Annotated in this window: 45 protein-coding genes, 3 tRNA genes and 1 pseudogene (1 of these 49 running past the window's edge); 19 read left to right on the top strand and 30 right to left on the bottom strand. The window is 41.5% G+C overall.

Going from position 1 to position 57,671, the window contains the following annotated elements; genetic code table 11:
- The coding region (locus ACJAZP_RS08405; protein ID WP_415230299.1) for a thiamine pyrophosphate-binding protein at positions 1-361 on the bottom strand (361 nt) is incomplete at its 3' end.
- 524 nt (positions 362-885) lie between these two features.
- On the opposite strand from ACJAZP_RS08405, the gene prfB reads away from it, so the two are divergent.
- The 3 genes from prfB to gspD all read left to right on the top strand — a co-directional run bounded on the left by prfB (position 886) and on the right by gspD (position 6,694).
- Positions 886-1,984, top strand: a protein-coding gene (gene prfB / locus ACJAZP_RS08410; protein WP_415230300.1) for a peptide chain release factor 2 whose coding sequence is annotated in 2 segments (ribosomal slippage) — positions 886-960 and positions 962-1,984 — 1,098 coding nt in all. Because the reading frame shifts where the segments join, the coding sequence is not laid out codon by codon here.
- Between the two features lie 133 nt (positions 1,985-2,117).
- Entirely contained in the window at positions 2,118-3,635 is a 1,518-nt protein-coding gene (lysS, locus tag ACJAZP_RS08415) for a lysine--tRNA ligase (protein WP_415230301.1), read from the top strand.
- 983 nt (positions 3,636-4,618) lie between these two features.
- Entirely contained in the window at positions 4,619-6,694 is a 2,076-nt protein-coding gene (gspD, locus tag ACJAZP_RS08420) for a type II secretion system secretin GspD (RefSeq protein WP_415230302.1), read from the top strand.
- 129 nt (positions 6,695-6,823) lie between these two features.
- Here gspD and ACJAZP_RS08425 read toward each other — a convergent pair whose 3' ends face one another.
- The 8 genes from ACJAZP_RS08425 to rpsF form a co-directional block, all read right to left on the bottom strand.
- Positions 6,824-7,411 (bottom strand): phage N-6-adenine-methyltransferase, encoded by a 588-nt coding sequence (locus tag ACJAZP_RS08425; protein ID WP_415230303.1) that lies wholly within the window; start codon positions 7,409-7,411, stop codon positions 6,824-6,826.
- 697 nt (positions 7,412-8,108) lie between these two features.
- Positions 8,109-9,368, bottom strand: coding sequence for an Nramp family divalent metal transporter (locus ACJAZP_RS08430; RefSeq protein WP_415230304.1), 1,260 nt, complete (start codon positions 9,366-9,368; stop codon positions 8,109-8,111).
- 24 nt (positions 9,369-9,392) lie between these two features.
- Positions 9,393-9,605: a hypothetical protein gene (locus ACJAZP_RS08435; RefSeq protein ID WP_415230305.1), complete on the bottom strand. Its 213-nt coding sequence runs from the start codon at positions 9,603-9,605 to the stop codon at positions 9,393-9,395.
- Between the two features lie 707 nt (positions 9,606-10,312).
- Positions 10,313-11,050: an ion transporter gene (locus ACJAZP_RS08440; protein ID WP_415230306.1), complete on the bottom strand. Its 738-nt coding sequence runs from the start codon at positions 11,048-11,050 to the stop codon at positions 10,313-10,315.
- An 806-nt stretch (positions 11,051-11,856) separates the two neighbouring features.
- Complete coding sequence (rplI, locus tag ACJAZP_RS08445) at positions 11,857-12,309, bottom strand: 50S ribosomal protein L9 (protein WP_415230307.1); 453 nt, start codon at positions 12,307-12,309, stop codon at positions 11,857-11,859.
- A gap of 16 nt (positions 12,310-12,325) precedes the next feature.
- Positions 12,326-12,553 (bottom strand): 30S ribosomal protein S18, encoded by a 228-nt coding sequence (rpsR, locus tag ACJAZP_RS08450; RefSeq protein ID WP_028869180.1) that lies wholly within the window; start codon positions 12,551-12,553, stop codon positions 12,326-12,328.
- Between the two features lie 9 nt (positions 12,554-12,562).
- The gene (priB, locus tag ACJAZP_RS08455) at positions 12,563-12,868 is read right to left on the bottom strand and encodes a primosomal replication protein N (protein ID WP_415230308.1); all 306 of its coding nucleotides are present in this window, start codon (positions 12,866-12,868) and stop codon (positions 12,563-12,565) included.
- A gap of 8 nt (positions 12,869-12,876) precedes the next feature.
- Positions 12,877-13,272 (bottom strand): 30S ribosomal protein S6, encoded by a 396-nt coding sequence (gene rpsF / locus ACJAZP_RS08460; RefSeq protein ID WP_415230309.1) that lies wholly within the window; start codon positions 13,270-13,272, stop codon positions 12,877-12,879.
- 400 nt (positions 13,273-13,672) lie between these two features.
- On the opposite strand from rpsF, the gene ACJAZP_RS08465 reads away from it, so the two are divergent.
- Positions 13,673-14,830, top strand: coding sequence for a DUF481 domain-containing protein (locus ACJAZP_RS08465; protein WP_415230310.1), 1,158 nt, complete (start codon positions 13,673-13,675; stop codon positions 14,828-14,830).
- 67 nt (positions 14,831-14,897) lie between these two features.
- On the opposite strand, the gene rlmB is transcribed toward ACJAZP_RS08465, so the two are convergent.
- Together rlmB and rnr are read right to left on the bottom strand one after the other, a co-directional pair.
- Complete coding sequence (rlmB, locus tag ACJAZP_RS08470; RefSeq protein WP_415230311.1) at positions 14,898-15,638, bottom strand: 23S rRNA (guanosine(2251)-2'-O)-methyltransferase RlmB; 741 nt, start codon at positions 15,636-15,638, stop codon at positions 14,898-14,900.
- 83 nt (positions 15,639-15,721) lie between these two features.
- Complete coding sequence (gene rnr / locus ACJAZP_RS08475) at positions 15,722-18,205, bottom strand: ribonuclease R (protein ID WP_415230312.1); 2,484 nt, start codon at positions 18,203-18,205, stop codon at positions 15,722-15,724.
- A gap of 182 nt (positions 18,206-18,387) precedes the next feature.
- Here rnr and ACJAZP_RS08480 point away from each other — a divergent pair.
- The 3 genes from ACJAZP_RS08480 to ACJAZP_RS08490 all read left to right on the top strand — a co-directional run bounded on the left by ACJAZP_RS08480 (position 18,388) and on the right by ACJAZP_RS08490 (position 18,779).
- A tRNA-Arg gene (locus ACJAZP_RS08480) sits at positions 18,388-18,464 on the top strand.
- A 41-nt stretch (positions 18,465-18,505) separates the two neighbouring features.
- Positions 18,506-18,581 (top strand) — tRNA-His (locus ACJAZP_RS08485).
- Positions 18,582-18,702: 121 nt separating this feature from the next.
- Positions 18,703-18,779, top strand: a tRNA-Pro gene (locus ACJAZP_RS08490).
- A gap of 612 nt (positions 18,780-19,391) precedes the next feature.
- Here the strand turns inward: ACJAZP_RS08490 and ACJAZP_RS08495 are convergent.
- The gene (locus ACJAZP_RS08495) at positions 19,392-20,378 is read right to left on the bottom strand and encodes a rhodanese-related sulfurtransferase (RefSeq protein WP_415230313.1); all 987 of its coding nucleotides are present in this window, start codon (positions 20,376-20,378) and stop codon (positions 19,392-19,394) included.
- Positions 20,379-20,951: 573 nt separating this feature from the next.
- Here ACJAZP_RS08495 and ACJAZP_RS08500 point away from each other — a divergent pair.
- Both ACJAZP_RS08500 and ACJAZP_RS08505 read left to right on the top strand, forming a co-directional pair.
- Positions 20,952-21,362: a hypothetical protein gene (locus ACJAZP_RS08500; protein ID WP_415230314.1), complete on the top strand. Its 411-nt coding sequence runs from the start codon at positions 20,952-20,954 to the stop codon at positions 21,360-21,362.
- A gap of 155 nt (positions 21,363-21,517) precedes the next feature.
- Positions 21,518-22,432, top strand: coding sequence for an aldo/keto reductase (locus ACJAZP_RS08505; RefSeq protein WP_415230315.1), 915 nt, complete (start codon positions 21,518-21,520; stop codon positions 22,430-22,432).
- 139 nt (positions 22,433-22,571) lie between these two features.
- Here ACJAZP_RS08505 and ACJAZP_RS08510 read toward each other — a convergent pair whose 3' ends face one another.
- From ACJAZP_RS08510 to ACJAZP_RS08520, 3 genes are all read right to left on the bottom strand, one after another.
- Complete coding sequence (locus ACJAZP_RS08510; protein ID WP_415230316.1) at positions 22,572-23,171, bottom strand: DUF2057 family protein; 600 nt, start codon at positions 23,169-23,171, stop codon at positions 22,572-22,574.
- A 158-nt stretch (positions 23,172-23,329) separates the two neighbouring features.
- Positions 23,330-24,259 carry a porin gene (locus tag ACJAZP_RS08515; RefSeq protein ID WP_415230317.1) on the bottom strand — a complete coding sequence of 310 codons (930 nt, stop codon included), beginning with the start codon at positions 24,257-24,259 and terminating at the stop codon, positions 23,330-23,332.
- Positions 24,260-24,628: 369 nt separating this feature from the next.
- Positions 24,629-25,267, bottom strand: a complete 639-nt coding sequence (locus ACJAZP_RS08520; protein WP_415230318.1) for a LysE family translocator — start codon at positions 25,265-25,267, stop codon at positions 24,629-24,631.
- A 165-nt stretch (positions 25,268-25,432) separates the two neighbouring features.
- Here ACJAZP_RS08520 and mobB point away from each other — a divergent pair, with 165 nt between their 5' ends.
- Complete coding sequence (gene mobB / locus ACJAZP_RS08525) at positions 25,433-25,978, top strand: molybdopterin-guanine dinucleotide biosynthesis protein B (RefSeq protein WP_415230319.1); 546 nt, start codon at positions 25,433-25,435, stop codon at positions 25,976-25,978.
- Between the two features lie 30 nt (positions 25,979-26,008).
- Here the strand turns inward: mobB and ACJAZP_RS08530 are convergent, their stop codons facing one another.
- Positions 26,009-26,809, bottom strand: coding sequence for a Cof-type HAD-IIB family hydrolase (locus ACJAZP_RS08530; protein WP_415230320.1), 801 nt, complete (start codon positions 26,807-26,809; stop codon positions 26,009-26,011).
- A 149-nt stretch (positions 26,810-26,958) separates the two neighbouring features.
- On the bottom strand, positions 26,959-27,678 hold the full coding sequence (locus tag ACJAZP_RS08535; protein WP_415230321.1) for a tRNA-uridine aminocarboxypropyltransferase: 720 nt from the start codon (positions 27,676-27,678) through the stop codon (positions 26,959-26,961).
- Positions 27,679-27,818: 140 nt separating this feature from the next.
- On the opposite strand from ACJAZP_RS08535, the gene ACJAZP_RS08540 reads away from it, so the two are divergent.
- Positions 27,819-29,726 carry an ATP-dependent DNA helicase RecQ gene (locus tag ACJAZP_RS08540; RefSeq protein WP_415230322.1) on the top strand — a complete coding sequence of 636 codons (1,908 nt, stop codon included), beginning with the start codon at positions 27,819-27,821 and terminating at the stop codon, positions 29,724-29,726.
- A gap of 77 nt (positions 29,727-29,803) precedes the next feature.
- On the opposite strand, the gene ACJAZP_RS08545 is transcribed toward ACJAZP_RS08540, so the two are convergent.
- The gene (locus ACJAZP_RS08545) at positions 29,804-30,439 is read right to left on the bottom strand and encodes an alternative oxidase (RefSeq protein WP_415230323.1); all 636 of its coding nucleotides are present in this window, start codon (positions 30,437-30,439) and stop codon (positions 29,804-29,806) included.
- Positions 30,440-30,909: 470 nt separating this feature from the next.
- Here ACJAZP_RS08545 and ansA point away from each other — a divergent pair, with 470 nt between their 5' ends.
- A complete protein-coding gene (gene ansA, locus ACJAZP_RS08550) occupies positions 30,910-31,920 on the top strand; it encodes an asparaginase (RefSeq protein ID WP_415230324.1) in 1,011 nt (336 codons plus the stop codon).
- A 101-nt stretch (positions 31,921-32,021) separates the two neighbouring features.
- Here ansA and ACJAZP_RS08555 read toward each other — a convergent pair whose 3' ends face one another.
- The 9 genes and pseudogenes from ACJAZP_RS08555 to ACJAZP_RS08595 form a co-directional block, all read right to left on the bottom strand.
- Entirely contained in the window at positions 32,022-33,242 is a 1,221-nt protein-coding gene (locus ACJAZP_RS08555) for a diguanylate cyclase (protein ID WP_415230325.1), read from the bottom strand.
- Between the two features lie 866 nt (positions 33,243-34,108).
- Positions 34,109-35,245 (bottom strand): sugar diacid recognition domain-containing protein, encoded by a 1,137-nt coding sequence (locus ACJAZP_RS08560; protein ID WP_415230326.1) that lies wholly within the window; start codon positions 35,243-35,245, stop codon positions 34,109-34,111.
- 354 nt (positions 35,246-35,599) lie between these two features.
- Positions 35,600-37,030 (bottom strand): pyruvate kinase, encoded by a 1,431-nt coding sequence (gene pyk / locus ACJAZP_RS08565; RefSeq protein ID WP_415230327.1) that lies wholly within the window; start codon positions 37,028-37,030, stop codon positions 35,600-35,602.
- Between the two features lie 329 nt (positions 37,031-37,359).
- Positions 37,360-37,521 (bottom strand): annotated as a pseudogene (gene cowN / locus ACJAZP_RS08570) (N(2)-fixation sustaining protein CowN); the annotation flags it as partial.
- Positions 37,522-38,116: 595 nt separating this feature from the next.
- The gene (locus ACJAZP_RS08575) at positions 38,117-39,253 is read right to left on the bottom strand and encodes a glycerate kinase (protein ID WP_415230328.1); all 1,137 of its coding nucleotides are present in this window, start codon (positions 39,251-39,253) and stop codon (positions 38,117-38,119) included.
- A gap of 11 nt (positions 39,254-39,264) precedes the next feature.
- A complete protein-coding gene (locus ACJAZP_RS08580; protein WP_415230329.1) occupies positions 39,265-40,530 on the bottom strand; it encodes a GntP family permease in 1,266 nt (421 codons plus the stop codon).
- Positions 40,531-40,663: 133 nt separating this feature from the next.
- Positions 40,664-41,800 carry a sugar diacid recognition domain-containing protein gene (locus ACJAZP_RS08585; protein ID WP_415230330.1) on the bottom strand — a complete coding sequence of 379 codons (1,137 nt, stop codon included), beginning with the start codon at positions 41,798-41,800 and terminating at the stop codon, positions 40,664-40,666.
- A 381-nt stretch (positions 41,801-42,181) separates the two neighbouring features.
- Entirely contained in the window at positions 42,182-42,832 is a 651-nt protein-coding gene (ssb, locus tag ACJAZP_RS08590) for a single-stranded DNA-binding protein (protein ID WP_415230331.1), read from the bottom strand.
- 40 nt (positions 42,833-42,872) lie between these two features.
- Positions 42,873-44,240: an MFS transporter gene (locus ACJAZP_RS08595; RefSeq protein WP_415230332.1), complete on the bottom strand. Its 1,368-nt coding sequence runs from the start codon at positions 44,238-44,240 to the stop codon at positions 42,873-42,875.
- A 150-nt stretch (positions 44,241-44,390) separates the two neighbouring features.
- Here ACJAZP_RS08595 and ACJAZP_RS08600 point away from each other — a divergent pair, with 150 nt between their 5' ends.
- Positions 44,391-45,233, top strand: a complete 843-nt coding sequence (locus ACJAZP_RS08600) for a 23S rRNA (adenine(2030)-N(6))-methyltransferase RlmJ (RefSeq protein ID WP_415230333.1) — start codon at positions 44,391-44,393, stop codon at positions 45,231-45,233.
- A 21-nt stretch (positions 45,234-45,254) separates the two neighbouring features.
- Here ACJAZP_RS08600 and ACJAZP_RS08605 read toward each other — a convergent pair whose 3' ends face one another.
- The gene (locus tag ACJAZP_RS08605) at positions 45,255-46,715 is read right to left on the bottom strand and encodes a hypothetical protein (RefSeq protein ID WP_415230334.1); all 1,461 of its coding nucleotides are present in this window, start codon (positions 46,713-46,715) and stop codon (positions 45,255-45,257) included.
- A 343-nt stretch (positions 46,716-47,058) separates the two neighbouring features.
- On the opposite strand from ACJAZP_RS08605, the gene ACJAZP_RS08610 reads away from it, so the two are divergent.
- A complete protein-coding gene (locus ACJAZP_RS08610; protein WP_415230335.1) occupies positions 47,059-47,631 on the top strand; it encodes a nucleoside triphosphate pyrophosphohydrolase family protein in 573 nt (190 codons plus the stop codon).
- A gap of 100 nt (positions 47,632-47,731) precedes the next feature.
- On the opposite strand, the gene metE is transcribed toward ACJAZP_RS08610, so the two are convergent.
- Complete coding sequence (gene metE, locus ACJAZP_RS08615) at positions 47,732-50,035, bottom strand: 5-methyltetrahydropteroyltriglutamate--homocysteine S-methyltransferase (RefSeq protein ID WP_415230336.1); 2,304 nt, start codon at positions 50,033-50,035, stop codon at positions 47,732-47,734.
- A gap of 114 nt (positions 50,036-50,149) precedes the next feature.
- On the opposite strand from metE, the gene ACJAZP_RS08620 reads away from it, so the two are divergent.
- Both ACJAZP_RS08620 and ACJAZP_RS08625 read left to right on the top strand, forming a co-directional pair.
- Positions 50,150-51,055, top strand: coding sequence for a LysR substrate-binding domain-containing protein (locus tag ACJAZP_RS08620; protein ID WP_415230337.1), 906 nt, complete (start codon positions 50,150-50,152; stop codon positions 51,053-51,055).
- A gap of 255 nt (positions 51,056-51,310) precedes the next feature.
- Positions 51,311-51,673, top strand: coding sequence for a hypothetical protein (locus tag ACJAZP_RS08625; protein WP_415230338.1), 363 nt, complete (start codon positions 51,311-51,313; stop codon positions 51,671-51,673).
- 48 nt (positions 51,674-51,721) lie between these two features.
- Here the strand turns inward: ACJAZP_RS08625 and mutS are convergent, their stop codons facing one another.
- Entirely contained in the window at positions 51,722-54,292 is a 2,571-nt protein-coding gene (gene mutS / locus ACJAZP_RS08630) for a DNA mismatch repair protein MutS (protein ID WP_415230339.1), read from the bottom strand.
- A 91-nt stretch (positions 54,293-54,383) separates the two neighbouring features.
- On the opposite strand from mutS, the gene ACJAZP_RS08635 reads away from it, so the two are divergent.
- From ACJAZP_RS08635 to alaS, 3 genes are all read left to right on the top strand, one after another.
- A complete protein-coding gene (locus ACJAZP_RS08635) occupies positions 54,384-54,881 on the top strand; it encodes a CinA family protein (RefSeq protein WP_415230340.1) in 498 nt (165 codons plus the stop codon).
- A 145-nt stretch (positions 54,882-55,026) separates the two neighbouring features.
- Positions 55,027-56,067, top strand: a complete 1,041-nt coding sequence (gene recA / locus ACJAZP_RS08640; protein WP_415230341.1) for a recombinase RecA — start codon at positions 55,027-55,029, stop codon at positions 56,065-56,067.
- 397 nt (positions 56,068-56,464) lie between these two features.
- On the top strand, positions 56,465-57,671 hold the start of the coding sequence (alaS, locus tag ACJAZP_RS08645; RefSeq protein WP_415230342.1) for an alanine--tRNA ligase. 1,397 nt of this gene lie beyond the right edge of the window; 1,207 of the gene's 2,604 nt are visible here — the first part of the coding sequence; the start codon lies at positions 56,465-56,467; the stop codon falls past the right edge of the window.

Below are 57,671 nucleotides of genomic sequence, written 5' to 3' on the forward strand. Positions count from 1 at the left end.
TGCCGATCATATCTGCTTCCTGGAAAGCATCATCGCCGATCCAATTGGTTGGTACTTGACCAGATAACACAACTAATGGAATAGAGTCCATGTAAGCTGTTACAATACCTGTAATACAGTTTGTTGCGCCAGGGCCAGCTGTTACTAGTACACAACCCACTTTACCGGTTGCTCGTGAGTATGCATCTGCCATATGTACAGCAGCTTGCTCATGGCGTACTAAATAATGTTCAATTTTATCAGATTGAAAAATCGCATCGTAGATATCTAATACGCTGCCGCCAGGGTAACCGAAAATATGTTCAATACCTTCGTCTTGTAGCGATCGGACAACCATTTCGGCGCCGGATAACATCTCCATAAATTTCTCCTTTATACAATTGGTAAATTGCGTCACTTCCCACCTGTATCGGGTGAGGGTGAACATTTATTATATGTGACCACGATTCATGATCCGCATACGTGATGTTTAACTTTACTTTAATAGGGGATAATTGCATCAATTAAATACAAAAAAATTAACTTAATTGTTTTTTTTAGAAGTATGGCAAAAGATTAGCTAAAAAGGGCAGGTGGGCAGCTTATATAAGCGCTATTGATGGCTGAATTTTTAGCAAAGATGGCTTTGTTTATTTAAAAATACCATGGAGCGCAACTTTTGCTGCAAAAAAGAAGGCTCACGGCTTTTTGTCAGCAATCATTCAAATGCTCCGCGTGATGCAAAATAAACAAGCATAAAAACCTTCCTGCATCCGTTGAAACCCAGTGGCGCAACTTTTCTAGCCGGGTTTCAAAGAATATTTATTTTTGCTCTACTCTATTTATTTGTGCTGATATTGGTTAAAATTCGACTCATTTTTATCATTAGACAAATTGAGATTTTTGATGTTCGAAGTAAATCCTATTGTAAATAAAGTAAAAGATCTTACTGAGCGTGCACAAGTGCTCAGGGGGTATCTTTGACTATGACGCCAAAGCAGAGCGTTTAGAAGAAGTTAGCCGTGAATTAGAATCACCAGATGTATGGAATGAACCGGAACGCGCTCAGGCATTAGGTAAAGAGCGCAGTGCCCTGGAGTTGGTTGTTGAAACCATTGACGCGTTAAGCGCGGGAACTGAAGATATTCTAATGCTGATTGATATGGCCATTGAAGACGATGATCAGGACAGTTTTGATGAAGCCGAAAAAGATGTCAATGAACTGCAAAAAAAATTAGAAGTGTTAGAGTTTCGCCGTATGTTCTCCGGTAATCACGATGCTTGTTCCTGTTATTTAGACATTCAATCGGGCTCCGGCGGAACCGAAGCTCAGGACTGGGCAAATATGCTCCTGCGTATGTATCTGCGTTGGGGAGAAGCACATGGTTATAAGACCGAGTTGATGGAAGTCTCTGCGGGTGATGTTGCCGGTATTAAAGGTGCAACCATTCGTTTTACGGGCGAATATGCTTTTGGTTGGTTACGCACCGAAACGGGTGTTCACCGTTTAGTCCGAAAATCACCCTTTGATTCATCGGGGCGCCGTCATACCTCATTTGCATCCGCCTTTATCTACCCTGAGATTGAAGATAATATTGATATTCAGATTAACCCTGCGGATTTGCGCATTGATGTGTACCGTGCCTCAGGCGCGGGTGGTCAACACGTCAATACGACCGAATCAGCGGTGCGTATCACTCACGTTCCCACCAATCTTGTAGTGCAGTGTCAGAATGACCGCTCCCAACATAAGAATAAAGATCAGGCAATGAAGCAGTTAAAAGCTAAATTGTATGAACATGAATTACAAAAGCAAAATGCCGAAAAACAAATAAGTGAAGACAGTAAGTCAGATATTGGTTGGGGCAGTCAAATACGTTCATATGTTTTAGATGATGCGCGTATCAAAGATTTAAGAACCGGTATAGAGAGTCGTAATACCCAAGCGGTATTGGACGGTGGCCTGGATAAATTTATAGAAGCCAGTTTGAAGTCAGGACTGTAGCTTTGAGTTGCGAGCCGCTAGCTCGAAGATCATTGCTCGAAGCTCTCCAGCTTTTTATGCATCCAACCCAGAACGTGGGGTCGAGAATCAGATTAACAAACCAAATTAACAGTAGAACATAATAGGAACTATCATGTCAGAGCAGAATAAAACAGAAGCACCGCATCAAGAGTTAAATGAAATCATGGCACAACGTCTGGCCAAATTAGATGCAATGCGCGACAAGGGACAAGCATTTCCGAATGACTTCCGTCGTGAAAATATTTCCGATGATTTACATGCTCGCTTTGATGATAAAACCAAAGAAGAGCTTGAAGAGCTGGCGGTTGAAGTCAGTATTGCCGGTCGTATGATGATGCGCCGTATTATGGGCAAAGCAAGTTTTGCGACTATTCAGGATATGGGCGGTCGTATTCAACTTTATGTTACCCGTGATAAACTCCCTGAAAGTTTCTATAATACTGAATTTAAAAAATGGGATTTAGGCGATATCGTTGGTGCAAAAGGGGTTTTATTTAAAACGCAAACTAATGAGTTAAGCATCAAAGTCTTCGAAATCCGCATTCTAACTAAAGCGCTGCGTCCGTTACCCGATAAATTCCATGGTCTTTCTGATACTGAAGCCTGTTACCGTCAGCGCTACTTGGACCTGATTGCCAATGAAAGCTCGCGTAAGACATTTCTGTTACGTAATAAAATCGTTAATGCTATCCGTCAGTACTTAAATGATCGTGACTTTATGGAAGTAGAAACGCCAATGCTGCAAGCGATTCCCGGCGGCGCGGCGGCAAAACCCTTTGAAACTTACCATAATGCACTCTCTTTACAAATGTATCTGCGTATTGCCCCTGAACTCAATCTGAAACGTTTAGTAGTGGGTGGTTTTGAACGAGTATTTGAAATTAACCGTAGTTTCCGTAACGAAGGACTTTCAACCCGTCATAACCCTGAATTTACGATGATCGAATTTTATCAAGCCTATGCGGATTACATCGATCTGATGAACCTGACTGAAGATATGTTACGCAGTATTGCGGAAAATGTATTAGGTTCAAGCATGGTAAAATACGGCGATCAAGAGTTTAACTTTGGCGCTCCTTTTATTCGTGTGACCATGAAAGAATCGGTGCTGGCATACAATGAAGGCATTGAAGCCTTCGAACTGGAAAGCATGGCAAGCCTTACGGCCTTAGCCGAACGTTTAAACGTGAATATCAAAAGTGGCTGGGGTGAAGGCAAAGTGTTAACCGAAATTTTTGAGGAAACAACGGAGCACAAACTGATTCAACCGACCTTTATAACCGCCTACCCGGCTGAAGTTTCACCCCTTGCTCGTAGAAATGATCAAGATCCGAGTGTGACCGACCGTTTTGAGTTTTTTGTCGGTGGACGTGAGCTTGCGAATGGTTTCTCTGAGCTTAATGATTCTCAAGATCAGGCCGAGCGTTTCATGGATCAGGTTGCTCAGAAAGAATCCGGTGATGATGAAGCAATGTTCTACGATGCGGATTACATCACCGCACTTGAGCACGGTTTGCCACCAACAGCGGGTGAAGGTATCGGTATCGACCGTCTGGTGATGTTGTTTACCGACAGCCATACCATCCGTGACGTATTGTTGTTCCCGCATATGCGTCCACAGGCAAAATAATTGTGAAGATAGCTTTCAGTCATTAGCTGTCCGCTATTAGTTAAATTCAAAATAAGAGCCTCGTTTTTACGGGGCTTTTTTTGTCTGTTGTTCTTTACGTTCCGCGTGGGAGTTTATATCCGGTTAGGCTGTGTGCCAGTTGTTTGGTCTAATCGATTTGGCTTGTTTGTTAGCCTTCGCTTGTAAGCGCTTGGTTTAACATTATTTGCTGGTATTCCGCTTTTGACTGCGGGTTACTTTTCTCTCAACAGCAAGAGAAAAGTAACCAAAAGAGTGCCGCCCCTAGCCATTTTTTGATCTCGCACTGCCCAACCGCTTTTTAACGCACCAGTCCGGAATGCACATCCCTGTGCATGCCAGACCTAGTGAAACCGTCCGGGTTTCACTTGCTAAAGCGTTTGTTCATTGCAAGAAAAATGGAAGGGGTCGCTCGTCGCCGCATTGGTTTGGTGGTTAGAGGTTTCTTGTTCCTCACGCTCTGCGTGGGAACACTTATCCAGTTAAGTTGTGCGTTAGTTGTTTGGTATAGCCGATTTGTGCCATTTTCATATCAGCCTCACTTAATCCTGAGGCTTTTTTTTGTCTGTTGTTCAGTGACTTTCTAGGGAGGTATTTGCTACTGAATATGTACAAAAAACAGTATCGCCTTTAATTTTGATCTTCCTTTGTATTTGCACATTTCATGCGTCTTTGTTGCACAATTTTTGGTTATCTTAAGCCGGATTAATTAAATTATTAAAGTTGATATTTGCAAAACGTAGTGGTTACTACCATCCTCTTCTTATTATGGAACTTTTTTCCAAGTGTAATGTCTTTTATTGGAATTTCGTAATTTAATCAAGATGTTATTCTAAATACTACTTCTAGCTGTTATCTCACTTACATTACAGGTCTACCAATAACCCAAAAGAACAGTGCAGTAGTCAAATTACGCAGTGCTATGTTTAATAAAAATTAAAGAAAAAAATGGAGTTTTACAAACAATGATATTTTTAGGAATAAAGCACAAGTTAACAAGGGTCTTGAGTTTAAGTTTGTTTGCTTTAATGCTTTACGGGAGCAATGCAGAGCGTGTATTTGCAACCGGCTATTCAGCTAGTTTTCAAAATGCAGATATTGATGAATTTATTAATATTATTGGTAAAAACTTACATAAAACAATTATTTTGGCTCCTAACGTGCGCGGTAAGATCACGGTGCGCAGTTATGATCAGTTAAATGAAAAGCAATATTACCAGTTTTTCTTAAACGTATTAGAAGTCTATGGTTTTGCTGTTATCGAAATGGATAATGGAATTATTAAGGTGATTACATCAAAAGACGCCACAAATTCCGGGGCGCCTGTGGTTGATGGTGATTCGAAGTTTGTTAGCGATGAAATGATCACTCGAGTGGTGCCCCTCACTAACGTATCCGGCAAAGAATTAGCACCGTTATTACGTAAACTCAATGACCGTGCAGGTGGTGGTAACGTCGTCTATTACGATCCCTCTAATATGATCATGCTGACCGGACGTGCTGTGGTTATTAACGGATTGGTTGAGATTATTAAACGTGTTGATAAAGCAGGCGATCAAAATGTTGATATCATTCCGCTTAAATTTTCTAATGCATCGGAAATGATTGATCTTGTGGAATCTATTCAAAAAACAGAATCGGGTATTTCCGACATTTTTAAACCTCATTTGGTTGCCGATGAGCGAACCAACTCGGTGATCATAGCAGGTGAAGCTAAAGCAAGGGCGCAAGCTATTAAGCTGGTGAAATCACTGGACAGTAAGATGAAACATAATAGCGTTAATACGCGTGTTTTTTACCTGCAATATGCAACGGCCAGCGAAGTGGTGAGCGTATTAAACGGGCTCAGTGGTTCCATTTCTAACTCCTCTAATAATGAAAGTGATGACGCAAATAATTCTCAGGATTCTCAAAATTCACAACGTTCTCAAAACTCCCAAAGTTCCCAAAGTTCCCAAAATTCACAACAAAGTAGTTCAACTTCAATGGCGTCTAATTTGAGCATTCAATATCATACCGGCACTAATTCTATTATTATTTCTGCAGAGCCGGAAATGATGGCCTCTTTAAGCAGCATTATCTCTCAACTTGATATTCGCCAGGCACAAGTGCTAGTTGAAGCCATTATTGTTGAGGTATCTGAAGATGATGGTGTGAATTTAAATACGCAGTTTGGTTCACCGGTTGGAGGGACGCAATTTAATGATAATGGTGTTAGTACCGGTGAGCTTGCTGCTGCTTATTATGGCATTGAGTATGATGATGATTTTGATGACGCGGCTACTGCTCTCTCTGAAATTTCCGGTGGGATATTTGGTGTTTATAGCGATAGCTTTGCCGTTATCATACAAGCGGTAAGTACTTTAACGACGGCAAATATTCTCTCCACTCCCAGTATTACAACGCTTGATAATCAAGAAGCGAGTTTTATTGTTGGTGATGAAGTACCGGTTATAACAGGCACTACTTCAGGGGTCGATAGTAATGATACTTTCTCAACGGTTGAACGTGAAGAAGTGGGTATTAAATTAAAAGTAACACCGCAAATCAATAAAGGTGACACCATAAAACTGCTTATTGAGCAGGAAGTTTCGAGTATTCAAGGGTCTACTAGCGTAGATATTATTTTTGCGACCCGTGCGATAAAAACAACTGTTATGGCAAAATCCGGAGCAACAATTATTCTGGGTGGTTTAATTTCTGAAGAATTGAATGAAACCGTAGAGAAGGTGCCGTTTTTAGGAGACCTTCCGTTGATTGGCTGGTTTTTTAGATCCACTATCAGCAGTACCGAAAAAAGTAACCTGATGGTCTTTTTGCGTGCGACGATTCTTCGTGATGATGAAAGCATGGGAGCGCTTAGCAAGCGTAAATATCAATCAATCCGAGCTCTTCAAGTGGGTCAGGATGAAGACGGCGTTAACTTGATGCCTGATGCAAATGTACCGGTCTTGCCTGAATGGAGTGAGATCCACCCGATAAACCCGAATGATTTTAGCGCATTAAACACCAGCAAAAAGGTCGAACCGGAAAGGTTGTAAATTAAAGGCCCTGGAAAGGTAGGCTTAAAGCCGTTTATTGTTATTGAACCTCACTTAACCGTGGGGTTTTTTTGCTCAATTGGTCACATTTCCCCGTTGTGTTTTAGCTGGATAGTCTTATTTTTAAGATTAAAACGCAGATGATATAGGTGCTGGATTAGCAGCAATAATATTTTGACCCATTTCTTTTAATGCTTCTCTTTTTATATAACGAGTGACTGTCGGCTTATCTAAATCAGCATATTTAAAAATAATAAGCGCGCTACCTTTAGTATTACCATTAATCACTTTTTTAGTTATTGGGTGTTGGAATGAGATACGGCCTTGAGTAATAAAACGTATTTCTGTGGCATTTTCTGGCCACCATCTTGCATCCGCTGTAGAGGGCACGACTAGGACAACGGTTATTTTATTTTGTCTGCACTGTTGATAGGCTTTGTCCATAAAAAGCTTAATCATGCCTCTGGAATAAGGAGGATTAATCCAAACGGCTTTAAAAGCGAGTGTCTCCAATAGAGGAGTTGCATCAGCCCAGTTATTCATGATTAAGGCATTTTGTTCGATATCAATATATGAATTACATTTTGTGTTTTTATTGTTTGCGGCTATATCTACTTTAAAATCAAATTCGTTATTAACGGCTGCGAATAACCACTCAGGCGTAGACCATGAATTTTTATCATCATTTGTTAATTCACTGCTTATGTAATCAGCCATGGGTTGCCTTTTATTGAGATGGATATTGTTTTATTCGAGGTAACTAGCAAGAATATCATTTTTTCAGTCTATCGACTGCAAAATTGTAAAGGGATTGTCTAGCCGGATTGGTTTGTCATATACCTTCGCTGCTGCATTGGTTTGGTGCTTAGAGGTTCCTCGTTCCTCACGCTTCGCATGGGAATGCATAGCAAGGGGATTGCGTTTGCTGTATTTTCCTCGTTCCTCACGCTCTGCGTGGGAATGCTTAAAAGAAAACAGGTCACGCAGAGCTTAGCCCGCTCGTGACACTATGCTGCCGCATAACCCACAGTGCCGTATTCAGGAACAGTCAGAGCCTGTCCCGCTCATAATCATGAGCTGCCGCTCAATTCGCCTGGCCATTTTTTTTCTTGCACTGCCCAAGCGCTTTTTAACGCACCAGTCCGGTATGCACATCCCTGTGCATGCCAGACTTAGTGAAACCAAAGGGCACGCCGAGTTTACCGCTCATGAGCCTGAACTGCGTAAATGACTTCGGACGTCCTGCTCGACGCCTTTCAGGTCGTTGTCGTAAATTCCAACGTTCAAATTTTTTCCTGAAAAATTTGTCGCTCCACGGTTTCACTTGCCCTTGACGCATTTTGTTTGATAATTTCTTTGCTGGTGGGCTTATTATAATGCTGTTGACGAAGTCCTTCTTAAGCATCTGCCTGTTTTATAAAAAACTCGCAAATAACATAATATTCAAAATAGTTAAAATTAAAGCAATCGAGAATAATAAGAAGTTAGTCAATTTAGAATTTTTATATTTGCCCATTACCTTTTGCGATGAGGTTAAATAAATTTGCAGAAAAACAGTAATTGGTAATTGGATACTTAATACCATTTGAGAAATGATCAGACCTTTAAATGGGTTTGAAATTAAAAATATTATCAATGTCGATATTATTAATATCCCTGCTACGCCGACTTTTGTATGTATATCTTTAATATTATAAGGTTCTTTAAAAAGGCCCGCATAAACAGATCCACCGGCCATACCCGCAGTAATTGTTGACGATATTCCCGCAAACAGTAAGGCGATTCCGAAAATAATGGCGGCTTGTGAGCCAAGCAATGGTGTCAGAAGGTGTTGCGCCTGCTCTAATTCTGTAACGACTATCTTCTTGTCAAAAAAAGTAGCTGCTGCGAGTATAATCATTGCACTATTGATTGCCCAGCCAATAATCATCGATACAAATGTATCTGTAAATTCAAACTTCAACTGCTTTTTAATAATCTCTTCATCTTTTTTATTCCATTGCCGACTTTGAATGATTTCTGAATGTAGGAAAAGATTATGAGGCATAACAACCGCACCAAGTACCGCCATTACGATGACCATTGAGCCATTAGGAATGCTAACTGTAACCCAACTTGTTAATGCTGTAGGCCAATCAATATCGATAATGGTCATTTCATAGAGAAAAGAAAATCCAATAATAGAGACGAAGCCAATAATCAGTTTTTCAAGCTTGGTATAAGTGTTTGTAAAGAGTAATACAATCACAATAGCGAGAATAACCACTGAGCCTATCATTATTGGTATATTAAAAAGAAGTTGCAGAGCAATTGCACCGCCGAGTATCTCAGCCAATGCAGTGGATATAACAGCAAGAATACTTGTAAAAAGAACAAATCTAGCAAGGTGTATATTTAAGTTTTTCATTGCAGATTCAGCTAAGCAATCGCCAGTAACAATCCCAAGCTGCGCAACATTATGCTGTAATAAGATTAGCATGAGTGTGGATAATGTTACCATCCACAAAAGTGCGTATCCAAACATTGAACCTGCTGCAATATTTGAAGCCCAATTACCAGGGTCAATAAAGCCTACGGTGACCAGTAATCCAGGTCCCATATATTTAAGTATTTCACTAAAGCCGTATTTTTTTTTATGTTCAGTGTTTGGTGTAATGAATGACTTAATCTTCACAGTATATTCTCGACTTTTATTTGGTTATTTTTTATCTAATTTAGGCATTTTATTGCCTGCTAAATCTATTTTTGAATCATTAACGCCTTGCCCCAGATGATTGATCATTTCTGTCATGGCGTCTGCAAGTTTTTCTGGATCATCGACATGGATTCCTTTTAAACCAGAAGCCTCCGCTTTTGACGGCGGGTAGATGATGAGAAACCGAAACGCAGTTTCGCAGTTCGAGGGAATCATGCTCTCTCAACAGCAAAAGAAAACAGGTCACGCAGAGCTTAGCCCGCTCGTGACACTATGCTGACGCATAACTCGCCCAAAAGAGTGCCGCCCCTAGCCATTTTTGATCTCGCACTGCCCAACTGCTTTTTAACGCACCAGCTCGGACAGCACATCCATGTGCAGAACCGAACTTACAGAAATCAACAAGGGCACGCAGAGCTTAGCCCGCTCATAATCCTGAACTGTCGTTCAATTCGCTCCATGATTTCTGCTGCTAAAGCATTTGTTCATTGCGAGAAAAATGGAAGGGGAATGTCGTTGTCGTATTGGTTTGTCATATGCTTTCGCTGCTGGGGTTTGGTTTAACCTTATTGGTTGGTCTTCCGCCCTTGACGGCGTGTTACTTTTCTCTCAACAGCAAGAGAAAAGTAACCAAAAGAGTGCCGCCCCTAGCCATTTTTTGATCTCGCACTGCTCAAATACTTTTTAACGCACCAGTCCGGAATGTACATCCATGTACATGCCAGACTTAGTGAAACCATCCGGGTTTCACTTGCTAAAGCATTTGTTCATTGCAAGAAAAATGGAGGGGGAATCTCGTTGCCGCATTGGTTAGATTATTCGCAAAAAAGTATGGGTGTCCAATTTATCTCTTTGGTAAATATTTATAGAGCACATAGCCTCCGAAATAACACTGACAACCGTTATGCGTCCGATTTAATTGCTTAGTTATGTTTTTGTGTCGAAATATGTTCCATTTCACTTTCTCGTGCTTTTGACAAAGCGGATGCAACTAAACCTGTAGGAATTGCAACAATACCTAAACCAATAGTTAAGATAAAAAAAGTAAACAGCTTGCCACCTGCAGTTATAGGATACATGTCTCCATATCCTACGGTAGTTAGAGTTGTTACTGACCACCAAAGGCTATGAAACACTGATTTAAATTGTTCTGGTTGTGCAGCATTCTCACAATAATAAATACCAACAGCTGACAGATAAAGCATTATTACTGCTACAAAACCGAATAAAATCAATTCTTCTTTCGCTATGACTAATGCACGATGAAATCTGTTGATTGCTTGATTATATTTAAATAACTTTAGTATCCGTACAAGACGAAGAAGCCGAAATATCCTAATTGCACGAAGATCAAAACCAGAAGCAATGTAAAAAGGTAGGATTGCAAGCAAATCCACTAACCCATAGAAACTGAATATAAATTTCAATTTCCTTTCAGATATTATAAAACGCAGTACGTATTCAAGCGTAAAGATGCCAACTGTAACCACCTCAATAATATTGAGGATTTTTTTAATCTCTAACGATAGATCCGGCAAGGTATCTATTGAAAATGTGATAAGTGAAATAACAATTAACGACTGAACTGTAAAGGTAAAAACCTTACCAAAAAAATGGTCAGTACTATCTACAATTTTTCTTAAAGTTTCTTTATTGATCAATACTGACTCCCTTAAAAAACATAACAGCTTTATAGGCATTACTGTGCACGAAAATCTATGATGCCTATCTCATGCCAAATAATCACAACAATATCTATTTAACCTCACGAAATCAAAGTTTTAAATGATGATTTAGTCACTTATTGATTTGAGATGGGTGTTAACGTGCTATCTATTCCCCATCAAAGCTGAACAAACAAGGCAACCTGCTATACATTCCCAAGCGGAGCGTGAGGAACGAGCATTCTCCAATTACAGATAAATTGGACGCCCATACTTTTTTACGAATAACCCAGCCAATACGGATAGGCAATTTCCGTACGTTTTTCTTGTGCTGAACAAGTGTTTTAGCAAGAGAAAACATGGAGCGAATTAAACGACAGTTTAGGTTCATGAGAAGGCTCGGCCTAGTTTTCTCTAACCTCAGCCAGTACAGGGACGTAATGTCTGAGGTGGTGCGTTTAAAAGGGATTTATTTAGCAAGATAAAAAAACGTCTCGGAACGGCATTCTTTTGGTTACTTTGCTTTTGCTGTTGAAAGAAAAGTAACACGCCGTCAGGGCGGAAGACCAACAATGAAAGTTACAATAAACGCTAACAAGCGAAAGCCTGCAGACAAACCAAATCAGTAGTGTAGTTTTTAAGGTAGATAAAACAGAAAGTTAAACCATCAGTTGCCTGCAAACAAACCAAATCAGCTATGTGGTTTTTAAAGCGTGGAAAAATAAAAAGGGGGACAAATTTTAGGCAAAAAAATACCCGCTCGAAAGCAGGTATTTTTATCATCTTAGTTTATCAAAACTGAATTACTCAGCTTCAACAACTTCAATGTTAACAATTGTAGATACGTCAGAGTGTACTGCTACAGCAATTTCGTATGAACCAGTGTTACGTAGTGCGCCTTCAGGAAGACGAACTTCACTTTTAACTACAGGTACACCAGCAGCAGTGATTGCATCAGCAATATCACGCGTACCGATTGAACCGAATAGTTTACCAGCGTCACCAGCTTTAGAAGAGATAACAACCGCTTCTAATGCCGCTAATGCGTCGCCACGAGCCTGTGCAGCAGCAAGGTTAGCAATTTGCTTAGCTTCTAATTGAGCACGACGTGCTTCAAAAGCTTCTAAGTTTGCTTTGTTTGCTGGAACAGCTTTTTGCTGTGGGAAAAGAAAGTTACGTGCGTAACCTGATTTAACAACAACTTTATCGCCAAGTTTACCAAGGTTAGCAACTGTATCTTGTAGGATAATTTCCATAATCTATAGCTCCTGTTTACTTGTGTAAATCTGTGTATGGTAAAAGTGACAAGTAACGTGCACGTTTGATAGCGCGCGCTAGTTGACGTTGGTATTTAGCACATGTGCCAGTAATACGACTAGGTACAATTTTACCACTTTCAGTGATGTAATTTTTTAACGTAACTACGTCTTTGTAATCGATCTCAACAACTTTTTCAGCTGTGAAACGACAGAACTTACGACGGCGGAAGTAACGAGCCATGGTATTTCCTCAAATTTGTTCTATGTACTGAGCATGCAACACGAGTTTCCCAAGCTTATTTGCGCTTTGGTGATAAGTGATAAAACCACTTACTCTTATTTGCATCCCTTTCGATAATTTATCTTTTAACTGACTGGCTAGTATGCCACTAGCTGCAACGGGCATATAACAAAAAACGTTGCGTGGCAATCCAGCCTCTTCTTGCATTGAACGATGTTCAACCACTAAATTACAGTGTTGTAAACCGCTCGGACTTTTCTTGAATGTAGGCTTTTCAGTTATTACACCCGAAAGTCGCAAAAAGTTATCAGTCACTAAGTCGCTTATGCTTCAGCTGTCGCTGTTGCTTCTGCGTTGACTTCTGGACGTGGAGCACGAGGAGCACGTTCAACACGCTCTTCTCTTGCTTTTGCCACTACAGAAACTTCAGTCACAGCAGCTTTAGTACGCATGATCATGTTGCGGATCACTGAATCGTTGAAACGGAAAGCATTTTCCAAATCATCGATTACGTTCTGGCCAGCTTCAATATTCATAAGAACATAGTGTGCTTTGTGTAGTTTGTTGATTGGGTAAGCCAATTGACGACGGCCCCAGTCTTCTAGACGATGAACAATACCGCCAGCTTCTGTGATAGATGCTGTGTAACGTTCAATCATACCATTAACTTGTTCACTCTGATCAGGGTGAACCATAAATACGATTTCATAATGACGCATATAAAAATCGCTCCTTACGGGTTAGTAGCTTCTTGATTTGGCTCAACCGTACCAATAGAAGCAAGGAACAAAAAAGGGTGGTTGATTTAAGGCGGTAAAGTGTACAGTCTAGTGTGAGCTGACGCAAGCAGTGATTTTGATAATTAAGAAGATATTTGCCGAGCATTGCCGCTGCTCGGTCGGCGCTTAAAATAGTGCAATATGCGTGGCGTCTTTTATGCTAATCTGCGCATTTTTAATACCGATTTCTGTCTTTTAAAGCGATTATATTGCGATATTTTATGAGTGTACTTTGTTGAATCCGAAATTACTTTTTCTTTTGGCGATTAATCTCGCTGTTCTTGCGCTGAGTTTTGCACGCTTTGCGGGAGGCTTTGAAACGCCTGCGCTGCCAAAGGAGGTGATCCCCGTCGAGCAGCCCGACAATAACAGCGAAGCGCTTGAGCAAAGAGCCGTTTCTGAGCCACCGCAAAAGCAAAGCACTGACAAAGAGTTACTGTTATTACAAGCTGAACTTAAAAAAGCGCTTCAAAGGCTGAAAAGTCAAAAAATACAAGAAATTAAGCTTGCTTCTTTAGCAGAAGAAAATCAGCGTCTTGCGGATAAAGTATCGACCTTAGACAATCAGGTTAATATTCAAGAGTCTCATTTAGCCGAGAGCCTTAAGCGCGAAAACAAGCTTAATGAAGCATTACAAAAAGAGCTTTTAAAGCATGCAAGCTTGATAAGCTCGCCTATTGATCAAATTAAAACCTCTATTGATCAAAAATCTAATTTATTAAAAACAAAGAAAACGGCAGAAAGCAAAGATGCGATTTCTGATGCTGAATTTATCGATGTTGCGATTCAAACAAATAATATTCAGACAGATATCGTAGATGGCAATGAAGAGGCTATATCAAAAGAACAGCGTTTTAGTGGTGCGGTGGAGTTTGGATTTAATTATGAACAAGATGATGAACTGACCAAAAGCGCAGAAGGGCGTTTAATCTTAGATTACAACGTAGTTGATCAATATAATATTAACAGCGATATTAAATTCGAATTTGAAGATGAAGAGGATGACGAAACCGAAAATGATTGGCGTTGGCAGCTACAAGGAAATTATAACCTAGACCCTGTCAATTTGGTTTTTCTTCGCAGTGATATTCAGCGTAGTCAATCTGATTCATATGCAAAAGAAGATACTTACACAACCGGCTATGGGCATATTTTCTTTAATGAGAATAATCATAAATTTAATACTGAATTTGGTCCTGGTTATAAAATAGCTGAACCTAATGATGGCGAAGACGAGGTCTCTTATAATGAATTTATCGTACGAACAAAATTAAATTATGAAAGGATTGTGACAAAAAATTTACAGGTTACATTGGCAAGTGTATTTGAATTCGGGCATAAAAACAGTATTAATGAAGTTGAGTTCAAAGCTCAAAATAGAATATATCAAGAGTTATATTTAATTTTTGATATCAATTATAAATATACTCAAAATGTACCGGACGATTCAGAAAATGATGAGCTTTCTACTGGTTTTAATCTTCAATATGCATTCTAAATGCAGCTATCCGTTCGCAGCCATCAGTTTTCAGCCGATAGCCGCTAACGGATAGCTGACAGCTTATTTAGCCGCGTTGGCGGACCACTTCAAATAAGCAGATGCCGGTTGCTACCGAGACGTTTAGGCTCGAAACCGCGCCCGCCATTGGCAGCTTAATCAGCTGGTCACAATGTTCACGGGTTAAGCGGCGTAAGCCTTTGCCTTCGGCGCCCATCGCCAGTGCCATACCACCTTCTAATTTACAGTCATAGAGGCTTTGGGTGGCTTCACCCGCTGTACCGTAAATCCAGATACCTTTGTCCTGTAATGAACGCATCGCTCGCGCCAGGTTGGTGACATGAATCAAAGGAACCGATTCTGCGGCGCCACAGGCGACCTTGCGTACCACGGGGGTTAAGCTTGCTGAATTATCTTTAGGGATAATCACAGCATGCACACCCGCCGCATCGGCACTACGCAAACATGCGCCGAGATTATGCGGATCCGTTACACCGTCTAAGATAAGTAAAAAAGGCGCTACGGTTAAACTCTCTAATAAACTGTCTAAGTCATTATCGTTTAAGACCTTAGCCGTTTTAACACGGGCGATAATACCCTGATGTTGTTCTCCTTCTGATTTATCGTCCATGGCTTTACGATTCATTAATTGAACGGAGATACCCCATTCATTTAATTTAGCGATAATATTATTAAGACGCTCATCTTCACGTCCTTTTAATGCATAAACTTCAATAAAACGTTCTGGTTGTTTCTCTAATAAGGCATCAACTGCATGGATGCCATAAAGTAATTCACTTTTGCTCATGTTTTTCTCTAATTCTATTTGTTGATAATAGCTTAGAGCTTCGAGTCTTGAGTTTCGATCTCTTAGCTCTTAACTCGCAGCTCCTAGCTGCCCGTTTGTTTTGTTTTGTTACGGCGATCTGCGCGACCGACTTTTTTGGCTGTGGCTGTGGTTTTTTTTGTTTTTGATGATGCGGTGTTTTTTTCGCCCTGTTTTATCGGTCTTTTTCTTTTCGGCTTATTTGCTTTTTGCTCTTGCTTGGCGGGTTCTTTCTCAGCCGGCTGAGCGCTTTTTTGAGACGGTTTTTTACCCGTTGATTTTGCTCGAGCACGTTTATCTATCGGACGATCATTTTCACGCGCAGCCGTTTTTTGAGCTCGTTTTCGTTGCCCGGCTGCCGCTTGATCGGCTAATTCAAAATCGATTTTTTTATCATCTAAATTAACCGACAATACTTTGACTTCTAATACGTCACCAATCCTAAATGTGCGTCCCGTACGCTCACCTTTCAGGGTCTGTTTGCCCGCATCAAAGATATAATAATCAGAAAGTAAGCTGGTTACGTGAACTAAACCATCGATTTGAATACCCGTTAAGCGCACAAAGAATCCAAAGTTGGTGACAGCGGCTATCGTACCTTGCATTACATCACCAACATGATCCTGCATATATTCACATTTTAACGCATCAGCAACATCACGAGTCGCATCATCGGCGCGGCGTTCAGTCATTGAACAATGTTCGCCTAAAGCGCCCATCTCTTCATGTTTATAATGATATCCACCGGTATTGGTCCATTTCGCTTTCAACTGACCCTTGGCCTGATGTGCGATTAAATATTTAATAGCACGATGTAAAATCAGATCCGGATAACGACGAATAGGAGAGGTGAAATGCGCGTACTCATCTAAAGCCAGACCGAAGTGTCCGAGATTTTCATCCTGGTAAACGGCTTGTTTCATGGAGCGTAATAACATGGTTTGTAAAAGCTCACTGTCCTCACGATCTGCAAAGGCTTCAGCCAAGGTCGCGTAATCACGCGGGGCGGGTTTATCTCCGCCGGAAAGGCTTAAACCCAGCTCTGACAAAAATGAACGGAAGTTAACTAGTTTTTCCTGACTTGGAGTTTCATGAACACGGTATAGCGCAGCAGCTTCTGCCTTGCCGATTAATCGCGCTGAAGCAACGTTTGCCTGAATCATACATTCTTCGATGATCTTATGCGCATCGTTACGTGTGATTGGCTCAATAGATTCTATTTTACGGTTTTCATCAAAAATAAAACGCGTTTCTAAGGTTTCAAACTCCATGCCGCCGCGAATCTTGCGGGCGCGCTTGAAGGCTTTATAAAGGTGCTCTAACTCTTGGATGTGAGGCACTAAAGGTTTGTACTGCTCGCGCAATGCCTTATCACCGTCTAAAATGGCGGCGACTTTGGTATAAGTAAAGCGCGCATGAGAATTCATTACTGCTTCATAGAATTTGTAATCAGTGAGCAGTCCGGCTTTAGAAATAACCATTTCACTGACCATGCATAAACGATCCACCTGCGGATTTAACGAACATAATCCGTTCGATAAAATTTCCGGTAGCATCGGCACAACCTGGTCGGGAAAATACACCGAGTTACCACGATTAATCGCTTCTTTATCTAAAATAGTACCGGGGCGAACGTAATAGCTTACGTCAGCAATGGCCACCCACAGGCGCCAGCCGCCATCGGCTTCAGCTTTACAGAAAACTGCATCATCAAAATCGCGGGCATCTTCACCATCTATTGTTACTAGCGGTAATTGGCGTAAATCAACACGGCCTTTAATGGCTTCTTCAGGAACAGATTCGGTATAGTCTTTTAATTCTTCATCTAAACCTTCAGGCCATTGATGCGGAATATCATGGGTACGCAGTGCAACTTCAACTTCCATGCCGGGTTCCATATCTTGACCGAGCACTTCAGTGATTTTACCTTTTGCAGTCAATCGCGGTTTTGGACGCTGAAGAATTTCTACTACTACTATTTGTCCGTGGCGGGCACCAAAATTGTTATCTTGATTGATTAGAATCTCTTGATTGATGCGCGAATCATCGGGCACCACGACGGCGATCCCGTCTTCGACAAAATAACGGCCAACAATCGGCTCTTTACGTTCTTCTAATAAACGTACAAAACGCGCTTCGGTTCGGCCGCGGGCGTCAACCTTAACCGGTTGGGCAAGAATTTTATCCCCGTGAAACAGTAAACGCATTTGATGTGCGGGTAAAAAAAGATCGGCACCTTCTTCTTCCGTTTTAAGGAAGCCAAAACCATCTTTGTGGCCAATCACTTTACCTTTAATAAGATTCAATTTGTCCGGCAGGGCATAGGTTGCATTTCGGCACCAGACTAATTGTCCATCACGTTCCATTGCCTTTAAACGACGGCGTAACCCCTCGGCTTCTTCTTCACCGCTTAAAGAGAAAGCGTTAAATAGAGCATCACGGCTAATAGGTTTGGCTTGTTTTTCTAAATATTCTAAAATAAATTCACGACTTGGCACTGGATGCTCGTAAGTTTGTGCTTCGCGTTCTAGGAAGGGGTCTTTAGTCATAGTGGAAGACTCTTTTGTGGGTAAATGAGTGAAAGTATATCCGAAAATACCTAAAGCATCTGGTTAATGTTCCCTCAAAGGCTTATTTACGATAAAAAACACTAAAAAAAACCAAAACTTACAGAAAACACTAGACAGACAGTGCCACAATCAGTAGTATTCGCGCCACGCTAAAGACGTGAGCACCCGTAGCTCAGCTGGATAGAGCGTTGCCCTCCGGAGGCAAAGGTCACAGGTTCGAATCTTGTCGGGTGCACCATCTTTCGGTAGGTAAGTTAATAGCGTAGAAAAGTTTTAGTGGCGGATGTAGCTCAGTTGGTAGAGCCCCGGATTGTGATTCCGGTTGTCGCGGGTTCAATCCCCGTCATTCGCCCCATCTTTTTCAGATGTAAAATAGATTCTCGGTGATTAGCGCAGCTTAGTAGCGCACCTCAGAATTTGAGAAAAGAGTTGGACCAGGGGGTTACCCTGCAGATGTAAACTGTAAATACAATTTTCGGTGATTAGCGCAGCTTGGTAGCGCACCTGGTTTGGGACCAGGGGGTCAAAGGTTCGAATCCTTTATCACCGACCACATTTAAAGAAACCGCACTTGCTGCGGTTTTTTTTCGTCTATAATTTATGTGATGGGTCAAAATCATTAGTTTGCTCGTACACTGAGCTGTCGCTCAACTTGCTCCGTTTATCACCGACCACATTTAAAGAAGCCGCACTTGTTGCGGTTTTTTTCCGTCTGTGATTTATGGGATGGGTCAAAATCATTAGTTTGCTCGTACACTGAGCTGTCGCTCAACTTGCTCCATTTATCACCGACCACATTTAAAGAAGCCGCACTTGTTGCGGTTTTTTTTCGTCTGTAGTTTATGAATGCGGGTTAAAATTAGTTTGCTCGTACACTGAGCTGTCGCTCAACTCGATCCGTTTATCACCGACCACATTTAAAGAAACCGCTTTATGCTTAATCGCAGAAGCGGTTTTTTTTCGTCTGTAATTTGGTGACTTTATTTAAAGAAAGGAAGTAGAGATTAAAGACTGCTCAGACACCAAGCTGGCGCTTTACAAGATTGCTCAGATACTAAGCTGGCGCTTAGTCGCTGTTCCACCTATCACCAATCACATTTAAAAAAGCCGCCAGATCGTTAAATCTAGCGGCTTTTTTTCGTTTGCTATGCCAAGTGTTGAGCTGTTATTTATTCGCTTTGACTCTTTGCGCTTGTTTAACCGCTTGTTTTTTAATGCGGTTATTTTCCAGCTGGGCAACAGCTTCGCTGCCGATATGGATTTGTCCGCGCTGTTTGGCTAAACCGACCTGTTTTTCGCGTTGTGCAAAACGCTGTTTTTGCTCAGGAGTTAATTGCTCATGGCACTGATGGCAGCAAATACCCTCTTGATACTTATCGGATTTTTTATCCTCTTCGGTAATGGGTAAACGGCAGCCATGGCATTGGTCATATTGGCCTTGTTCCAGCTGGTGATTTACCGAGACACGATTATCAAAGACAAAACATTCACCCTGCCATAGACTTTCATCCTGGGGTACTTCTTCAAGGTATTTTAATACTCCACCCTCAAGGTGATAAACTTCATCAAAACCCTGCTCTTTCAAATATGCAGTAGACTTTTCACAGCGAATCCCACCGGTACAAAACATCGCTACTTTTTTATGCACGGTAGGATCTAAGTTATCTTTAACGTATTGCGGGAACTCTCTGAAGTTGGTCGTCTTAGGGTCGACGGCATTTTTAAAGGTGCCGATACTAATTTCGTAATCGTTACGCGTATCCACTAACAATACATCGGGATCGCTGATTAAGGCATTCCAATCTTTTGGCTTGACGTAGCTACCGGCCGTTCTTTTCGGATCGATGCCTTCAACGCCCATGGTAACAATTTCTTTTTTGAGTTTAACCTTAGTGCGATAGAAGGGATTTTCCTGGGTGAAAGATTCTTTGCAGGTTAAATTGCTCAAGCGCGGGTCTGATTTTAACCAATCGATGAGTGTATCAATATTTTCCCGGCTTCCTGCTACCGTGCCGTTGATGCCTTCTTGAGCTAACAATAAAGTGCCTTTGATATTGCTGGCCTGCATGATGTTTAATAAAGGGGCTTGGATCTGCTGATAATTATCTAAAGTAACAAAGCGATATAACGCACAGACGACTGTATGTGACATGGGTTTTCCTCGTAGCTAATAGCAATCTGTATAACTCTCTGATCTGCCTTGCTGGTTAAAATTAATCCTAGCTGTGTTGTTTTCAATCCCAATAGCCAGCTATTGCTCAATCAAACGCCTTGCTATCATTAATTTTTCCTTCGCAATTTCAGACCATTTACTCATACGGATTGCTATAACTGAAACGTAAATTCAGGGCTTGGGTTTAATAAAGGCGCTATTATACGAAGATTTTTCAGACCTGTAAGCAAATTGTTGATGATTTGTTAAAAACTATTCATATTTGTTTACGCAGTTCTTTTCTCCTCAGCTGGTCCTGTGTTAAAAAGGTGCTAAGATATTAACTGTTATAGAGCATAGAGATAAACGACCTTTATGCTTAATGTAAATAATTTTATTAAAAAAATGCTAGTATAGGGGTTAATGCATGATGGTGTAGGGATGCGCTACCTTATGTTTAATGTAAAGAATAGAGTCAAAATGGATGCCGGGCGATAGGTGAGATAAACAAGATCCGGTATTAATTGTGTTTACAACATAATAAAAAATTAAACATTTTAACGGGGAATAACAATGAAAAGATTAATCATGAGTTTTATCTGTACGCTAAGTTTATTAACCGCGGTGACGTCTGTAAACGCAGCCAAAGTCGGTTTTGGTTTTGACCAGGGATTTGGTGTTGCGGGGCAGTTTAATAATCTCAATGGTTTTGTTGGTAATGATGGTGTGAGTGGCGATTATTTGTTTAAGCAAGGTTCATTTGAGAAAGATATTCCTTTTAATTATTATCTGGGTGGCGGCGCCTTTTATAAATGGCATCATGATGATGTTTTTGGTGTACGCGTGCCACTCGGTCTTACGCTTCCTTTCGCTCAGAAATTTGATGTATTTGCACAGCTATCTCCAAATTTAGGCTACAAAGACGAACAAGATGAATTACGTTTTGCTGTCAGCGCCGCAATAGGTGTGCGTTACGCATTCTAAATAAGTGAGATCAAAACGATTAAAGGGCGAAAGCCCTTTTTTTGTGTCTGTACAACCCAATATTAGGTTTTGTTACAAATCAGAGCGGCAAATAAACGTCTCCCAAAATTGAAAGTGCTAGAATGTTCGACAGATTCTTTATTTGAGGAGTATATATGAGTACAGTTAACAAGGTATTAATGGCGCCTAATGGGCCCGAATTTTCGCAACTTGTTCAGGGTTACTGGCGGCTTGGTTCATGGGATATGGATGCGCAGGCGCGTTTAACTTTTCTTAAACAACATATCGAAATGGGCATCAGCACGGTTGATCACGCGGCTATTTATGATGGTGGACACTGCGAAACTTTATTTGGCGAGGCATTAAAGCTTGAGCCTTCAATTAGAGAGAAAATTGAAATTGTTTCAAAATTTGGTATTAACGGCATAGCTGCCAGCGCCACTGAAAAACGCGTTTCTCATTATGACTGTACTAAGCCGGGTATTTTAGCGTCGACAGAAAACTCTTTGCGGCGTTTAGGCGTCGAGCAATTGGACGCATTGTTAGTACATCGGCCTGATTTTTTGATGGATGCGGATCAGGTGGCCGAAGCATTTCATGAATTACAGCTGAGCGGTAAAGTGAAGTATTTTGGAGTGTCTAATTTTACAACCTCGCAGTTTGATTTATTACAATCCCGTTTGAATACACCACTGATAACCAATCAGGTTGAATTTAACCCGATTAATTTTGATGTTGTGGCGGATGGTAGCTTGGATCAGTTACAGCAGTATCGAGTGCGGCCAATGGCATGGTCATGTTTAGCCGGCGGCGATATTTTCAGTGCACAAACGCAGCAGGCCAAACGTTTACGTACAACCCTGTCTGAACTTGGCGAAGAGTTAGGTGCAGATTCCATTGATCAGGTGATTTATGCGTGGATATTAAAGCACCCGTCAAATCCGGTGGCATTATTGGGGACAGGTAACATTAAGCGCGTTAAAAATGCTGCGAATGCGCTAACCCTGAAAATGAATAATGAACAGTGGTATCGTGTTTGGGTCGCATCAAAAGGCGTGAATGTACCGTAGAAGGGATAATCTTTCGATATACTTGAAGATACTGATTCCAGCCCCTTCAAGTATATTGGCCACCAATTAAAGCTAATATTGTAAAGCCTGCAGACCGTAAAGCGTAAAAGACGTTTTACTCCCGCCCGTTTCATTAAGCTTACTGTGCTTTTTCCCATTTTTCAAAAGCTGCAAGTTCTTCTGCTGTTGCTTTGGAGTACCAGTATTTCAACTGCGCAACAACCTTGCTTTGTTCTGCTGTCTTCTGCTTACTGAGTTGGGTTGCAGATAATTTTTGCAAATGTCCGGCAGCAAAATAGAGGCCATTTTTTTCATTATAATGGCTGACTAACCCGGCAATATCAGCATAAGGCATGCCTTTGGACTGGGCTGGTAAAAGTATTTGCTCTATATGCTTCGCATCTGACTTCGCGCGGAAAATCGGCAGGCCTTGCTGCTCTGCCGCTACGACGGTTTTATATCTGTCGGATACCATCATCAGTTGGAGATCCGCCTTAGCTGTAAAAGTTAATAGATAGGGTTTAGACTGAAAATGTTCTTTTCTCCCCTGGTCTCTTAAGTTCCCATTAAATCTGACCGCAATTTGATTTTCTCCCTTAATAAGCTGATAAGGACCAGTGGAGTAAGAGGATACTTTTTCATTATTAACGGTATAGACACTAATACCCTGAACCACATCAAGGGTATAGGCGGCTGCCAGCCCAGGCAGTAACAGAATAAATAAGAGAAGTTTTTTCATTTTTTTCGATTCCAAATTCAGATAATAATAGGACGACAATAACCCACAAAAAGACTTGCCGCAACCAGCGCAGAGCGCTTTAGTGTGTTTTAAAAGGCAAAAAAAACCAGTGCTAAAATTAGCACTGGTTTTATATTTTAAAGCTATATTTTTAAAAATTAGAATGCGTAATAAATACCGGCAACAAGCAGTGATGCTTGAGCAAGGTCATCTGCGTCTGTGTCGCTGTATTCAACGAATGCAGTGATATTTGCAGTCACGTCGCGAGAAACACCCGCATACCAGTGATTGATATCATCATTATTGTCGATATCTACCATTTGGTACGAACCGTATAGCGTTGCAGGAGCAAAGGCATAAGATGCTGATAGGGCTGTCGTAGTGAAATCTTCAGATGTAAGATTGAGGATAGCTGCATCATCATTGTCAGTGTAAGTCAACGCTGCATAGAAAGCATCGACCACGACGGAAGCAGAAACACCCATTGACTCGGTATCGTCGCCATTAAGGTAAGCTGCACCGATAGTGAAGTTTTCTACTGCATAGTCAGCAGACAGTGAAAAATCATCATTGCCATTGCCATCTACGAAAGAGTAGTTAGCGGACAGATCCACAGGACCAAGGGCTTTTTGATAACGAACCGCATTACCAGTACCTTCTGAATCAGTGTAAATCGCGTCATATTCATCTAATTCGTTAGATAGTTCTGTTTTTTCCATAAGAGCGTATGAACTGCCCGTTTCACCTACTTTAACGGTACCAAAGTTACCAGTAACACCTACCCATGCATCATCAACGGTAAATGCAGCGCCGTCATCGCCTTCAACTTCAAAAGAACCGATAGCGGTTACGCTGTCAGTAATTTTAGTAGAGAGATCAAGCTGCACGTTAGCCCAAGTGCTAACAATGCCATTCTCGTCTGTTGTGTCAACAGAAGTACCTTCTGAGTCGAAAACTTTGTAGTATGCGTCGATTTCACCAGACATGTTGACAGTTGTATCTTCAACTTGATAAAGCGTTGCGGCTTGTGCTGAAGTTGCAAGTAATGCTGAAATGATTGCAGGTAGAATTGCTTTGTTCATAGTCATGGTTATTTCCCTTTAATTTTATAATTAAGCTCTGTCACACAACATCCTGTGATAACAGTCTGTCCTTACTGTCCGCAGTAAGAATGGTGGTTTTTTATTGCTCTAAACGACTATTTGTCCGTTCCGTTATTTTATAAAGCAAAAACTGCGCCAACTAACGACGACTGGCCAACATCTTAACAACATAGATTTTTAATGCATTGTAAAGTAAAGGAATCCATCATTTTTGCGATGGAGTTAACAATTTTGCAACCATTTAGTAAAGTTCAAAAAATAATCAATAAAAATTTGATTAGGATCTAATTGGTGCAGTATGATCAGATTTGGTGCATCAATCTGTCTATTTATCAGTGTCTTGCTGAGACTCAGCTACAGCTGCCAGGCGAGTTTTGCTGCAAATAACAGCAATATGCCCCCCATCAGCCGTTCAAAAAGATAACCGTGGCGAACAAATTTTGCACGCACACTCTGCTGGGAGAAAAATAACGATACCAGCGAAAACCACAATGCCGTGGTCAGCGATATCCAGATACCGTAGATACTTTGTACGACTAAGGGCGTATCAATACTGACGATTGCAGTAAAGATGGCCAAAAAAAACAGGGTCGCTTTAGGGTTTAATAAATTGGTCATAAATCCCAGCATAAAAGCGCCTTTGTGCTGCTTTGAGTCTGCCTCTGCATTAGTAACCACTTGAGCAGCTGTCTGCTGTTGAGGTTTGCTCCGCAGCATACTAAAGCCGATATAACTGAGGTATAGCGCACCGGCAATTTGAGCGACCATCAAGGCTGTTTGTGATTGGGAAATAATAAAACCGATACCGAGCAGGGTATAAAGCACATGCATTGAAATACCCGTACCAATACCTAAACTTGTGATCAGTGCGCTTTTGCGGCCACAGCTGATACTTTGACGGATCACCACCGCAAAGTCTGGCCCCGGTGCAATAACGGCGAGAAAGTGGACTAAGCTGAGCATTAAAAATTCATCCATGTAAGGTGCAAACATTGTTTCTCCAAAGGGTATTCTGGCTTGTATTATTTAAATATTCAGTTAAATCAATTCGTTGAACTTTCATATAAAATGGTTTTATAGTCATATTTTCAATTGACCAATATAAAGCTAAGCTAATGCAGCTGCAATATAAACTAAAATTTAAGGTAATTGAGACGAATGTATTCTATAGAAAATTTTCCGAAAGTGATTCTTGGTTTTGCAGCCTATAGCGGCACAGGTAAAACCACCTTAATCGAAAAGTTGATCCCTTTGCTGGTCGCTGACGGGATCAGAATTGGTTTGATTAAGCACAGTCACCACGATATTGAGATGGATAAACCCGGCAAAGACAGTTACCGTTTGCGCAAAGCCGGTGCTTGCCAAGTGGTGCTGGCATCACCTTACCGAACTATTATTTTTAAGGAAAAACTGCAGCACACTGAGGCTAATTTACTGGAACAGTTAAATTGTGTAGATCTTAATAACTTAGACCTAGTATTAGTTGAAGGTTTTAGAGATGAAAAATTTGCTAAAATTGAGCTGCATCGGCCAAGTTTGGGCAAACCATTACTTTACCCTAATGATCCAAGCATTATCGCAATTGCAGCCGATCAGCCGTTATCAACATCTCTGCCGACATTAAATATCAATGATATTGAGCAAATAAAAGTTTTTGTGCTGCAATACCTGGCATTAAAAAATTCATCTGTAAAAGGAGCGTGATAAATTATCACGTTTGCGCCCGCTGCTAGCCTATTCCAGCAGATGTTTGACAAGATAATGTGCCACGGCATCATCATCACAGTGACCTATGATTTCATTATCGGGCAAGGCTGATTTTACTTTATGGTGCGCAGAGCCCATTACCAGGCCTTTTCCTGCCATAGAAAGCATTTCAAAATCATTCATGCCATCACCAAAAGCAATACAGTCTTTTAGTTCATAACCTTTCATTTTAGCAATAGCATCCAGAGCATGTCCCTTGGAAACACCGGCATCCATTACTTCAAGGCAGTTCGGTGAAGAAAAGGTGATATGGGCTTTACCGGCAAATTGAGCTTTCATTTCATTTTCCCAGATAACCAGTTTTTCGTGGTTTTGATCTTCACGTGTTATAAATATTTTAGCGATATCTTCTAATGGGGGATTGTTTAAATCAAAAAGCTGGTAAGAAAAATGTGCCTGCTTACAGGGGTTGTTAGCATCCTCTCTGCTGACTAACCAGTCATCATTACGGTAGAGATGAATTTGAATTTCTTGATCATTTTGGAGCATTTTAAGCATGCCTTTGATGATCTTTGGTGCTATATTTTGCTTGAAAATTATTTCATTTTCGCAGTTATGTACACGGGCGCCATTGGAGGTGATCATAAATGCTGGAATGCCCAACTGTTCGCGCATATGTGCAACATCAACATGATGACGGCCGGTTGCAAAAATAAAGTCAGTGCCCTGCTGGTGTAATTGGGTTAATACTTGCTTGGTGAAGGGGGTGATTTTGTGTTCCGATGTTAATAGCGTGCCATCGAGATCTGATGCTGCAATTTTATACATATAAATTCTCGTTTGAGTGTTCGAATAGAGGAGGGCCTTTGAATATAATATATTCAACCTTCTTAACTTAAAAAGCAACTCGCAAATATTTCTCTGACAATGCAGAAAAACACTTTATACCTCAACCGTAAGCCAGAAGGTAAATAGGCTTAAGGATTTAATAATTTTTGCAGACGAAACTGCATGGCATTGTCCGTTAATAGTTTGCTCTCTTTACCTAACAGATAGTTCTCGGTAAAGGTTTCAAATAACAGGTTCATAATAGTTGCATTTTCGGTTTCCCCGATAAAGTCTAAAACGCATCCCGCCACCTCCGCCGTTGCAAGTTGATTTTTTTTAACCGCTTTGCGTATTAAATAGCGTGAGAGTCTATCGGGTGAAAAGGATAAAACCGGGAAGGCATTTAGATAAGGGCTTTTACGCCACATTTTTGTCGCTTGAGGCCAGCTTGCATCTAATAAAATGAACAGAGGTCGCTTACCCTCGGCGGGTGTTTGGTATTCTGATAAAAGACGCTCGGGTGTGCTGTATTCTGCGGGGAAGATGACGATCGGCATCCACTTGGGATCCTGCAGTAAATCCAGCAGTTCCGGGTTTGGCTGGGTGCGCGACCAAATATAGGCAAAGGTATCGGGAATTAAGTCTGCAATCAATCGCCCGGTATTACTGGGTTTTAATATTTCATCATCATACATTAACAGCAAAAATGCGCTCTTTGTATTGACGGTTTTTTTTATCGAGCAAATACATAAATAAGGTAATAACATACAGTTTACACAACGTATTGCCTTGCTTCCCCGGGCTAAAAAGGGGCGAGTGGATTGGGCAAGTCGTTGCTGATAAAGTCGATGGATAGCGTGAATGCGCATTAAGTTATTAACCTGTTTTTGATTATAAGTAATAATAATAAGAAGAAGAGGGGATTATATACCTAAACTATTTGAATCTACATATTCAGGCAGTCTGGTGATGTGTTATAAAGGGGCTTCAGTTGATCAGAGGTTTATCTATGTTGCAGTTACTCCAGCAGTATTTCGGTTTTTCAACCTTCAGAACAGGTCAGGAAAAGGTGATTCAGGCTCTATTTGAAGGGCACAGTGCTGCCGCTATATTTCCGACCGGCTCAGGTAAAAGTTTATGTTATCAACTCCCTGCACTGCATCTGCCGCATTTAACCCTAGTGGTTTCACCACTGCTTGCATTAATTCAGGATCAACTGGAATTTTTACAGAGTAAAGGTATCAGCGCCGCGAGTATTCACTCCCTGCAAACCCCGGCTGAATCTTCACAGGTTTATAAGGAAGTAGCGAAGGGGGAAGTGAAAATTCTGTTTATCTCGGTTGAACGATTAAACAGCGAACGTTTCCGTTTATTTTTGAAGAAGATACCTATTTCCCTGCTGGTGGTTGATGAAGCGCACTGCATCTCTGAATGGGGACATAACTTTCGACCCGATTACCTGAAGCTCGCGTTATATCGCCGTGAATTTAATATCCAGCAAGTATTGTTATTAACGGCCACGGCAACACAGAAAGTGATCGCGGATATGGGCAATAAATTTGCCATTGATCCGGGGAATATTACCCTGACGGGATCCTACCGGGCGAATCTAAACTTGTCGGTGTTAGGCGTTGGCAGTTCCGATAAACTCAACAAACTTTTACCCTGGCTTGCCGATCGCAAGCAGCAGGCCGGCATTATTTATGTGACCCTGCAGAAAACCGCAGAAGAGGTGGCTAAGCAGTTAAGTTATTCCGGTGTTCCGGCGCAGGCTTATCATGCCGGGATGAACGGCGATCAACGCCAAGCCATACAACAGCAGTTTATGTCTGGAGAGTTGCCCCTGATCGTCGCGACCATCGCCTTTGGAATGGGCATTGATAAAAGCGATATCGGTTTTGTTGTACATTACGATTTACCCAAATCGATAGAAAATTATGCTCAGGAGATTGGCCGCGCCGGGCGTGATGGACAACCGGCGGATTGTTTGGTGCTGGCCAATAAAAACAACCTTAATACCCTGGAAAATTTTGTTTATGCCGATACACCGGAGCCCAGTGCCATTGACTTTGTACTCAATGAAATAGGGCAGACCAGCGGGCAGTGGGAGATGGTCATGAACAGCCTTTCCAGCCAATCTAATATCCGTTTACTGACCCTCAAAACCTTATTGGTGTATTTAGAATTAGAGGGCCTGCTGCAGCCCGCTTACAGTTATTATGCTGAATATAAATACAAGCTGTTAGTACCGGAAGCGGACTTGTTGGGGCGTTTTAAAGATGAACGGTATAATTTTGTGCAGGCCATATTACAAAGCTCTAACAAGGCAAGAACCTGGGCGACCATTGATTTTGAAAAGATGCAGTCGCTCTATTCATCGGATCGCAAGCGTGTGATTACGGCTATTGATTATTTGGATCAGCAGGGGCTGATCGAACTGCAGAGCAAACAGATGACCCAAGTGTATCGAGTTTTCAAAGATGCGTTAAATGGTAATTTGCGTGAGTTGCTGGTGCAGCGTTTTAATGAGAAAGAAAGCAATGAAGTGCAGCGCATTCATTTTTTACTGGATTTCTTTGCCAGTGAGCAGTGTCTGAATTTACAGCTTGCGCAGTATTTCTCCGACAATAATTTACAGCAGCCCTGCGGTCATTGTTCTGTCTGTGCGGGTTATCCTGCGATTATGCCTGCAACACCACTTTTAACCCCTTTAAAGGAATATCAGTTTGAGCCGTTGAGTGCGGATATTCGCAGTAAATTAGGGGCGCATACTACCCCGGTATTATTGGCGCGTTTCTTTTGCGGCTTAACCACACCCATTTTTACGCGTCTGAAAGTACGCAGTGTTAATGGTTTTGCGCTGTTAGAAAAATACCGTTTTGCCGAAGTCAAAGCCTGGATAGAAGGGCATCTTTAAAAATAATCAGACTTAAAGTGATAAAACCAAACCGCTGAATTTGTATATTCAACGGGTTTGGTTTGTTATAAAAATGCTTACTTTTGATGAGAGGGTAGATCACCGCTGGCAAATGAATCTGCAAATTCATGGTTGCGGTCGCGGTGTTTGGCCTCATCTTCTCTAATACGCAGTACCACATCACGCAGGCATGCATCATCAGCCAGGGAGTAATAATCTTTTGCTATTTTGGGTGCCTGCACATTTTCTACTTCACCGGCATCAATTTTTTGTAAAAATTCAGTGTAACTTTTACAGGCTTCTTCCTCAAAATAGCCGACCACTCGATGCGCTGTTTTTGAAGATAAAAGATATAAGAAAGTATATACAATTAAGAAAATACCCTGTCCGAGTAAGACCAAGGTACGCTCAATCCAAGTTGGTTTAGCGATATCTAAAAATATCATTAAATGCATCCGTTCATTTTCTGCTTCATCTAATAATTCGCGTATCCACCCCTGATCATCACGCATTCGGCGTAGGGCTTTCAGGTGGTTGAACATGCCCGCAACCATGCCGGGTACGGCGGCAATGGTTTCTAAAATAACCGCACGTTTAGCGTATTTTGTGCCATAAAAAAGATTCAGCATGAACTTTAAAAATTGGGTGATTTTGTATGCAACGTATTCAGATGCTGTATTGGGTGCTTGATGTGATAATTCAAAGTTAGACATAGGGCTCTCTCTGTTTAAGATTAAAAGGTGACTTGGATCAAGTTAATGCTTTATTTGATCTAGGTCAATAGACTCAAACAGCTTGAATAATTATCAAAAAAAATGTTTTAACAATGTTTTTTTTCAGGCGCGAAAATTCTGTAACATTTGCGCCTGATTTTAGGGCGATAGCAAAAAAAGATGTTACGGCGACAATTGTATTGTTACTTTTCTGTTAATAATGTTGGTTTATTTTGGCTTGTTTTTTTGATGAAAATATATTGATTTAAATCAAATTATTTACTCCGACACGTCAAAAATTGCCGTTTCAACCGCTGCCATCAAAAAGCTTTTGATGGTAAAGGCTGTTTATTCACTAGAAAATGACGATAAAGAAGAATTATTAACAGATGCTAATAAATTTAAAGTAGACTTGCCCGTATAAAAACATTCTGAAGCTAATCGTCAGAAATGACTTAAATGAGAACTTAATGGTACATAAAAAACGAATTTATATCGCATACACAGGCGGCACAATTGGCATGAAACCTTCAAAAGACGGCTTCGTTCCGGTCGCCGGTTATCTTTCAAAAACCATTGCTAATATGCCGGAGTTTTATCATCGCCAAATGCCTGAGTTTGAGATCCATGAATATGATCCGTTGATTGATTCAGCCAATATATCCCCCTCCGTATGGCAGGATCTTGCGCAGGATATTCAAGCACGTTACCACGACTTTGACGGTTTTATTATTCTCCATGGTACAGATACCATGGCCTACACCGCTTCGGCATTATCATTTTTATTTGAAAATTTATCTAAGCCGGTGATTGTGACGGGATCACAAATTCCACTTTCACAATTACGTTCCGATGCGCGTGCAAATTTATTAAACTCTTTATATATTGCCGCGCATCATCCCATTAATGAAGTCTGTGTTTTCTTTCATAATCAACTGTTTCGCGGTAACCGTGCAAGCAAACAGAATGCCGATGGATTTGGTGCTTTTGTTTCCCCTAACTACCCGGTTCTGTTGGAAGCGGGAATTGAAATCAAGAATATTGCCGGTATTACCCAAAAATCGGTTAATACACCTTTACGGATCAGTGATATTCGCGCGCATTCCATTGCCATTCTGCACCTTTTCCCCGGCTTAGATTGGAATATTCTGGATACTTTATTAAAAAGCCCCCTAAAGGCACTCGTACTGTTAACCTATGGAGTGGGCAATGCGCAGCAAGATGAACAATTATTAGCGATATTAAAAGAAGCAACAGATCGTGGTATTTTAATCGTCAATTGCAGTCAGTGTTTAAAAGGCAGTGTCAATATGGAGGGTTATGCCACCGGACATGCGCTCAGTGACGCAGGCGTTATCAGCGGCTTGGATATGACCACGGAAACCGTCATTGCCAAGCTCTATTATCTATTAAGTCAAGATTTACCGACGACAGTGATTCGTGAATTGTTAGGCACTAACCTGCGTGGTGAATTAACTTAGTTTCTTGTTTTGTGTGTATCAAAATCTACTGAGTGGATTTAGGCCAGTTAAGTTAAACCGAGCCAAGTTAACGCTTAGCGGCATACTTCCGATAGTACAGCTTAACCGGTGACGCGATTCTTACCCGATTTTTTGGATACATACATTTTTTCATCGGCTTGCCTGATAATATCCTTGGGCTCGACCTGCGCAAAAGAGTCCGTATAACTTAGACCGATACTGACGGTTGTTGTGATCTCTTTACCCTCCATCAGTAAAGGCGTTTGTGCACAGGCTGCGCGTATTTTTTCTGCCAGTGCGAGTGCCGTTTTTTTATCTTTGTTGGGAATAAATACAATAAACTCTTCCCCTCCCCATCTTCCAATCACCCCGTGGTCAGCTATCTGCTCTTTAAATAGATCGGCAAAGAGTTTTAAGAAACCATCACCCTCGGAATGACCGTGGGTATCATTGACTTTTTTAAAGTTATCTAAATCAATCAACATGCAACTCATGGCGTTCACTTCAGCGCAGTGCTCGGTGATCCATTTGTAGATAGCATCACGATTATATAGTCCCGTCAGTGAATCATGGGAGGCTTTATAGGCAAGCTGTTTCTCTGCCATCACTTTGTCGGTGATATCGACCATAACAACTTCGACAGCAGGTTCACCTTGCCAGTGGATAACTTGGTCATAAATATTAAAAAATCGTTTTTCCCCATCAAAACGGATATTCTCGATAATATGGCTCTCGCCAATGGCTTCTCCCGCGATGACTTTCTGATATCGTTCAATAGCTTTAGCATGATACTCAATGGGGATGAGATCCAATATATTGAGATTATCGATCACATGCTGAACGGATTTAGCGGCCATTAGTTCAATCCACTTCTCGTTAACAAGTATTGGCTTAAAATCGCGATGAATAATAACGCCTTGATTCGATCCTTCAACCAGGCTTTCATGTTTAGATTTATTAAGCGGTTTTTGGGTACTGACCTTTAAAGAGATATCAAAAATCTGCAGCTCAAGGGCGGGCTGTTTTTCCCAATTTATTTGCTGCATTAGTACAAACACGGCCATCTTCCGACCTTGTTTATTGGTACAGTAAATAACATTACCACGGGTTTCGAAAGGAGTTGAATGTAAATGCTTAGACCTTATTAATACTTGGTCATGATAGCCGGCAGTAATAAGCTCTAGGGGTTCTGGCTGTACGGAATACATTTCATCCAGAGACGAAAAACCAAATATATTGACAAAGTTTTGATCGACACTGACAACCGCATTATTTGCGATAATGATTTGTCCGTAGCAAAATATACTGTTCATCTCTAGCATTAAAAACCTTCCTGATTATGTCTATGCTTCCGTTGTTATAGCGGGTATTAATAGCAAAAAGCGCAATAAAAACGGTTATAAATATTTTTATATATGAGTATTTAGGTACATCTCTACAAAAATTTACTCGATGAAATATACTACAAAACCTTTTAATTGACTGAAATAAATGTTTTTTTATCCATTTAGCTGTACTTGCGAGTTTTCCTAGAAATGCTTATAAGCGAAATTTTGACCGGATTTAGACAAGCAGCCGGGTTTAAAGATGGCTCTTTTTAAAGCACTCGAAAGATGAAAAATAAAATCAAATCAAAACACATTGCCAAGCATGCTGCTTAGCGCATAATCATTTGTCTATTTAGCGATATAACCTTACCGGAAAAATGACAACTAATCTGTGTTGCTGCAGCAGGTGAAGGACTATCCTGTGATTTTTTTATTATAATTTTACGTTCATCACATTGATTCAACTTATATTTAAAACCATATGCTCTTTGACCTGTTAAAGCATAGTATTACAAAATATTCGGCAATTATTTGAGCATTTCGAGCTAATCTCACAAAAAATCAGAGCGCTGTTATTTTATTCCTTTTTTACTCCTATGTATTCAAATTTACACAGGCAAGGTGGCAAGCAGATAAGAAGTCTAATCATCAGAGTCAGGATTTTTTTTGAGGGATTAATAATATTTTGAATTTAGTTTTTTGTAACTGATGGGGAGTAAATTGAGCGATGTGAATAAAAAACCCAGCATTTACGCTGGGTTGAAGTTGATATGGTCTGTTAAAAGTGTTTATTATTACACTTTTAGTAAAGGTATGAAAATGACATCATTTTATGCACTTGCACAACTGAATAAACTTTTCTATTGCATTATAACCGCCAGATAGAGTCGCGTTCTTTCATCTGTCTTGTTGATATCTAAGCCTGTTTCAAGTGCGATTTTATCAAATCGATAACGCAGAGTGTTTCTGTGTATATAGAGTGTTTTACAGGTTTGAGCTATGTCACAATTTTGATTAAAAAATACCGTCAATGTTTTAAGTAATGTTTCTTGGTGATTTTTCTTTAATCCGGTAACCGGCTGACACAATTGATCATAACGCCAGAGATCATTTTTCAGACCATAAAATAAAACCGGTAGAATATTATCCTGATAAAATAAAACATTACCTTTGCTGCTCGAGGATTCTATGGTTGCCTTGGCGGTCATAAAGGATTTAGATAACCCATGCAGTGTCGGAAAATAGCCGCCCAACGCAATACGAATAGTAAATTTTCCCTCACTGGCAATACGCTTAATTAGCTGCTGGATACGTTTTTCTTCTTCCTTGCGTGACCAGTCGGAATCACTTAATATTATTGGCTTTAATACGACGACTTCGTTCATTGGTACGGACACAATCGCGACAATATTATCGCGCTCCGGATACTCAAGTAGTTCGACTAATTCCTGTAGGTACTCAAGTGATAGATGATCGCCATTAAAGGAATCTATTTTTACAATAGCGGCAATTCGGGGCTGGGCAAGATCTAAATCTAACCTTTCTGCAATCGACTCAAGCTGCCCTTCATTTAACAGCGAGCCTTGAATCAGTTGTAATACCAATTCTTCTCTATGGCGTTTATTCCATTGAATTTGCGTGGTTAATGCTGACTGCTCGATGATCAGTTCCGCCGTCATTTTAACCAGTTCACCATAATTTCGGACTTCAGCAGGATCGCCGGAGATCCCCACAACACCAATGACTTGGTGCTGAAAAATAACCGGCAGATTAATACCCGGTTTTACACCCCGTAATTTTTTTGCGGTAGCATTATCTATCTCGACAATGCGGTTTTCATTGATTGCCAACACAGCACCCTCGTGACGAGAGTTAATTCGATGCAGAACACCTGAACCGATAATTATGCCGTTTTTGTCTATTACATTGACCGAATATTTAATAATTTTCATGGCACGTTTTACAATCTGTTTGGCTATCGACTCAGTTAATTGCATGGCAGTTTTCTCTTTACAGTAGAGGTGTAATAAGCTTAATAATCCTCGACAAAAGTGAATAGATAATTTAAATCCTAACGTTATAAATTCACAGCTAATCTATAATGTGAAAAAGTTTGTTGGTATAGGTATAAATTTATTTTATGCAGGGTGAATGCTTGTTTTGATGTTGGATCCTTAGGTTTTACTTCTTGCTTCAGCTCAAAGCCACTTTCATCTTCAGTCAGGAGGAAGCCATGCTGTTTAGTTACTCTTATAACAACTAAACAGCATTATTCGCACCTTGATTGAGAACCATTAGCTTCAATAGAGGTAAATGTCAAAGGTAAAAAATTCTAGGTGATTTAAAATAATTTAAACCGTAACAATTTTACAGGTATTGGTAGAGCCTGCATCATTATCATCCCCATGGGTGAGCAGAATTAAATCGCCTTCTTTTATATAGCCTGCATCTTTTAATGTCTGCAGTGCATTGTTTATAAATTTAATAGTGTTGGTTGTTGTTGAATCGAACTTAACAGGTGTTACACCTCGGTATAGTGCACAATAGCTTAACGTTTGCGAATTACTTGAAAGTGCATAGATTGGTAAACCAGAGCTTAAACGCGACATTAAAAGAGGGGTTGTACCTGATTCGGTTAAAGCAACAATCGCTTTAACGCCGACTGTATGGTTAGCAGCAAACATAGTCGTCATTGCTAACGCTTCACCGGGATCGTTGAAGGTATAGTTGACTCGGTTGTTAGAAACATTAAGGCTTGGGTGCTTTTCTGCACCAAGACATATTTCACTCATCGCTTTTACTGTTTCAACAGGAAAGCCGCCTGCAGCCGTTTCACCAGAAAGCATTACCGCATCTGTGCCGTCAAGTACCGCATTGGCAACATCCATGACTTCCGCTCGCGTTGGCATTGGCGCACTGATCATCGACTCCATCATCTGTGTTGCGGTAATCACGACACGATTTAAACGGCGGGTTGTACGGATCATATTCTTTTGTACGCCAACTAAGCGTGCATCGCCAATTTCTACGCCTAAATCACCACGGGCAACCATCACTACATCTGATGCTAGAATGATATCTTCTAACGCTTCTTGAGTCTCAACGGCTTCCGCACGTTCAACCTTAGCTACAATTTTGGCATTACAGCCCGCTTCTTTGGCTAGTTTACGCGCATAGTGAAGATCATCACCGTTGCGAGGAAAAGAGACAGCTAAATAATCACAGCCAATTTTAGCGGCTGTAAGAATATCTCTTTTGTCTTTGTCTGTTAATGCAGGCGCAGATAAACCACCACCTTGCTTATTGATCCCTTTATTATTGGATAGGGGGCCGCCAATAATAACAACAGTATGTACTTTATTACCTTCAACGCTTGTAACTTTGAGTTGTACACGGCCATCATCTAGCAATAGGAGATCATCCGCACTAACTTCGTGTGATAATGTTTTGTAATCAAGGCCAACCGCTTGATCAGTACCTTGGCCTTTTTCAATGTCGCTGTCTAAGGTAAACAGATCACCCACAGCCAATTGAATTTTATTATCTTTAAAGGTAGAAACACGGATTTTAGGGCCTTGTAAGTCACCCATAATGGCAACTTCTTTTCCTAAACGTGTTGCAATTTCGCGTACTTCTTCGGCACGTTTCACGTGTTCTGCTACTTCGCCATGAGAAAAGTTCATGCGTACCATGTTTGCTCCAGCAGCAATAATTCTTTCTAAATTGTTATCTCTATCAGTAGCGGGTCCTAATGTAGCTACGATCTTAGTACGTCTGGTCATTCTATCATCCTGTATATGAGGGTAAATTTTTTGTTGATACTTATTGAAAACATATCCAGGCTATTTGAAAGTACCTACTTATCAGCTTATGGAGCCTCAGGTAGCTTGGGTATATCTCTTTGTTGTGTCGTTTGACACATTCGTTTTTTTATTTTTAGATACAAGGTTAATCTCGTCGCTTGAAATTAAACATTGGGTTATTGTTTTCTGCCTCAAGTGGTTGCGCTGAAAAAACTTTACTATCCGCTATTCTAGATTGAGGATCATTAACGGTTTAATCTGTTACTTATCTGGAATTTCATCGCTGCTATTTGTTTGGCACTTTTTGTCTAACAACACTCCTGTTCAACTTTATAGAGTAATGCTGTTGCTTCCTCATCTCCACAGTCGCTAAAATATTCATAGAGAGCATTTGTTTGGTTGCCGAGAAAATGCAAATTGTCATTATGCAGTTTTTTCTGCATTTCTATTTTCTGTGAAAAGTAGGCATGCCATCCTTCGTCGAGATTACCGCGGCGTTTTTCAAGACAGTTGTCACTACTTGCTTAATATTTAAGCCGCGTCCTTTTCCGGATTTAGGTGAACCTCTCCGATAGGTCCATCGTTCTGGTTTCTTTTTTCTGTACTCAATCAGCACTTTTTCACGATAACTTAATACGGAACTATCTTTACCGCTATGGCGCTCATCAGGAGTAACATAATTTAAACGGCCAGCTTATGCTCTTTGTTGTACTAACACACAAAATCCCCCCCCCCAAGCTCGGCTAGCGTCAAGGTTCTAAAATCCTTTCAACGGCCTGAACAATGACTCAACATAGGGATTATCGTAACTCACCCGAGGGCGACTTGTGATCCCCTGCTCATCCATTTTGGCTCGCAATGTAGAGGCTTTCATCGGATCTCCATTGTCAGAATGAACGTTTGAAGATCGCCTTAAAGATTACATTTAAAAACTGCAGTTACACAGAATTATTGACAGGGCAAATATATGGTATTACTTCGTTTTTGGATTGTAGAGCGACAATAAAGTTTGATCTTTTAATAACCTCCGGCTGAATTATCTTTAGCCGGAGGTTTTTTTACTGATTATTTTGTATTGATCATTAATAATGCCGCTATATTACGTGCAGTCATTTCAACATTAACTGCTGCATCACGAAAAGCTTTTTCGAGACTACTCGCACTTGAGACCGCGCTGAATACGCTGTCAATACCGTACTCATGAACAACATCACAGTCTTTAGATAAACACCCTGCAATACCTATCACAGGAATACCGTGTTTTTTAGCCATTCGCGCTACACCAATCGGTGTTTTACCGTGAATAGTCTGACTGTCAATACGACCTTCACCAGTAACCACTAAATCAGCGTCAGCGATAATTTCTCTCAAATTAACTGCGTCCATTACAATCTCAATTCCGGGGCGAAGTGTCGCATCAAGCAGACCTAATAGTGCTGCTCCCATACCGCCGGCGGCGCCAGATCCCGCGGTGTCTTTTATATCTCGACCTAGCTGTTGTTTGATAATCTTTGCGTAATGAGCCAGGTTTTTATCGAGCTGCTCGACCATTTCCGGAGTTGCCCCTTTTTGCGGTCCGAAGACATGCGTAGCGCCTTTCGGCCCGCATAACGGATTATCTACATCACAAGCTATTTCGAGTGATATATTTTGAATACGCGGATCAAGTCCTGACATATCAATACGGTATAAATCTGCCAGGGCGCCGCCACCGTAACCTATTTCTAAGCCACTCTTATCAAGCATCTTTATACCTAGAGCCTGTGCCATACCAATACCGCCGTCATTGGTGGCACTACCACCGATACCGACAATAATATGTTTTACACTTTGATCTAATGCCGCTTTGATCAGCTCGCCTGTTCCGTAGCTGGTTGTGAGTGACGGATTGCGTTGTTCAGAGGCAACTAAATGCAGACCCGATGCAGCCGCCATCTCAATAACTGCGGTTTGTCCATCACCCAGCAGTCCGTAAAATGCGTCAACTTTTTCACCTAACGGGCTTGTTACAGAGCAACTAATAATAGAGCCGTTGGTGGCATCAACTAATGACTGTACGGTACCTTCTCCACCGTCGGCCATCGGTAATTTATGAAACTGCGCATTCGGCATGATCCGTTTAAAACCTACTTCAATAGCGTTGGCAACTTCCATGGCTGTCAGACTTTCTTTATACGAATCAGGAGCAATAATAATTTTCATGAGAATTTCCTTTAAACAAATAGACCAAATACACCGAACATAAGGGTAGAAACAACGGCAATCAGAAGACCTACGGCAGATTCATAAGGGATCAGTTTTAAACGGTCTCTTATGTGCATATGCACAGAACCGCCGGTAGCGTGGAAGAAACTACCGTGAGGCATATGATCCATCACAGTTGCTCCGGCATGAATCATAGCAGCCCCAGCTAGAGCTGGAACGCCTAACTCAAGAATGGTATGACTGAAAACACTGGCCGCCACAGCTGTACCTGCTGTCGTGGAGGCGGTTGCTAAAGACATCATTGCGCCGGAAATAGGTGCAAGCAGATAAGAGGGGAGACCGGATGCGGTCAGTGTTTCTATTAATCCGGATTTAAGTGCTGAATTGGCTATAATACCGGCTAATGTGCCGGTACCGAGCAGCATAACAGCAACGGGCGCCATGCGGCTTAAACCTGAAACTGCAAACCGGTTTACATCATGGAAACGGCCCATTACAACCGCACCTAATAAACCGCCTAACGGTAAGGCAATCAGCGGATCAACATTAATGCCAGCAAAAGGGCGCAGCGCCAGCAGACCTATAGCAACTAATGGAGCAACAATAGCTGCACCGAAACCGGGCATGTTAGAATGGTCAATACTATGTACTTCATTGGCTTGAACTTTTGCGCCTTTATTAATCAGTTTTTTGGCAAGAAAGTAAGCCAGCGCCATACCGCATAAACCGGGGATAATACCTGCCGCCATTACTGAAGTCAGCGGTACATTAAATGCGTCGGCTGCTGCAATTGCATTGGGGTTCGGTGACATTACATTACCTGCTTTACCACCGCCGACCATAGCTAATAATATGGCCATTTTCGACAAATTAGCGCGACGTGCGATGGCTAATGCAATAGGTGCGACAGTAATAACAGCAACATCAACAAAAACACCGACAGCGGTTAATATCATGGTAGCAATAGCAAGAGCTAATAGTGCTCTAGTTTCACCTACTTTTTTGATGATAGTTTCTGCAATGGAAGTAGCCGCGCCAGACTCGATCAGCACACCGGCTAATATACCGGCTGCAAGAATGCGCAGTACCGCGGTAACAATGCCTTGGGCACCGCCAATCATTAAGGTAATTGTTTCAGTGAGCGATACGCCGCCAATAAGACCGCCCACCAAAGCACCGATAATCATACCGTATGCGGGCGGGACTTGTTTAAGTATAAGATAAATGGCGACAACGAGTGCTGCCAGTGCACCTAGCGTAGATACTTCAATCATGTTTAACTCCGAAGGTTATTAAGGTAGAGAGCAAGTTATGATAACCTCGGCCAATAACCTATAGGCAGTTGAACAGAATGTCGCAGATGAAAATGACATTATTTTGTGCACTTGCACAACTTAATAAACTTTTCTATTGTGTTATAACCGCCAGATAGAGTCGCGTTCTTTCATCTATCTTGTTGATATCTAAGCCTGTTTCAAGTGCGATTTTATCAAGTCGATAACGCAGAGTATTTCTGTGTATATAGAGTGTTTTACAGGTTTGAGCTATATCACAATTTTGATTAAAAAATACCGTCAATGTTTTAAGTAATGTTTCTTGGTGGTTTTTCTTTAATCCGGTAACCGGCTGACACAATTGATCATAACGCCAGAGATCATTTTTCAGACCATGAAATAAAACCGGTAGAATATTATCCTGATAAAATAAAACATTACCTTTGCTGCTCGAGGATTCTATGGTTGCCTTGGCGGTCATAAAGGATTTAGATAACCCATGCAGTGTCGGAAAATAGCCGCCCAACGCAATACGAATAGTAAATTTTCCCTCACTGGCAATACGCTTAATTAGCTGCTGGATACGTTTTTCTTCTTCCTTGCGTGACCAGTCGGAATCACTTAATATTATTGGCTTTAATACGACGACTTCGTTCATTGGTACGGACACAATCGCGACAATATTATCGCGCTCCGGATACTCAAGTAGTTCGACTAATTCCTGTAGGTACTCAAGTGATAGATGATCGCCATTAAAGGAATCTATTTTTACAATAGCGGCAATTCGGGGCTGGGCAAGATCTAAATCTAACCTTTCTGCAATCGACTCAAGCTGCCCTTCATTTAACAGCGAGCCTTGAATCAGTTGTAATACCAATTCTTCTCTATGGCGTTTATTCCATTGAATTTGCGTGGTTAATGCTGACTGCTCGATGATCAGTTCCGCCGTCATTTTAACCAGTTCACCATAATGATGGACTTCAGCAGGATCGCCGGAGATACCGACAACACCCATGACTTGGTGCTGAAAAATAACCGGCAGATTAATACCCGGTTTTACACCCCGTAATTTTTTTGCGGTAGCATTATCGATCTCGACAATGCGGTTTTCATTGATTGCCAACACAGCACCCTCATGACGAGAGTTAATTCGATGCAGATCACCTGAACCGATAATTATGCCGTTTTTGTCTATTACATTGACCGAATATTTAATGATTTTCATAGCGCGTTTTACAATCTGTTTGGCTATCGACTCAGTTAATTGCATGGCAGTTTTCTCTTTACAGTAAAGGTGTAATAAGCTTAATAATCCTCGACAGAAGTGAACCAGAAGAGGGGGGGTTATAAAAAATAGCATTTTTTATAACCCGTTTAAAGATCGTCGTTGAAGTACTTAAATTTGACATTTGCTCTGTTATCTTTTTGTTATTCATTGCCTATAAAGCATCCTTTTAATTATTTCTATTTTAACTGAGTCTATATCGACAGCTTACTTGTAACAAAAGCATATTGTTTAATAGCGAAAAAATGAGATCTGAAAAATCACCCTATCGACAACTTTACAGTCACAAAAACGAATAAAGCCCCTAAGTTAGGGGCTTTAAGCTAAAAAAAATATTTTTGTGTATACACTTTAATTTTTTGAAAACTAAAAAGGAATGTCATCATCGAAATCCATTGACGGCTCATTGTATTGAGTCGGCGCTGCTTGTGCGGGTGCTTGCGCAGGTGGACGCTGTGTCGGCGCTTGCTGTTGCTGCTGTTGCTGCTGTGGCGCTTGCTGCTGGCGTTGAGCTGGCGCTTGTTGCTGGTAAGCAGGGGCCATTTGCGGCGCAGGTTGCTGACTTGGCGCCTGCTGTGGTGCATTACCCCAGCTTTGCTGCGGTTCCTGATTGTTTTGCTGTGCGTTACCCTGCTGTGCGTTACCTTGGAAAGACTGGCCACCCGACTGAGCAGGGTTACGTGAATCCATCATCTGAATTTCCGAGACAACAACCTCGGTTGTATATTTGTCCTGGCCGTCCTGTCCCTGCCATTTGCGAGTCTGCAATTTACCTTCGACGTAAATTTTTGCACCTTTTTTAAGATACTCACCGCACATTTCACCGAGACGGTTAAATACCGTCAGGCGATGCCATTCGGTTTTCTCTTTACGCTCGCCGGATTGTTTGTCTTTCCAGCTTTCTGTTGTTGCCAGAGTTAAGTTTGCCACTGCATTGCCGTTTGGCATATAACGCATTTCCGGATCTTTTCCCAGATTGCCGACTAAGACTACTTTGTTTACACTTCGGTTAAACATGTTTTTGCTCCGCTTACTGCTTGATGATTTATGTTGTAGATTAAGTATTTGCTAAAATTTCTTTCGCTTTTTTCAGTGCAAAAACTTGATTATTTACTTTGATATAAACTGTTTGTTCCCCAACAATGATGACGACCTCTAAGACCCCCTTCAGCGTGATGAGTTGTTCAGTCATTAACTGCGCATGATTTTCATCCTTGATTAATGCTGTCATAGTATGGGTGCGGACTTTACTTGGATTATGCATACCCAATGAGATGAAAAACCAAATTACCATTAACCCGGCTAAAAATAAAAATAAGCCACTACTACCGAGTAGTTTATAGGAAAATCCCCCTAAAATCCCACCAAAAAAAGCACCTAAAAACTGATACGTGCTATAGATCCCCATCGCGCTGCCCTTTGAGCCTGCGGGAGAAAGCATTGAGATAAATGCCGGTAATGACGCTTCTAAAAAATTAAATGCCGTGAAATAAAGTAAAATGGACACAAACATCCATATAAGTGATTGAGAGTTAAGTGACATGACGAGTAAACTGATCGCCATTAACAAAATTGCAAACAGATAAAATTGTTTGTTCATGCGCTTGCGAGCCGCCATGATAAGCATAGGTACTATTAATATAAATGAAACTAATAATGCCGGCAGGTATAAGTGCCAATGTTGCGCTGCAGGCAGATGCAACTGCTGCAGTTGCACGGGTAATACAACAAACATTGCCGTGAGTGCCATGTGTAAAATAAAAATGCCGCAATCCAAACGCAGCAGTTGCGGATTTTTGACTAATTTTGCAAGTAAAGCGGGAATGGCAACCGTTTCACCTCTGGGCGCTTTACTGACAACCTGCGGCACCACAAAATAGACGATCGCAATGCCTGCTAGGGCACCGGCTGCGGTGATAAAGAATAAACCCTGCAAGCCAATGATTGGAGCTAAAACCGGACCGGCAACCATTGCCAACGCAAAGGCAAGGCCAATGCTTACCCCGATCATGGCCATTGCCTTGGGGCGTTGCTCTTCTCGGGTGACATCGGCGGCCAGGGCTAACACCGCACTGGCAATAGCACCGGCACCTTGAATCGCGCGTCCGGCTGTTACGCCATAAACACTTTCTGAACAGCCTGCCACTATGCTACCGATAGCAAAAAGCACTAAACCGATAAAAATAATCGGTCGACGGCCAAATTTATCAGACAACATGCCCGCGGGAATTTGTAATAATGCCTGAGTTAAGCCATAGGCTCCGATCGCAAAACCTACCCAGATCGGTGAATAACCAATCAGATCCTGTCCGTAAATGGCAAAGACCGGCATGATCATAAACAGGCCTAACATACGTAATGCAAAGACGACGGAAAGGGAGATAGCGGTGCGTCTTTCGAGGGGGTTTAGTGCATCAGATTGCATTGAACATCCATTTTTAAGGCGATAGACAGAAATAAATCGGGCGCCAATAATAGCATGATAGCACCGAGATAAGCTTTTATTTTTAGTGCTCTTGCTGATAATTTTATTTATACTGGACGGCTTATATCTATTATATTTCTGGAGTTATTTTTGCTGAGCTATCGCCACTCTTTTCACGCAGGTAATTTTGCGGATGTGTTAAAGCACATTGTTTCTACATCAATTATTGACCATATGCTCAAAAAAGAGAAAGCGTTTTGTTATCTTGATACCCACGCGGGCTGCGGAGCTTATTCATTTCAGTCTTCCGAGGCTTTAAAAACCAAAGAGTTTAATAATGGTATTTTCCCATTATGGGGACGCGCAGACTTACCTGCTCCCGTGGTCCGTTATATGGAACAAGTGGTTGAATTTAATGCTCAGACTCAATTGCAGCATTATCCGGGTTCGCCGAGCATTGCGCTGCAAATGTTACGCGAAATAGATCGCATGTCTTTATTTGAATTACACCCCAATGAATTTACTAATATGCGCGCTAATTTTTCAGGAAACCGGAAAATTAAAATGGCTAAAAGTGATGGTCTACAAGGCCTGATTGCCAATATGCCACCCGTCGAGCGACGCGGTTTTGTTTTAATTGACCCCTCCTATGAAATTAAAACTGAATATTACGAGGTGGTGGAAACATTAATACAAGCGCACCGGCGTTTTGCAACGGGCACCTATGCACTTTGGTATCCGGTGGTTAACCGTTCGACCATTGATAAAATGGAAAAAGCCTTTAAAGCCTCGGGTATTAAGAATATTCAACTGTTTGAATTGGGTCTTCAGGAAGACTCGAATGAGATGGGCATGACATCCAGCGGCATGATTGTTATTAATCCTCCCTGGACATTAAAAAAAGAGATGCAGGCATCATTGCCATTTTTAGCCAAACTATTAGGTGTTGATGAGCAGGGTTTTTATCGCATTGAAACCCTGGTTGCAGAATAATAGCTAATCCAATGGCTGCTTTTAGCGCCGTTTTTTAAAATGTAATAATGATCTCAGTTTAGAATAACGCCTTCTTTCCGGTTTATTCTGCAGGGCTGCTTTGCCTGCTTTCTCAATATCAATAATGCCAGAGCGGTTTAAGGTTATTTTATAACGTTCAAACTGCTCGGTGTACTTACCCTGATCTAATGCGACCACCACATTTATCTGATAGCGTCGCTCAATGGAGGTGGTTTTAATTTTTTCTTTGTTTGATGAGGTCTCATTTTGCTCATAGAGCTTACCGCTGCCGCGTTCTAAATGGCGCGCAAAAGGTAATAAGCTAAAATCGATGGTTTCTTCCAGCGTGTCATAACCCGGTTGAAAGCCCTGGCGAACGACCTTGGTATCGATTCGAAAATGTAAGATCTCCGAACTTTGTTTATTCTGCAGATTGCGTTTCGCCAACAGCTGTCGGGTTTTGAGCGGCTGGTTGTCGGTCTTAATATAATCAAGCCAAATTTTTTGTTTGGCGAGTTCCGATTTGCTGGTCGGATCGATTAAGGTTCTCGCCCATTTAGGTTTACCTTTACGGATCCACCGCCACAGAATATTTTTAAAATCATCCTTAAAAACTTCCCGTACCCCGTAAATAATCGCCAGAATAAATACCATCAGGGAGGTCAGCGTACTAAAAGCACCTTGCGTTTTAATAATTAATACCAGCACCACGCACATGATCAGCGCGGTAGCAACACCGGTCACAACTTTACGGGTGATGTTACCCAATGCTTGAGTGTCAGTTTTAAAAATCACCCCATACTCAATTAAGCGGCGTAACAGGCGCATTTTATTGGCAATCCGGTTAGGATCGTCAAGTGTTGGCTGCGAGTTATAGGATCTTGCTTTGCGGTATAAGTTTTCATTTTTACAGATTTGCAGCAATGCCAGACGATCTTCCGAAAATTCGGATACACGCGGTTTGTTTGCTAACATGCCCAGTATGGTTTGCTCTGTATACCAGGAGAGGTAGTTATCCACATTTTCAAAGATCGCCTCCAGTTTGGTATCTTTAGGTGCATGGCTACGGTGTTTGCTTAAAATGACCATGCTGTGATTGATAATCTCCTGCGCGGCATCATAAAAGTCCCGTAATTTTTCACTATCATTGATCTTGATTGCTTCATGCATATCGGTATTAAGGGCGGTCACATATTGATAAGCAAAGAGATTAAGATGGTTGCGATATTCAACCGTGGAACGTTTCATACGACTGGCAAAACGGCTGTGTAATAGGGGTAAATGTAAACCTTGAGTAAAATAAGCGCTGCGAGTTCGCACTCCCGCATTGAAATAATCAACCTCTGGAAGCGTATTTTTATTAATACTCATCTCTTTTGGCAGAGAGAAATAAACATCAATGCGACGAAACTGACCCTGATCTATCTGATGAGTGAGTTTGATCGAGAAACGTTCTTCTTGTTTAAGGCTTATCTGCTTCAATTATTCCTCTCAATATGAATGGCTAAGGCGTTGGGGTATTGCTTTGTAATATGCATGCATGTTGTGTTTGTTTATGCGCCTTAAAATAAATAAAATTGCGCTAGTAAGCCCTGTTTAAAGAGTACAAACTTTATCACCGCTATCAAAATTCAGGATCATTATAACCTGTTCTATTGGCTTAAATAAATGAATAATAGCTGACTAGTCTGAATTTTTTATCAGTTGCTAAGCCTTGTAAGGTTGTTTCGGGGCGGCCGGGCTGATCCGTTTAAGACGTTGAACTCCTCTCTTTTATAACATTTTATTGTTACAATCTGAGTTTTATGAAATTAGGGTTTAACGCATGAAACTGTCATTATTGACGCAACCTATTTATGATCACTTATATGCCGATATCGAGCAGTTCCGTCGGACTTTTGATCTGCCCTGTGATGATCTTGGTTCATTAGACGCACAGGCAGATACCCTGCATACTTCGTTAATTATTGAAGAGTTAACCGAACTGGCGCAGGCCGACTGCAAAATTGAACAAGCCGATGCGATTGTCGACAGTATTTATGTTCTGATGGGACGCTTAGTCCATTTGGGGATCACTCAGGCGGGTGAGCATATGGAGATAAGCTATTTGGTTGATCTTTTTTTAAATGTCGCCAAACAGCTTGAGATTAACTTTTTACCCTGCTGGGACGAAGTGCATTCCAGCAATATGAGTAAAGTTTGCCGCAATGCCAAGGAGTATCAGGAAACCGAGCAATTTTATGCGGGCCAAGGGGTTGAGTTGGTTGACAGTATTAAGGGGGATTTTATTATCGCTAAATGCGCACAAGATGTGCAACTGTCCGGTAAGATAATTCGTCAAGGTAAGGTATTAAAATCTGTTTATTACCGTCCTGCTGATTTAGCCCCGCTAGTCTAAAATAATGCAAAAGAGGGCAGAGAGATTAGCGTTGATAACGAAAATATCTCTCCCTTTTTATGAGTCGCTTAAGGCTATTTTTATTAACCGCTTACACTGATTAGCTGGCGCGCAGTTCTTTGGCTGCAGCCACCATGTTCAGTAATGCCGGTTTGACCTCCTCCCAGCGACGGGTTTTTAAACCGCAATCAGGGTTAACCCACAGTTGCTCAGCCGGAATACGCAGGGCCGCTTTTTTCATTAAGTTTACCATCTGCTCAACAGCGGGTATGTTGGGAGAATGGATATCATAAACGCCGGGTCCTATTCCATTGGGGTAATTAAACTCTTCGAAAACATTCAATAATTCCATATTCGAGCGCGAGGTTTCAATGGTAATAACATCGGCATCCATTTGCGCAATGGCTGCGATAATATCGTTAAATTCGGAATAACACATGTGCGTGTGAATCTGGGTTTTATCGTCAACACCGTTGGCACAGAGTCGAAAGGCTGCGATTGCCCAGTTTAAATATTGCTGCCATTGGGAGCGATGCAGCGGTAATTTTTCACGCAGCGCTGCTTCATCAATCTGAATAATATTAATGCCCGCCTTTTCTAAATCAAGTACTTCCTCGCGAATGGCCAGCGCAATCTGCATACAAGTGGTCTGCAGTGGCTGATCATCACGTACAAAAGACCAGTTTAATATAGTAACCGGACCCGTAAGCATGCCTTTTACCTTTTTTTCAGTCAGAGATTGTGCGTAGCTTGCCCATTCAACTGTCATGGCTTTAGGGCGCGCAACATCACCAAATAAAATCGGCGGTTTAACGCAGCGTGAACCATAGGATTGCACCCAGGCAAATTGGGTGAACACAAAACCGTCAAGAAGCTCTCCGAAGTATTCAACCATATCATTGCGTTCTGCTTCACCGTGCACCAAGACATCCAGGCCAAGCTCATCTTGCTCATTAATACAAAATTCAATGGATTCTTTAATGCTTTTTTTATACTGCTCTTCATTGATATCACCTAAGCGTTTCGCTTTACGTAATTGCCGAATATCACTGGTTTGCGGAAAAGAGCCGATGGTGGTGGTTGGATAACTGGGCAGATTTAAATAAGATTGCTGCAGGGGCTCCCGTTCGGTTATACCCTGGTTACGCTGACCTAATTCAGGGGTGATATTAAGCACTTTGTTTTTAATGTCTTGTTGGTGGACGCGGTTGCTGTCACTGCGGCTTTCAATACACAGTTTATTATAAGTAAAGGCCGCTTGAACACTGCTTAAACCCTCATTTAAAGCGCGACCAATCAGGCTCAGTTCCTGTAATTTTTGAACCGCAAAAGCCAGCCAGGATTTAACTTCGTAATCAAGTTTCTCTTCATTATTAAGATCCATGGGGACATGCAATAATGATGAGCTGGGTGCCAGCCATAATCTGTCCTGTAGTTTTTGATGGATAGGCAGTAATTGCTCTAGGGTCTGATTAAGATCGGTTTTCCAAATATTACAGCCATTGATAACGCCCAGAGATAATATTTTTTCATCGCCTAAATAATCTATCGCAAGTTCTATTTCATGTGGCGCGTTAACCGCATCCAGGTGTAAACCTGCAACGGGTAGTTCACAGGCTAGTTTTAAATTATTCTTAAGCTCACCAAAATAAGTGGTTAAGAGCAGCTTAACCTTAGATTGCCCTAATTTCTGATAACTGCTCTGCAGTGCTTCCTGCCATTGTGTTGGGATTTCTAACACTAAAACAGGCTCGTCGATTTGCACCCAGCTAATATTTTTTTCTGCCAATAATGCCAATAATTCGCTGTAAACCTCAAGCAACTTTGGCAGTAGCGCGAGTTTTTGGCTGTCATCTTTTTCTTTGCCTAACCACAGGTAGGTCACGGGACCGATGATCACAGGTTTAACATTTTTATTGATTTGCTGCAGTTCTTCAATCTGCTCCAGCAGCTGCTCGGCGTTTAACGAAAAAGTGGTCTGTGCATCAAACTCCGGCACGATGTAATGATAGTTAGTATTAAACCATTTGGTCATTTCGCCTGCCTGACTCTCACCCGAGTGTCCATGAGATCCCGCGCAGCATTCCTGTGACTGCGATCGGCCCCGAGCTACCCTAAAGTAATTATCTAAGCTATTATCCTGGTCACTTTGTTTGGCACGTTGCGGGATATTACCCACTAAAAAACTCGCATCAAGCACTTGGTCATAAAGTGAAAAATCACCAACGGTATATAAATCCAGCGCTAATTCCTGTTGATCCTGCCAGTTTTTCCGGCGTAAACCGTAGGCGGTTGTTTGTAATTGGTCGGCACTTAATTCACCACCCCAGAATTTTTCCAGGGCAAATTTTAGTTGGCGTTTATTGCCAATGCGTGGGAAACCTAAGTGATGTAATTTAGCCATGATTTTTATTATCCTTTTAAATAGGGTGATAGATTGAAGTTGATGATCATTGTATTTAGAATAAACCATGAAAAATAATGATAAATTATCGCAAAACCATGAGGTATATTCATAATGATCGAGTTGTCGCATTTAAAAATCATGATTGCATTGCATGAAAAGGGCACCTTAACCCAGGCGGCCGAGGCTTTATGTTTAACCCAATCGGCTTTATCACACCAGATTCGTTACCTTGAAAAAAAGTTAAACGTAAAATTATGGCAGCGTTGCGGACGTCGTCTGCGTTTAACGCCGGCCGGTGAGTTATTGCTGAAGGTTGGCAAACAAACCGTACCGACTTTGGTGCAAACCGAAATGACCTTAAAAGCAATGGGAGAGGGGTTACAGGGCTTGTTGCGGATCGGAGTGGAATGTTATCCCTGTCAGGAATGGTTAACCCAGGTGGTTGCGAAGTTTTTACGGACTCAGCCAAATATTGATATTGATATTATCAGGCAATTTCAATTTTCCGGAATCAACGGATTAATCAATCAGCAGGTTGATTTACTGATTACACCTGATTTTTATGAGCATAAAGAATTACAATTTTATCCGTTATTTGAATACGAGCAGGTGCTCGTCGTACCCGAACAACATACCCTCGCTAAAAAGAGTCACATTGTTGCCGCAGATTTGCACGATCAGATGTTATTTACTTTCCCGATAGAAAAGCAGCGCTTAGATGTTTTTCAGTTGTTTTTATGGCCCGGACAGGTTGAGCCTAAAGCGCATAAACAAATTGAGTCGCTCGCTATCATGTTACAAATGGTCGAGCATCAACGCGGAGTGTGTGTATTACCGGAATGGCTGGCCGACAGCTACAGTCTTCAATATCATGTTAAAAAAATTCGTTTGGGTAAAAAAGGCATCTATAAAACACTCTATGCGGCGATCAAAAAAGAAGATCAAAAGGTCGCTTATATTAACGCCTTTATTAAAATTGGGATGGATAAGATTGTAAAACCTGGGGCCGTTATCTAAGCCTCAAAACAGTGCTCAGTACTAGTGCTTAAAATAAATCACAATGTCTTTTGTCATTTACCAGGTTCGCATATCTAATCAAACCGTTTGAAGATATTTGCTTTTTATTTTGCACCATTAAAGGCTTCGCTCGAGGCGTTATTAAGACTCTGCGAATGAGCTTTAACTGTACTCAAAAATAGAAGCAAATCACCTTTTCATTTATTTTTTAAACTACAATTGTATTAGGTTTAAAACATAAAAAGGGGACATATCATGAATGGTAAAATGCTCACTGTCTTTGTCGTAATGACGGTGTTTGTTGTTGGTTTTTCTTATGCCGTTGGACCTTTGGCTAATCCGGAAGGCAATCTAAGCCAGATGAAGAATCAAACTGCTTCACAGGTAAGGTATCGGCTGACCTATCAGGAAATGGATAAAAATACCGATGGGCAAGTGACAAAAGAGGAATATCAGGCTGCTGTTAAACAGCGCAGGGAAAATGCTCCTGGTGCGGGCGCGAATCAAAACGCCAAGTCGTTCACTTTTGAAGAGCTGGATCTAAATGCTGATGCGCTGCTTAGTCAGGAAGAATTTAATCAGCATCTTGCGACTAGCAGTCGCAGGGTAAAACAGTAAAAAGCAGCGCTCTTTTAAAGTAACCGGGCAGTCCATTACCCGGTTTTTTTATGCCCGTTCTTTTAATAAGTAAATGAGCTCAAGTGCTTTTTTAGGGGTTAACTCATCGGGATCAATATCTGCCAATAACAACAGAGCTTGATTCGTTTGTGCTTCATCAAACGCTAAACTTGCCTGCGGCGATTGTGCATTTAAGTTTACTTGAGGGCCCGCACCTAACTCTAACTGCCGTAATATATTTTTGGCATTATTAACCACCTCTTTGGGAACACCTGCTAATGCTGCTACCTGTAAACCATAACTTTTGTTAGCAGCGCCTTCCTGTACGGCATGTAAAAAGGCAATACTATCACCATGTTCAACGGCATCCAGGTGAACGTTGACCAGCTCGGGAATGCTTTCCGGTAGGGTTGTTAATTCAAAATAATGCGTGGCAAACAGTGTGTACGCTTGAATTTTTTTAGCTAATTGTTCAGCACATGCCCAAGCCAGCGATAAACCGTCAAAAGTACTGGTACCGCGGCCGATTTCATCCATTAATACCAAACTGTTTTTGCTGGCATTATGTAATATATTGGCCGTTTCGGTCATCTCTACCATAAAAGTGGAGCGTCCGCTGGCAAGGTCATCCGATGCGCCAATCCGCGTGAAAATACGATCCACCGGACCTATTTTAGCCTGTTGGGCAGGAATGAAACTGCCGATATGGGCCATCAACACCATTAACGCAACCTGGCGCATATAAGTGGATTTACCGCCCATGTTCGGTCCGGTAATAATCAGCATACGACGCCGGTCATTAAGGCTGATCGGATTGGCAATAAAGGGCGTTTTACTTACCTGTTCAACGACCGGATGACGGCCTTCTTCAATCTCAATGCCGTTTTCAGCTTGTAAAGTCGGACGCACATAATTGAGTGTGACAGCGCGTTCTGCAAGGTTATTAAGGACATCTAACTCGGCCAGCGCTTGCGCGGTTAACTGCAAATTTTGCAGGTGCGGTAATAGCAAATCGATTAACTGCTCATAGAGTTTTTTCTCTAACGCCAGCGCTTTGCCCTTGCTCGATAAAACCTTATCTTCATGCTCTTTCAGCTCGGCAATAATATAACGTTCGGTATTTTTCAGGGTCTGCCGGCGGACGTAGTGGGCGGGCACAATATCCGATTGTGAGCGGCTGGTTTCTATATAATAACCATGCACCCGGTTATAGCCGACTTTCAGAGTGCTGATGCCGGTGGCTTGACGCTCGCGAATTTCAAGTTGTTCAAGGTAATCGGTTGCGCCTTTGGCAAGGCTTCGCCATTGGTCCAACTCTTCATTGTAACCCTCGGCAAGAACCCCTCCATCGCGAATAATAACCGGTGGATTATCAATCACCGCTTTTTCTAATAGGGCCAGTAATTCAGGGTAGGAGCCCATCTCTTTATTGAGCTTACCGACCAGCTCAGCGGGCATCTCAGCGATCAAGTGCTGGAGTTCCGGTAATAATGAAAACGCGGTTCGCAAGCGCGTTAAATCGCGTGGGCGGGCAGAGCGTAATGCCAACCGGGCAATGACCCGCTCAACATCGCCGATCTGCTTGAGCGGTCCAGCCAGCGCAGCACTCAGATCCTGTTCGATTAATGTTTGGATCATTGTTTGCCGGTAAGTTAAGGTATTAAAATTGCGGATCGGCTGATGTATCCAACGTTTTAATAATCGGCTTCCCATTGGTGTGACGGTAAAATCTAGAACTTCTGCTAAAGTATTTTCATAACCGCCGGAAAGATTTTGGGTTAATTCCAGGTTTTTCCGAGTGGCTGCATCTAAAATAACGCTATCAATATTTTGCTCTAACTTGATCGATTGTAAATGCGGCAAGCTGGTGCGCTGGGTATCTTTAATATACTGCAGTAACGCGCCCGCGGCACACAGGGCAACCTCGGCCTTTTCGACCCCAAATCCGATTAAATCCTTGGTGGAGAATTGTTGATTTAATATTTTTTTGCTGGTGGCCAGCTCAAATTCCCATTCAGGACGGCGGCGAATGGTTGGCAGGTGTTCAATTAAATCATGGTGTTCAAAATTTTCAGGATATAAAAGTTCGGCAGGATTAAGGCGTTGTAATTCTGCTTGTAAGGTTTCAGTGTGCTGGAATTGGTTAATAATAAAACGGCCGCTACCAAGATCTAAGGAAGCAATGCCAAAGGTATTTTGCAATTGGTAGACGCTGCATAACAAATTGTCCTGACGATCATTAAGTAAAGCTTCATCGGTCACCGTCCCCGGCGTGATAATACGCACCAATTTTCGTTCAACCGGGCCTTTTGAGGTGGCTGGATCACCTATTTGCTCACAAATTGCAATGGATTCACCCATCGCAATTAATTTTGCCAAATATCCTTCTACACTATGGTATGGAACACCGGCCATGGGAATGGCATTACCACCGGTTTTACCGCGTTGGGTTAGGGATATACCCAAAAGCTGTGAGGCTTTGCGTGCATCATCAAAAAACAATTCGTAAAAATCACCCATGCGATAAAAAAGCAGGGTGTCGGGCACTTCGCTTTTGATGGCTAAGAATTGTTGCATCATTGGGGTATGTTGTTGTAATTGCTGCGTACTTGACGTCATAATGAATACACTTAATAAATGATAACTTTATATAATAAGAACACTTGCATTTTCATTTCCAATTATATTGGATCTTTATTGGAGAAAACCTATGTTCACTGAAAGAACCGTTCAAGAATTAGCGCAAGTCCTAGGTGAAAAACTAAACCGCGCCGGGTTAGTTGCCGCGACTGCAGAATCCTGTACCGGTGGTGGTGTAGCATACGCTATTACTGAAATTTCTGGAAGTTCACAGTGGTTCGATCGCGGTTTTGTGACCTATAGCAATGAAGCGAAAATACAGATGCTGGGTGTCGAAAAGTTGGTCATTAAAGCCTTTGGCGCAGTCTCCGAGCAGGTGGTTGAAGCCATGGCGATCGGTGCGGTAACCCATTCCGATGCGGATCTCGCGGTGGCAATTAGCGGTATTGCCGGGCCTGATGGAGGAACAGATGAAAAACCGGTTGGCACAGTGTGTATCTCTTGGTATAACGTCTATTCAGCCAGTAAAACTGAAACCTATTTATTTACCGGAAACCGTTCTGATGTAAGAACGCAGGCAATACGCCTGGCATTACTTGGTTTAATTGAGGCCATTGAAATAGAATGAACAGGCTAATATACTGATTAAACGCGGTTGATCATAAAAACAAAAAAAGCACTTGATACTGTGTAAATCAACAGTATACTTAGCGACAAGCACTGAGTGCATATACAGTTAAATAAAAGCACCATCACACAAATCTGGAGATAAAATGAGTCAGGATAAAAACAAAGAAAAAGCATTAGCTGCAGCCCTAGGACAAATTGAAAAACAATTTGGTAAGGGTTCAATCATGCGTTTGGGTGATGATGCGGCATCGATGGAAATTGATTCTGTTTCAACTGGCTCACTCAGTCTGGATGTTGCGTTGGGTATAGGCGGCTTACCCTACGGCCGTTGTGTTGAAATTTATGGACCGGAGAGTTCTGGTAAAACAACATTAACCTTACAAGTTATCGCTGAAGCGCAAAAACAAGGTAAAACCTGTGCATTTATCGATGCCGAGCATGCACTTGACCCGACCTATGCTAAAAAACTCGGCGTGGATGTGGACAACCTACTTATTTCTCAGCCGGATACCGGTGAGCAGGCATTAGAGATTTGTGACATGCTGGTGCGCTCTGGTGCAGTAGGCGTGGTGGTTGTCGATTCCGTTGCCGCGTTAACACCTAAAGCTGAAATTGAAGGTGATATGGGTGATTCACACATGGGTCTGCAAGCACGTTTAATGTCGCAGGCATTACGTAAATTAACCGGGAACATCAAACAGACCAATACCATGGTTATTTTCATTAACCAAATCCGTATGAAGATCGGGGTTATGTTCGGAAATCCCGAGACGACCACGGGTGGTAACGCACTTAAATTCTATGCTTCCGTGCGTTTAGATATCCGCCGTATTGGCGCAATTAAAAACGGTGAAGAAATTGTTGGTAATGAAACCCGTGTAAAAGTAGTTAAAAATAAAGTCGCGCCACCCTTTAAACAAGCTGAGTTTCAGATTCTATACGGTAAAGGTATTAACCATTTCGGAGAGTTGATTGATTTGGGTGTTAAACAAGAATTTGTTGAAAAAGCGGGTTCTTGGTACTCGTACAATGGCGCTAAAATTGGTCAGGGCAAGAGCAATGCAAGTCAGTACTTAAAAGAAAATCCAGTATCAGCCAATGAGCTTGAAGCTAAAATTCGCGAAGCGTTAATGCCAAAAGCAGAAGTCATTGAAGATAAAAAAGTACCTGCCGAAGAGATTTAATCCGGTAAGTTAAATTTGCATCGTGGTGCCATAGACTAGCAATCAAGCGATCAAAAAGGCGTGATATTTCTCGCCTTTTTTGATCGCTTGATTTTAGTTAATTTAATAAAGTCTGTGCTTGGAATAATAATTCACTCCCCTAATAAGTGCGCTATTTAGATCTATGCCACCCACTTTTACTGCTTGATAATACTCAAAAAAATAGTTCAGGTTAAATATAATAGCCACAGAAGAAAAAAATTCCTCCATTATTAATGTAAATTAAATTGATCTCCCGTTAGCTTCTTTGTCCTTTTCAAGCGACATGCTATATTAAACGTCATTTACTTTTAGCTTATTTGACGTTTTTTTATTCATCCATAGAATAACGGAACAGATACCTTACATGGAATAACTCATGACCAAATCAACTACTGAAATTCGTCAGGGATTTCGCGACTTCTTCGTTAAAAAAGGGCATCAAAGCGTAAGCAGCGGTTCACTTGTACCTCACGATGATCCCACCCTATTGTTCACCAATGCCGGCATGAATCAATTTAAAGATACCTTTCTTGGTACTGAAAAAAGAGCTTATACAAGAGCCACATCCAGTCAACGCTGCGTGCGTGCCGGAGGTAAGCATAACGATTTAGACAATGTTGGTTATACGGCGCGTCATCATACCTTTTTTGAGATGTTAGGGAATTTTAGCTTTGGAGATTATTCTAAGCGTGAAGCGATTGGCTTTGCGTGGGAATATTTAACCGTTGAATTAGGGCTAGCCAAAGCGAAATTATGGATCACTGTCTTTGATGAAGACATGGAAGCTGAAAAAATTTGGCTGGATGAGATAGGTGTAGATTCTGAGCGTCTATCACGCATTGGTGCAAAAGATAACTTCTGGTCAATGGGAGATACCGGTCCCTGTGGTCCCTGCAGCGAAATATTTTATGATCATGGTGAAGATATTTGGGGCGGTCCTCCGGGAACACCCGAAGAAGACGGGGATCGTTATATCGAGATCTGGAATATCGTCTTCATGCAGTTCAATCGTCATGCCGACGGCACCATGGAAAATTTACCTAAACCCTCTGTTGATACGGGAATGGGACTTGAGCGTATTTCTGCGATCATGCAAAACTGCCATTCAAATTACGAGATTGATATTTTCCAGGGTTTAATCAAAAAAGTTGCCGAAGTAACCGGAACAAGCGATCTTGAAGACAAATCATTACGTGTTGTAGCCGATCATATTCGTTCCTGCGGTTTTCTGATTTGTGACGGCGTGATGCCTTCCAATGAAGGGCGTGGTTATGTTTTGCGTCGAATTATTCGTCGTGCAGTACGCCACGGTAATAAACTGGGTGCGAAAAACGTTTTCTTCTTCAAAATATATGAAGAACTGATTAATCAGATGGGTGAAGCTTACCCTGAACTAGCAAAACAACGTGCATTTGTGGAAAAAATATTACGCTTGGAAGAAGAGCAGTTTGCAAAAACACTGGATCGTGGTTTACAGATTCTAGATGGTGAATTGGATAATCTTAAGGATCAGGTAATTCCTGGCGATGTGGTTTTTAAACTCTACGATACCTATGGTTTCCCGGCTGATTTGACCGCCGATA

The organism is Psychromonas sp. (assembly GCF_047632955.1).
In the GTDB taxonomy this organism is placed as follows: Bacteria; Pseudomonadota; Gammaproteobacteria; order Enterobacterales; family Psychromonadaceae; genus Psychromonas.

What these genes read in the sequence shown, in the direction of transcription:
- rpsR (WP_028869180.1), bottom strand. Translation starts at nt 12,553, where the DNA reads ATGGCTCGTTACTTCCGCCGTCGTAAGTTCTGTCGTTTCACAGCTGAA.
- mutS (WP_415230339.1), bottom strand. Translation starts at nt 54,292, where the DNA reads ATGACGTCAAGTACGCAGCAATTACAACAACATACCCCAATGATGCAA.
- ssb (WP_415230331.1), bottom strand. Translation starts at nt 42,832, where the DNA reads ATGTTTAACCGAAGTGTAAACAAAGTAGTCTTAGTCGGCAATCTGGGA.
- ACJAZP_RS08635 (WP_415230340.1), top strand. Translation starts at nt 54,384, where the DNA reads ATGTTCACTGAAAGAACCGTTCAAGAATTAGCGCAAGTCCTAGGTGAA.
- lysS (WP_415230301.1), top strand. Translation starts at nt 2,118, where the DNA reads ATGTCAGAGCAGAATAAAACAGAAGCACCGCATCAAGAGTTAAATGAA.
- ACJAZP_RS08510 (WP_415230316.1), bottom strand. Translation starts at nt 23,171, where the DNA reads ATGAAAAAACTTCTCTTATTTATTCTGTTACTGCCTGGGCTGGCAGCC.
- rplI (WP_415230307.1), bottom strand. Translation starts at nt 12,309, where the DNA reads ATGGAAATTATCCTACAAGATACAGTTGCTAACCTTGGTAAACTTGGC.
- metE (WP_415230336.1), bottom strand. Translation starts at nt 50,035, where the DNA reads ATGGCTAAATTACATCACTTAGGTTTCCCACGCATTGGCAATAAACGC.
- ACJAZP_RS08530 (WP_415230320.1), bottom strand. Translation starts at nt 26,809, where the DNA reads ATGTATAAAATTGCAGCATCAGATCTCGATGGCACGCTATTAACATCG.
- pyk (WP_415230327.1), bottom strand. Translation starts at nt 37,030, where the DNA reads ATGACCAGACGTACTAAGATCGTAGCTACATTAGGACCCGCTACTGAT.
- ACJAZP_RS08500 (WP_415230314.1), top strand. Translation starts at nt 20,952, where the DNA reads ATGAAAAGATTAATCATGAGTTTTATCTGTACGCTAAGTTTATTAACC.
- ACJAZP_RS08515 (WP_415230317.1), bottom strand. Translation starts at nt 24,259, where the DNA reads ATGACTATGAACAAAGCAATTCTACCTGCAATCATTTCAGCATTACTT.
- ACJAZP_RS08610 (WP_415230335.1), top strand. Translation starts at nt 47,059, where the DNA reads ATGAAACTGTCATTATTGACGCAACCTATTTATGATCACTTATATGCC.
- ACJAZP_RS08595 (WP_415230332.1), bottom strand. Translation starts at nt 44,240, where the DNA reads ATGCAATCTGATGCACTAAACCCCCTCGAAAGACGCACCGCTATCTCC.
- ACJAZP_RS08435 (WP_415230305.1), bottom strand. Translation starts at nt 9,605, where the DNA reads ATGATTCCCTCGAACTGCGAAACTGCGTTTCGGTTTCTCATCATCTAC.
- recA (WP_415230341.1), top strand. Translation starts at nt 55,027, where the DNA reads ATGAGTCAGGATAAAAACAAAGAAAAAGCATTAGCTGCAGCCCTAGGA.
- rnr (WP_415230312.1), bottom strand. Translation starts at nt 18,205, where the DNA reads ATGACTAAAGACCCCTTCCTAGAACGCGAAGCACAAACTTACGAGCAT.
- ACJAZP_RS08520 (WP_415230318.1), bottom strand. Translation starts at nt 25,267, where the DNA reads ATGTTTGCACCTTACATGGATGAATTTTTAATGCTCAGCTTAGTCCAC.
- ACJAZP_RS08545 (WP_415230323.1), bottom strand. Translation starts at nt 30,439, where the DNA reads ATGTCTAACTTTGAATTATCACATCAAGCACCCAATACAGCATCTGAA.
- rlmB (WP_415230311.1), bottom strand. Translation starts at nt 15,638, where the DNA reads ATGAGCAAAAGTGAATTACTTTATGGCATCCATGCAGTTGATGCCTTA.
- ACJAZP_RS08620 (WP_415230337.1), top strand. Translation starts at nt 50,150, where the DNA reads ATGATCGAGTTGTCGCATTTAAAAATCATGATTGCATTGCATGAAAAG.
- gspD (WP_415230302.1), top strand. Translation starts at nt 4,619, where the DNA reads ATGATATTTTTAGGAATAAAGCACAAGTTAACAAGGGTCTTGAGTTTA.
- ansA (WP_415230324.1), top strand. Translation starts at nt 30,910, where the DNA reads ATGGTACATAAAAAACGAATTTATATCGCATACACAGGCGGCACAATT.
- ACJAZP_RS08580 (WP_415230329.1), bottom strand. Translation starts at nt 40,530, where the DNA reads ATGATTGAAGTATCTACGCTAGGTGCACTGGCAGCACTCGTTGTCGCC.
- ACJAZP_RS08555 (WP_415230325.1), bottom strand. Translation starts at nt 33,242, where the DNA reads ATGCTAGAGATGAACAGTATATTTTGCTACGGACAAATCATTATCGCA.
- ACJAZP_RS08535 (WP_415230321.1), bottom strand. Translation starts at nt 27,678, where the DNA reads ATGCGCATTCACGCTATCCATCGACTTTATCAGCAACGACTTGCCCAA.
- ACJAZP_RS08505 (WP_415230315.1), top strand. Translation starts at nt 21,518, where the DNA reads ATGAGTACAGTTAACAAGGTATTAATGGCGCCTAATGGGCCCGAATTT.
- rpsF (WP_415230309.1), bottom strand. Translation starts at nt 13,272, where the DNA reads ATGCGTCATTATGAAATCGTATTTATGGTTCACCCTGATCAGAGTGAA.
- ACJAZP_RS08625 (WP_415230338.1), top strand. Translation starts at nt 51,311, where the DNA reads ATGAATGGTAAAATGCTCACTGTCTTTGTCGTAATGACGGTGTTTGTT.
- ACJAZP_RS08575 (WP_415230328.1), bottom strand. Translation starts at nt 39,253, where the DNA reads ATGAAAATTATTATTGCTCCTGATTCGTATAAAGAAAGTCTGACAGCC.
- ACJAZP_RS08540 (WP_415230322.1), top strand. Translation starts at nt 27,819, where the DNA reads ATGTTGCAGTTACTCCAGCAGTATTTCGGTTTTTCAACCTTCAGAACA.
- ACJAZP_RS08585 (WP_415230330.1), bottom strand. Translation starts at nt 41,800, where the DNA reads ATGCAATTAACTGAGTCGATAGCCAAACAGATTGTAAAACGCGCTATG.
- mobB (WP_415230319.1), top strand. Translation starts at nt 25,433, where the DNA reads ATGTATTCTATAGAAAATTTTCCGAAAGTGATTCTTGGTTTTGCAGCC.
- ACJAZP_RS08425 (WP_415230303.1), bottom strand. Translation starts at nt 7,411, where the DNA reads ATGGCTGATTACATAAGCAGTGAATTAACAAATGATGATAAAAATTCA.
- ACJAZP_RS08495 (WP_415230313.1), bottom strand. Translation starts at nt 20,378, where the DNA reads ATGTCACATACAGTCGTCTGTGCGTTATATCGCTTTGTTACTTTAGAT.
- ACJAZP_RS08560 (WP_415230326.1), bottom strand. Translation starts at nt 35,245, where the DNA reads ATGCAATTAACTGAGTCGATAGCCAAACAGATTGTAAAACGTGCCATG.